At 63.7% G+C, this 53,443-nt stretch carries 66 protein-coding genes; 49 read left to right on the top strand and 17 right to left on the bottom strand.

Annotation, left to right across the window (positions count from 1 at the left end; all coding sequences use genetic code 11):
- Positions 1-105: 105 nt before the first annotated feature.
- The 8 genes from glmM (at position 106) to VGN68_RS09420 (ending at position 7,868) form a co-directional block, all read left to right on the top strand.
- A complete protein-coding gene (gene glmM / locus VGN68_RS09455; RefSeq protein WP_327476075.1) occupies positions 106-1,443 on the top strand; it encodes a phosphoglucosamine mutase in 1,338 nt (445 codons plus the stop codon).
- 123 nt (positions 1,444-1,566) lie between these two features.
- Positions 1,567-1,791, top strand: a complete 225-nt coding sequence (locus tag VGN68_RS09450; RefSeq protein WP_088441675.1) for a DUF1272 domain-containing protein — start codon at positions 1,567-1,569, stop codon at positions 1,789-1,791.
- Between the two features lie 106 nt (positions 1,792-1,897).
- Positions 1,898-3,040, top strand: a complete 1,143-nt coding sequence (thiD, locus tag VGN68_RS09445; RefSeq protein WP_327476071.1) for a bifunctional hydroxymethylpyrimidine kinase/phosphomethylpyrimidine kinase — start codon at positions 1,898-1,900, stop codon at positions 3,038-3,040.
- Between the two features lie 130 nt (positions 3,041-3,170).
- On the top strand, positions 3,171-3,725 hold the full coding sequence (locus tag VGN68_RS09440; RefSeq protein WP_327476069.1) for a ribonuclease HII: 555 nt from the start codon (positions 3,171-3,173) through the stop codon (positions 3,723-3,725).
- A 16-nt stretch (positions 3,726-3,741) separates the two neighbouring features.
- A complete protein-coding gene (locus VGN68_RS09435) occupies positions 3,742-4,638 on the top strand; it encodes an oxidoreductase (RefSeq protein WP_327476067.1) in 897 nt (298 codons plus the stop codon).
- A gap of 390 nt (positions 4,639-5,028) precedes the next feature.
- A complete protein-coding gene (locus tag VGN68_RS09430; RefSeq protein ID WP_327476065.1) occupies positions 5,029-6,168 on the top strand; it encodes a site-specific DNA-methyltransferase in 1,140 nt (379 codons plus the stop codon).
- 99 nt (positions 6,169-6,267) lie between these two features.
- The gene (folP, locus tag VGN68_RS09425) at positions 6,268-7,398 is read left to right on the top strand and encodes a dihydropteroate synthase (RefSeq protein ID WP_327476063.1); all 1,131 of its coding nucleotides are present in this window, start codon (positions 6,268-6,270) and stop codon (positions 7,396-7,398) included.
- An 86-nt stretch (positions 7,399-7,484) separates the two neighbouring features.
- A complete protein-coding gene (locus VGN68_RS09420) occupies positions 7,485-7,868 on the top strand; it encodes a host attachment family protein (protein WP_327476061.1) in 384 nt (127 codons plus the stop codon).
- A 5-nt stretch (positions 7,869-7,873) separates the two neighbouring features.
- Here VGN68_RS09420 and VGN68_RS09415 read toward each other — a convergent pair whose 3' ends face one another.
- A complete protein-coding gene (locus VGN68_RS09415; protein WP_327476059.1) occupies positions 7,874-8,590 on the bottom strand; it encodes an SDR family oxidoreductase in 717 nt (238 codons plus the stop codon).
- Positions 8,591-8,609: 19 nt separating this feature from the next.
- Positions 8,610-10,043, bottom strand: coding sequence for a sigma-54 dependent transcriptional regulator (locus VGN68_RS09410; RefSeq protein WP_327476057.1), 1,434 nt, complete (start codon positions 10,041-10,043; stop codon positions 8,610-8,612).
- 237 nt (positions 10,044-10,280) lie between these two features.
- On the opposite strand from VGN68_RS09410, the gene VGN68_RS09405 reads away from it, so the two are divergent.
- From VGN68_RS09405 to VGN68_RS09370, 8 genes are all read left to right on the top strand, one after another.
- Positions 10,281-10,403 carry an aa3-type cytochrome c oxidase subunit IV gene (locus VGN68_RS09405; protein ID WP_327476055.1) on the top strand — a complete coding sequence of 41 codons (123 nt, stop codon included), beginning with the start codon at positions 10,281-10,283 and terminating at the stop codon, positions 10,401-10,403.
- 10 nt (positions 10,404-10,413) lie between these two features.
- The gene (locus VGN68_RS09400; RefSeq protein WP_327476053.1) at positions 10,414-11,532 is read left to right on the top strand and encodes an NAD(P) transhydrogenase subunit alpha; all 1,119 of its coding nucleotides are present in this window, start codon (positions 10,414-10,416) and stop codon (positions 11,530-11,532) included.
- A 13-nt stretch (positions 11,533-11,545) separates the two neighbouring features.
- The gene (locus VGN68_RS09395; RefSeq protein ID WP_293697306.1) at positions 11,546-11,914 is read left to right on the top strand and encodes a PH domain-containing protein; all 369 of its coding nucleotides are present in this window, start codon (positions 11,546-11,548) and stop codon (positions 11,912-11,914) included.
- 135 nt (positions 11,915-12,049) lie between these two features.
- Entirely contained in the window at positions 12,050-12,709 is a 660-nt protein-coding gene (locus VGN68_RS09390) for a fasciclin domain-containing protein (RefSeq protein WP_327476050.1), read from the top strand.
- Positions 12,710-12,732: 23 nt separating this feature from the next.
- A complete protein-coding gene (locus VGN68_RS09385; protein WP_327476048.1) occupies positions 12,733-13,356 on the top strand; it encodes a fasciclin domain-containing protein in 624 nt (207 codons plus the stop codon).
- 165 nt (positions 13,357-13,521) lie between these two features.
- Positions 13,522-13,803, top strand: coding sequence for a proton-translocating transhydrogenase family protein (locus VGN68_RS09380; protein ID WP_039573456.1), 282 nt, complete (start codon positions 13,522-13,524; stop codon positions 13,801-13,803).
- Between the two features lies 1 nt (position 13,804).
- Positions 13,805-15,307, top strand: a complete 1,503-nt coding sequence (locus VGN68_RS09375; RefSeq protein ID WP_327476046.1) for an NAD(P)(+) transhydrogenase (Re/Si-specific) subunit beta — start codon at positions 13,805-13,807, stop codon at positions 15,305-15,307.
- Positions 15,308-15,440: 133 nt separating this feature from the next.
- Positions 15,441-16,139, top strand: coding sequence for an aspartate/glutamate racemase family protein (locus tag VGN68_RS09370; protein ID WP_327476044.1), 699 nt, complete (start codon positions 15,441-15,443; stop codon positions 16,137-16,139).
- 143 nt (positions 16,140-16,282) lie between these two features.
- Here the strand turns inward: VGN68_RS09370 and VGN68_RS09365 are convergent, their stop codons facing one another.
- Positions 16,283-16,645, bottom strand: coding sequence for a DUF2147 domain-containing protein (locus tag VGN68_RS09365; RefSeq protein WP_293697281.1), 363 nt, complete (start codon positions 16,643-16,645; stop codon positions 16,283-16,285).
- 149 nt (positions 16,646-16,794) lie between these two features.
- Between VGN68_RS09365 and VGN68_RS09360 the strand changes: the two genes are divergently transcribed.
- The 8 genes from VGN68_RS09360 (at position 16,795) to VGN68_RS09325 (ending at position 24,516) form a co-directional block, all read left to right on the top strand.
- Positions 16,795-18,006 (top strand): parallel beta-helix domain-containing protein, encoded by a 1,212-nt coding sequence (locus VGN68_RS09360; protein ID WP_327476039.1) that lies wholly within the window; start codon positions 16,795-16,797, stop codon positions 18,004-18,006.
- Entirely contained in the window at positions 18,003-19,040 is a 1,038-nt protein-coding gene (locus tag VGN68_RS09355; RefSeq protein WP_327476037.1) for an SO2930 family diheme c-type cytochrome, read from the top strand. Before VGN68_RS09360 ends, VGN68_RS09355 begins: the two co-directional genes overlap by 4 nt.
- A 141-nt stretch (positions 19,041-19,181) precedes the next feature.
- Positions 19,182-19,814, top strand: a complete 633-nt coding sequence (gene maiA / locus VGN68_RS09350) for a maleylacetoacetate isomerase (RefSeq protein ID WP_327476035.1) — start codon at positions 19,182-19,184, stop codon at positions 19,812-19,814.
- Positions 19,811-21,880, top strand: a complete 2,070-nt coding sequence (locus VGN68_RS09345) for a TonB-dependent receptor (RefSeq protein ID WP_327476033.1) — start codon at positions 19,811-19,813, stop codon at positions 21,878-21,880. The genes maiA and VGN68_RS09345 overlap by 4 nt, the downstream gene beginning before the upstream one ends.
- Positions 21,881-21,916: 36 nt before the next feature.
- Positions 21,917-22,363: a MarR family winged helix-turn-helix transcriptional regulator gene (locus tag VGN68_RS09340; protein WP_327476031.1), complete on the top strand. Its 447-nt coding sequence runs from the start codon at positions 21,917-21,919 to the stop codon at positions 22,361-22,363.
- A complete protein-coding gene (locus VGN68_RS09335; protein WP_327476029.1) occupies positions 22,356-22,637 on the top strand; it encodes an HPr-rel-A system PqqD family peptide chaperone in 282 nt (93 codons plus the stop codon). The genes VGN68_RS09340 and VGN68_RS09335 overlap by 8 nt, the downstream gene beginning before the upstream one ends.
- A complete protein-coding gene (locus VGN68_RS09330) occupies positions 22,634-23,500 on the top strand; it encodes an HprK-related kinase A (protein WP_327476027.1) in 867 nt (288 codons plus the stop codon). Before VGN68_RS09335 ends, VGN68_RS09330 begins: the two co-directional genes overlap by 4 nt.
- Positions 23,497-24,516: a nucleotidyltransferase family protein gene (locus VGN68_RS09325; RefSeq protein ID WP_327476025.1), complete on the top strand. Its 1,020-nt coding sequence runs from the start codon at positions 23,497-23,499 to the stop codon at positions 24,514-24,516. The genes VGN68_RS09330 and VGN68_RS09325 overlap by 4 nt, the downstream gene beginning before the upstream one ends.
- Before the next feature lie 111 nt (positions 24,517-24,627).
- Here the strand turns inward: VGN68_RS09325 and VGN68_RS09320 are convergent, their stop codons facing one another.
- On the bottom strand, positions 24,628-25,293 hold the full coding sequence (locus VGN68_RS09320) for an HAD-IA family hydrolase (protein WP_327476023.1): 666 nt from the start codon (positions 25,291-25,293) through the stop codon (positions 24,628-24,630).
- A gap of 161 nt (positions 25,294-25,454) precedes the next feature.
- On the opposite strand from VGN68_RS09320, the gene glmU reads away from it, so the two are divergent.
- The 9 genes from glmU to VGN68_RS09275 all read left to right on the top strand — a co-directional run bounded on the left by glmU (position 25,455) and on the right by VGN68_RS09275 (position 31,385).
- A complete protein-coding gene (gene glmU / locus VGN68_RS09315; RefSeq protein ID WP_327476021.1) occupies positions 25,455-26,819 on the top strand; it encodes a bifunctional UDP-N-acetylglucosamine diphosphorylase/glucosamine-1-phosphate N-acetyltransferase GlmU in 1,365 nt (454 codons plus the stop codon).
- Between the two features lie 4 nt (positions 26,820-26,823).
- The gene (locus tag VGN68_RS09310) at positions 26,824-27,363 is read left to right on the top strand and encodes a GNAT family N-acetyltransferase (protein ID WP_327476018.1); all 540 of its coding nucleotides are present in this window, start codon (positions 26,824-26,826) and stop codon (positions 27,361-27,363) included.
- On the top strand, positions 27,360-27,674 hold the full coding sequence (locus tag VGN68_RS09305) for a hypothetical protein (RefSeq protein ID WP_327476016.1): 315 nt from the start codon (positions 27,360-27,362) through the stop codon (positions 27,672-27,674). The genes VGN68_RS09310 and VGN68_RS09305 overlap by 4 nt, the downstream gene beginning before the upstream one ends.
- Before the next feature lie 31 nt (positions 27,675-27,705).
- Positions 27,706-28,083: a ribbon-helix-helix protein, CopG family gene (locus VGN68_RS09300; protein WP_327476014.1), complete on the top strand. Its 378-nt coding sequence runs from the start codon at positions 27,706-27,708 to the stop codon at positions 28,081-28,083.
- The gene (locus VGN68_RS09295) at positions 28,080-28,460 is read left to right on the top strand and encodes a PIN domain-containing protein (RefSeq protein WP_327476012.1); all 381 of its coding nucleotides are present in this window, start codon (positions 28,080-28,082) and stop codon (positions 28,458-28,460) included. Before VGN68_RS09300 ends, VGN68_RS09295 begins: the two co-directional genes overlap by 4 nt.
- Positions 28,461-28,478: 18 nt before the next feature.
- Positions 28,479-30,302: a glutamine--fructose-6-phosphate transaminase (isomerizing) gene (gene glmS / locus VGN68_RS09290; RefSeq protein ID WP_327476010.1), complete on the top strand. Its 1,824-nt coding sequence runs from the start codon at positions 28,479-28,481 to the stop codon at positions 30,300-30,302.
- A complete protein-coding gene (locus VGN68_RS09285) occupies positions 30,299-30,712 on the top strand; it encodes an aldehyde-activating protein (RefSeq protein WP_327476008.1) in 414 nt (137 codons plus the stop codon). Before glmS ends, VGN68_RS09285 begins: the two co-directional genes overlap by 4 nt.
- An 81-nt stretch (positions 30,713-30,793) precedes the next feature.
- Complete coding sequence (locus tag VGN68_RS09280) at positions 30,794-31,042, top strand: type II toxin-antitoxin system HicA family toxin (RefSeq protein ID WP_327476006.1); 249 nt, start codon at positions 30,794-30,796, stop codon at positions 31,040-31,042.
- Positions 31,035-31,385: a toxin-antitoxin system HicB family antitoxin gene (locus VGN68_RS09275; protein ID WP_327476004.1), complete on the top strand. Its 351-nt coding sequence runs from the start codon at positions 31,035-31,037 to the stop codon at positions 31,383-31,385. Before VGN68_RS09280 ends, VGN68_RS09275 begins: the two co-directional genes overlap by 8 nt.
- Positions 31,386-31,410: 25 nt before the next feature.
- On the opposite strand, the gene VGN68_RS09270 is transcribed toward VGN68_RS09275, so the two are convergent.
- Positions 31,411-31,599, bottom strand: coding sequence for a hypothetical protein (locus tag VGN68_RS09270; protein WP_327476002.1), 189 nt, complete (start codon positions 31,597-31,599; stop codon positions 31,411-31,413).
- A 59-nt stretch (positions 31,600-31,658) separates the two neighbouring features.
- Between VGN68_RS09270 and VGN68_RS09265 the strand changes: the two genes are divergently transcribed.
- Both VGN68_RS09265 and VGN68_RS09260 read left to right on the top strand, forming a co-directional pair.
- On the top strand, positions 31,659-32,255 hold the full coding sequence (locus VGN68_RS09265; RefSeq protein WP_327476000.1) for an HAD-IA family hydrolase: 597 nt from the start codon (positions 31,659-31,661) through the stop codon (positions 32,253-32,255).
- Between the two features lie 283 nt (positions 32,256-32,538).
- Complete coding sequence (locus tag VGN68_RS09260) at positions 32,539-33,408, top strand: dienelactone hydrolase family protein (protein ID WP_327475998.1); 870 nt, start codon at positions 32,539-32,541, stop codon at positions 33,406-33,408.
- Between the two features lie 118 nt (positions 33,409-33,526).
- Here the strand turns inward: VGN68_RS09260 and VGN68_RS09255 are convergent, their stop codons facing one another.
- The 3 genes from VGN68_RS09255 to VGN68_RS09245 all read right to left on the bottom strand — a co-directional run bounded on the left by VGN68_RS09255 (position 33,527) and on the right by VGN68_RS09245 (position 35,726).
- The gene (locus VGN68_RS09255) at positions 33,527-33,994 is read right to left on the bottom strand and encodes a DUF411 domain-containing protein (RefSeq protein ID WP_327475996.1); all 468 of its coding nucleotides are present in this window, start codon (positions 33,992-33,994) and stop codon (positions 33,527-33,529) included.
- A 61-nt stretch (positions 33,995-34,055) separates the two neighbouring features.
- Positions 34,056-35,072 carry an aldo/keto reductase gene (locus tag VGN68_RS09250; protein ID WP_327475994.1) on the bottom strand — a complete coding sequence of 339 codons (1,017 nt, stop codon included), beginning with the start codon at positions 35,070-35,072 and terminating at the stop codon, positions 34,056-34,058.
- A 63-nt stretch (positions 35,073-35,135) separates the two neighbouring features.
- Complete coding sequence (locus tag VGN68_RS09245; RefSeq protein WP_327475992.1) at positions 35,136-35,726, bottom strand: LysE family translocator; 591 nt, start codon at positions 35,724-35,726, stop codon at positions 35,136-35,138.
- Between the two features lie 43 nt (positions 35,727-35,769).
- On the opposite strand from VGN68_RS09245, the gene VGN68_RS09240 reads away from it, so the two are divergent.
- A complete protein-coding gene (locus VGN68_RS09240) occupies positions 35,770-36,252 on the top strand; it encodes an Lrp/AsnC family transcriptional regulator (protein ID WP_327475990.1) in 483 nt (160 codons plus the stop codon).
- A 142-nt stretch (positions 36,253-36,394) separates the two neighbouring features.
- Entirely contained in the window at positions 36,395-37,381 is a 987-nt protein-coding gene (locus tag VGN68_RS09235) for an LLM class flavin-dependent oxidoreductase (protein WP_327475988.1), read from the top strand.
- Between the two features lie 88 nt (positions 37,382-37,469).
- Here VGN68_RS09235 and VGN68_RS09230 read toward each other — a convergent pair whose 3' ends face one another.
- The 3 genes from VGN68_RS09230 to VGN68_RS09220 are packed head-to-tail and all read right to left on the bottom strand — an operon-like array spanning position 37,470 to position 38,833.
- The gene (locus VGN68_RS09230) at positions 37,470-37,778 is read right to left on the bottom strand and encodes a hypothetical protein (protein WP_327475986.1); all 309 of its coding nucleotides are present in this window, start codon (positions 37,776-37,778) and stop codon (positions 37,470-37,472) included.
- Between the two features lie 36 nt (positions 37,779-37,814).
- Complete coding sequence (locus VGN68_RS09225) at positions 37,815-38,396, bottom strand: cation transporter (RefSeq protein WP_327475984.1); 582 nt, start codon at positions 38,394-38,396, stop codon at positions 37,815-37,817.
- Positions 38,393-38,833 carry a hypothetical protein gene (locus VGN68_RS09220; protein WP_327475982.1) on the bottom strand — a complete coding sequence of 147 codons (441 nt, stop codon included), beginning with the start codon at positions 38,831-38,833 and terminating at the stop codon, positions 38,393-38,395. Before VGN68_RS09220 ends, VGN68_RS09225 begins: the two co-directional genes overlap by 4 nt.
- A gap of 142 nt (positions 38,834-38,975) precedes the next feature.
- Between VGN68_RS09220 and VGN68_RS09215 the strand changes: the two genes are divergently transcribed.
- The 6 genes from VGN68_RS09215 to queE all read left to right on the top strand — a co-directional run bounded on the left by VGN68_RS09215 (position 38,976) and on the right by queE (position 44,100).
- Positions 38,976-40,163, top strand: a complete 1,188-nt coding sequence (locus VGN68_RS09215) for an aspartate aminotransferase family protein (RefSeq protein WP_327475980.1) — start codon at positions 38,976-38,978, stop codon at positions 40,161-40,163.
- 28 nt (positions 40,164-40,191) lie between these two features.
- Entirely contained in the window at positions 40,192-41,118 is a 927-nt protein-coding gene (argF, locus tag VGN68_RS09210; RefSeq protein WP_327476092.1) for an ornithine carbamoyltransferase, read from the top strand.
- A gap of 10 nt (positions 41,119-41,128) precedes the next feature.
- Complete coding sequence (locus tag VGN68_RS09205) at positions 41,129-42,046, top strand: Hsp33 family molecular chaperone HslO (RefSeq protein ID WP_327475978.1); 918 nt, start codon at positions 41,129-41,131, stop codon at positions 42,044-42,046.
- 116 nt (positions 42,047-42,162) lie between these two features.
- Entirely contained in the window at positions 42,163-42,567 is a 405-nt protein-coding gene (locus VGN68_RS09200; RefSeq protein WP_327475976.1) for a hypothetical protein, read from the top strand.
- 205 nt (positions 42,568-42,772) lie between these two features.
- Entirely contained in the window at positions 42,773-43,471 is a 699-nt protein-coding gene (queC, locus tag VGN68_RS09195) for a 7-cyano-7-deazaguanine synthase QueC (RefSeq protein ID WP_327475973.1), read from the top strand.
- The gene (gene queE, locus VGN68_RS09190; RefSeq protein ID WP_327475971.1) at positions 43,468-44,100 is read left to right on the top strand and encodes a 7-carboxy-7-deazaguanine synthase; all 633 of its coding nucleotides are present in this window, start codon (positions 43,468-43,470) and stop codon (positions 44,098-44,100) included. The genes queC and queE overlap by 4 nt, the downstream gene beginning before the upstream one ends.
- Positions 44,101-44,103: 3 nt before the next feature.
- Here the strand turns inward: queE and VGN68_RS09185 are convergent, their stop codons facing one another.
- Both VGN68_RS09185 and lipB read right to left on the bottom strand, forming a co-directional pair.
- Positions 44,104-44,445 (bottom strand): hypothetical protein, encoded by a 342-nt coding sequence (locus tag VGN68_RS09185; RefSeq protein ID WP_327475969.1) that lies wholly within the window; start codon positions 44,443-44,445, stop codon positions 44,104-44,106.
- A gap of 9 nt (positions 44,446-44,454) precedes the next feature.
- Positions 44,455-45,108: a lipoyl(octanoyl) transferase LipB gene (lipB, locus tag VGN68_RS09180; RefSeq protein ID WP_327475967.1), complete on the bottom strand. Its 654-nt coding sequence runs from the start codon at positions 45,106-45,108 to the stop codon at positions 44,455-44,457.
- Positions 45,109-45,241: 133 nt separating this feature from the next.
- Here lipB and VGN68_RS09175 point away from each other — a divergent pair, with 133 nt between their 5' ends.
- Both VGN68_RS09175 and VGN68_RS09170 read left to right on the top strand, forming a co-directional pair.
- Positions 45,242-45,988, top strand: a complete 747-nt coding sequence (locus VGN68_RS09175) for a glycerophosphoryl diester phosphodiesterase membrane domain-containing protein (protein ID WP_327475964.1) — start codon at positions 45,242-45,244, stop codon at positions 45,986-45,988.
- A 7-nt stretch (positions 45,989-45,995) separates the two neighbouring features.
- The gene (locus VGN68_RS09170; RefSeq protein WP_327475962.1) at positions 45,996-46,919 is read left to right on the top strand and encodes a glycerophosphoryl diester phosphodiesterase membrane domain-containing protein; all 924 of its coding nucleotides are present in this window, start codon (positions 45,996-45,998) and stop codon (positions 46,917-46,919) included.
- Positions 46,920-46,979: 60 nt separating this feature from the next.
- Here the strand turns inward: VGN68_RS09170 and hemF are convergent, their stop codons facing one another.
- Positions 46,980-47,840 (bottom strand): oxygen-dependent coproporphyrinogen oxidase, encoded by an 861-nt coding sequence (gene hemF, locus VGN68_RS09165; RefSeq protein WP_327475960.1) that lies wholly within the window; start codon positions 47,838-47,840, stop codon positions 46,980-46,982.
- The gene (locus tag VGN68_RS09160) at positions 47,837-48,295 is read right to left on the bottom strand and encodes a tRNA (cytidine(34)-2'-O)-methyltransferase (RefSeq protein WP_327475958.1); all 459 of its coding nucleotides are present in this window, start codon (positions 48,293-48,295) and stop codon (positions 47,837-47,839) included. Before VGN68_RS09160 ends, hemF begins: the two co-directional genes overlap by 4 nt.
- A gap of 222 nt (positions 48,296-48,517) precedes the next feature.
- On the opposite strand from VGN68_RS09160, the gene petA reads away from it, so the two are divergent.
- From petA to VGN68_RS09140, 4 genes are read left to right on the top strand one after another with little or no spacing between them, the layout of a single operon-like run.
- Positions 48,518-49,075, top strand: coding sequence for a ubiquinol-cytochrome c reductase iron-sulfur subunit (petA, locus tag VGN68_RS09155; RefSeq protein ID WP_327475956.1), 558 nt, complete (start codon positions 48,518-48,520; stop codon positions 49,073-49,075).
- Between the two features lie 13 nt (positions 49,076-49,088).
- Positions 49,089-50,375 carry a cytochrome b/b6 gene (locus VGN68_RS09150; protein ID WP_327475954.1) on the top strand — a complete coding sequence of 429 codons (1,287 nt, stop codon included), beginning with the start codon at positions 49,089-49,091 and terminating at the stop codon, positions 50,373-50,375.
- Positions 50,376-50,406: 31 nt separating this feature from the next.
- On the top strand, positions 50,407-51,216 hold the full coding sequence (locus VGN68_RS09145; RefSeq protein WP_327475952.1) for a cytochrome c1: 810 nt from the start codon (positions 50,407-50,409) through the stop codon (positions 51,214-51,216).
- A 28-nt stretch (positions 51,217-51,244) separates the two neighbouring features.
- Positions 51,245-51,799, top strand: coding sequence for an adenine phosphoribosyltransferase (locus VGN68_RS09140; protein WP_327475950.1), 555 nt, complete (start codon positions 51,245-51,247; stop codon positions 51,797-51,799).
- A gap of 45 nt (positions 51,800-51,844) precedes the next feature.
- Here VGN68_RS09140 and VGN68_RS09135 read toward each other — a convergent pair whose 3' ends face one another.
- Complete coding sequence (locus VGN68_RS09135; protein WP_327475948.1) at positions 51,845-52,243, bottom strand: hypothetical protein; 399 nt, start codon at positions 52,241-52,243, stop codon at positions 51,845-51,847.
- A gap of 130 nt (positions 52,244-52,373) precedes the next feature.
- Positions 52,374-53,147 carry a DUF1134 domain-containing protein gene (locus tag VGN68_RS09130; protein ID WP_327475946.1) on the bottom strand — a complete coding sequence of 258 codons (774 nt, stop codon included), beginning with the start codon at positions 53,145-53,147 and terminating at the stop codon, positions 52,374-52,376.
- Between the last annotated feature and the right edge of the window lie 296 nt (positions 53,148-53,443).

The raw sequence follows: 53,443 nt of genomic DNA, 5'->3' as shown, positions 1-53,443 counted from the left end.
CGATATTCCTGGCCAGCTTGCCAAGCAAAAGAGGGTGACTTAGGGCCATCCGGAAGAAGCCGGGCAGGCATTGGTCTGCCCCTCGGCTTAAGTAGCAGAGGGTACATGCGCAAGTTTTTCGGAACCGACGGGATTCGCGGGCTGACCAACCAGATCCCGATGACGGTCGAGGTCGCGATGCGCGTCGGCATGGCAGCGGGTGCGCATTTCCTGCGCGGCGACCACAAGCACCGCGTCGTGATCGGCAAGGACACGCGGCTGTCGGGCTATATGCTGGAAAATGCGCTGGTCGCGGGGTTTACCAGCGTCGGCATGGATGTGGTGCAAGTCGGGCCGATGCCGACCCCGGCGATCGCGATGCTGACGCGGTCGATGCGCGCCGATCTGGGCGTGATGCTGTCGGCGAGCCATAATCCCTATTATGACAATGGCATCAAGCTGTTCGGTCCCGACGGTTACAAGCTGTCCGACGAGGATGAGGCACAGATCGAATTGCTGCTCGCGCAGCAGCCGACGCTGGCCGACCCCGCGCATATCGGGCGCGCCAAGCGGATCGAGGATGCGCGCGGGCGTTACATCCATGCGGTGAAACAGAGCCTGCCCGAATCGGTGCGGCTCGACGGGCTGCGTATCGTGCTCGATTGCGCCAATGGCGCCGCGTATAACAGTGCGCCGACGGTGTTCTGGGAATTGGGCGCCGATGTCGTCGCGATCGGGATCACCCCCAATGGTACCAACATCAACGACAAATGCGGTTCAACCGCGCCGGCGCTGCTCCAGGAAACCGTGGTCGCCAGCGGCGCCGACATCGGCATCGCGCTCGACGGCGACGCCGACCGGCTGATCGTCGTCGATGAAAAGGGCAAGATCGTCGACGGTGACCAGATCATGGCGCTGATCGGCGCGAGCTGGGCGCGGCAGGGGCGGCTGAAAGGCGGCGGCGTCGTCGCGACGGTGATGTCGAACCTCGGGCTCGAGCGTTTTCTGGAAGGCGCGGGGCTGCGGCTGGAGCGCACCAAAGTCGGCGACCGTTATGTGCTCGAACGGATGAAAGAGGGCGGATTCAACGTCGGCGGCGAACAGTCGGGGCATATGATCCTGTCGGATTATGCGACGACCGGCGACGGCACGCTGGCGGGATTGCAGGTGCTGGCCGAGCTGGTTGCGGCGGACAAACCGGCGAGCGAGTTGCTGCACCAGTTCGACCCGGTGCCGCAGTTGCTGAAAAATGTTCGCTTTGCGGGCGGTACACCGCTCGACGATAGTAAGGTTCAGGCGGCGATCGCCGAGGGCGAAGCGGCGTTGGTTGGGCGCGGGCGGCTGGTGATCCGCCCGTCGGGGACCGAACCGCTGATCCGCGTGATGGCCGAAGGCGATGATGCCGGACAGGTCGAGCGCGTCGTCGACATGATTTGCGACGCGGTGCGCGTGGCGACCCAATAAAATCTATTCTCTCTTCCCGTTCGTGCTGAGCTTGTCGAAGCACCGTCCTTTTCTCTAATAGCGGTGAGAGAAGAACGGCCCTTCGACAAGCTCAGGGCGAACGGAAAATAAGGAAGCTCAACTATGCTTGAAATGCGACCCGATTGCGAAAAATGCGGCCGCGATCTGCCCGCGAATGTCCACGGTGCCTTCATCTGTTCGATGGAGTGTACCTTTTGCGCGAATTGCGCCGACCGGATGGACGAGCGCTGCCCCAATTGCGGCGGCGACCTGCTCGACCGGCCGCTGCGCGAAGGCGCGATCCTGGCGAAATATCCCGGCTCGACGGTGCGGAAATACAAGGTTTGACGATTTCCTCCGTTCGTCATGCCGGACCCGATCCGGCATCCATCGCCGTATGGGCGTCATGGACCCCGGATCAAGTCCGGGGTGACGATGAATGCGAGGGATTGCGATGAGCGCGCGCGTCCTGATCATCGCGGGGTCGGATAGCGGCGGCGGCGCGGGGATTCAGGCCGATATCAAGACGGTCACGATGCTCGGCGGTCACGCAATGACCGCGATTACCGCGATCACGGCGCAGAATACGCTGGGGGTGCAGGGCGTCCATCCGGTGCCGACCGACATGGTGCTGGCGCAGATCGACAGCGTCGCGTCCGACATCGGCGTCGATGCCGTCAAGATCGGGATGATTGGCAGCGCCGAGACCGCGGCGGCGGTGGCGCAGCGGCTGTCGCGGCCCGATCTGGCGCAGGCGGCGGTGGTGTTCGACCCGGTGATGGTCGCGACCAGCGGATCGGTGCTGGCCGATAGCGCGACAATTGAGGCATTCCGCGCCTTGCTGAACCGCGCGATGGTCGCGACGCCCAACCTGCCCGAACTGGACGCGCTGGGCGGCGAGGACGCGGTGCTGGCGCACGGCTGTTCGCTGCTGATCAAGGGCGGCCACGCCGAGGGCCAGACCGTCATCGACCGCCTGCTCGAAACGGGCGAGGGCGAGGTGGCGCGCTGGGAAGCGCCGCGGATCGACACGACCAGTACCCATGGCACCGGCTGCACGCTGGCGAGCGCGATTGCGTGCGGACTGGCGCAGGGGATGCCGCTGGAGCCCGCCATTGCGCGGGCGCGCGATTTCGTGCGGCTATCGCTGATGGACGCGCCGGGGCTAGGGGCAGGGCATGGTCCGATGGGCCAGCAGTTTGTGCGCAATGACGGACTGTTCACCGGGCCGGCGCTCAATCAATTCACCCTGCCCACGAGCGATTATGCAGCGTCGGTGGCTTTCTACAAGCAGATGGGGCTGGCGCAGATCGTCGACAGCCCCGACAATGGCTATGCACGGTTTGAGGCGGCGAACGGTGTGACGCTGTCGATCCATGTTGGCGACGGTGTAGCGGGCGGGGCGACGACCTATCTGGAAAGCGGCGCGCTCGATGCGTGGGTCGCTTATCTCGCACGGCGCGGGGTGCGGTTCGAGCGGATGCCGCAGGATGAGTCATGGGGCTGGCGCGAGGCGCGGCTGAGCGATCCGGCGGGGAACCGGTTGTGTCTGTATCAGGCGGGCGAATATCGGAGGTATCCGCCGTGGCGGGTGTAGATATCCCTGCTCCCCTCCCTTTCAGGGAGGGGCTGGGGGTGGGTGCGAGCGGAGCGAGTTTTGCCGCCGTTGAGCGGCTCGCTGCGCTCGCACCCACCCCTAACCCCTCCCTTGAAAGGGAGGGGGACAGATGATCGTCGGCGTCGACGAAGCCGGGCGCGGGCCGCTTGCTGGGCCGGTGGTCGCTGCGGCGGTGATCTTGTGTCCCGACGGCATCCCGGGTCTGGACGACAGCAAGAAACTCTCCGCCAAACGCCGTGCCGAACTCGAAGCGCTGATCAAGGCGCATTGCCGCTGGGGGATTGGCGAGGCGAGTGTTCAGGAGATCGACCGTATCAACATCTTGCAGGCAACGATGCTCGCGATGACCCGCGCAGTCGAGGCTTTGGGGGTCGAACCCGCCGAGGTGCTGGTCGATGGCAACCGGTTGCCGCGTTGGCGCTACACGGCGCGGGCGATCATCGGTGGCGACGCGCTGCACCCCTGCATTTCGGCGGCGAGCATCATCGCCAAGGAGCATCGCGACCGTTTCATGATCACAATGGCTCAGGATTTCCCGGGCTTTGGCTGGGAACGCAATATGGGCTATGGTACCGCCCAGCATCTCGCGGCGCTGCGCCAATATGGCCCGACGCCGCTTCACCGGACCAGCTTTGCCCCGGTCGCACAAATGCAGCTGGTCTGACCAACAGGAGGCCGCGATGAGCAAGGGATTTACGGCCGACGACGTGTCGGCCCAGACCGGCCGCACCATTCTTGTCACCGGTGCCAACGCCGGCATCGGGTTCGAGACGGCGAAAGTTCTGGCGGCACGCGGCGCACATGTGGTGCTGGCGTGCCGCGACGCGGATCGGGCTGAGGCAGCGATGGACCGCATCCGCGGCGATGTTCCCACTGCCGACCTGTCGTTCCAGCCGCTCGATCTGGCCGATCTCGATCAGGTACGCGAGGCCGCTGCAGCGGTGCTGGCGGGGCCGCGGATCGATGTGCTGATCAACAACGCGGGGGTGATGATACCGCCGAAGACGCTGACCAAGCAGGGGTATGAGCTGCAATTCGGCGTCAATCACCTCGGCACCTTTGCCTTCACCGGGCTGGTGCATGGACATGTCGAGGATCGCATCGTCATCACCGCCAGCCTGGCGCACAAGGGCGGCACGATTGATTTTAGCGACCTGTCGGCGACTCGCAGCTATCATAAATTGCCGCGCTATCAGATGAGCAAGCTGGCGAATTTGCTGCATATGTTCGAGCTTGACCGGCGGCTGAGCGCCGCGGGGCGGGCGACGCAGGCGATCGGGTGCCATCCGGGGGTCGCGATCACCGAGCTGACGCGGCACCTGCCGTTTCCGCTGCGCGGTATGACGCCGCTGGCGACCCCCTTTTTCAACAGCGCGGCGCAGGGTGCCTGGCCGACGTTGCAGGCCGCGACCGGCGCGCATGTGCAGGGCGGCGACTATCTGGGGCCGCAGGGGTTGGGCGAGGTTTCAGGGCGATCGGGTCCGGCGCGCGCGACGCGGACGGCGCGTGATCCAAAGCTGGCGCGCGAATTGTGGGAACGGTCGGTGGAGCTGACCGGGGTTGATCCGGGGATGTAATTCTTCTCCCCTTGCGGGAGAAGGATAGGGAGCCTTGCCAGCTTGCTGGCTAGGCGCACTTGGATGAGGGGTTGCGAGCCGAAGGCTCGCGGTCGCTTCGCGACCAATCACCCTCTCCCAGCTTCGACTAGGCAGCAAGCTGCCAAGTCTGCGCAACCCTCCCCCGTCAAGGGGGAGGGAAGTACGATTATTTTCCACCACTGAGTCCTCACCGCCACACCACCACCCGTTGAGTCCCCGAGTCGCGTCGGACTCCATATGCTGTGTCAGACTCCTTTCGTTCTCACCCCGTTAACCACTTAGTGACGCGGAATCCCTAGACTTCTGCGCTTGACGGCGGACTCCGCCGGACTCATCAGGGGCTTCTTTCGGATTTTCGCGGGGGCAAATATGGGTGTTATGGAACGGGTGAAGACCCCGGCGGTCAAGCAGCGGGCGGCGAAAGCGGCACCCGTGGAGCTGCCGCTCGACCGCATCCTGCAGGGCGATTGCATCGAAATGATGCGCTCGCTGCCCGCGGCGTCGATCGACATGATCTTTGCCGATCCGCCCTACAACCTCCAGCTTGGCGGCGATCTGCATCGCCCTGACGGCAGTCAGGTCGATGCGGTCAACGACGAATGGGACAAGTTCGACAGCCTCGCGACCTATGACCGTTTCACCCACGCGTGGCTGAAGGAAGCGAAGCGCATCCTGAAACCCGGCGGCAGCATCTGGGTCATCGGCAGCTATCACAATATCTTCCGCGTCGGCGCGGCGCTGCAGGATCAGGGCTATTGGATCCTCAACGACATCGTGTGGCGCAAGGCGAACCCGATGCCCAATTTCAAGGGTACCCGCTTCACCAACGCGCATGAGACGTTGATCTGGGCGTCGATGGGCGAGAAGGCGCGCTATACCTTCAATTATCGCGCGATGAAGACGCTCAACGATGAATTGCAGATGCGCAGCGACTGGCTGATCCCGATCTGCGGCGGTCCGGAGCGGCTGAAAAAGGGCGGGACCAAGGTTCACCCGACGCAGAAGCCCGAAGCCTTGCTCTATCGCATCCTGCTCGCCTGCTCGAACCCCGGCGACGTCATCCTCGATCCGTTTTTCGGCACCGGCACGACCGGCGCAGTGGCGAAGCGGCTGGGGCGGCATTTCATCGGGATCGAACGCGAGGATGACTATATCGCCGCGGCGCTGGAGCGGATCGAAATGGCGCTGCCGCTCGACGAGAGCGCGGTGAAAACGATGATGGCGCCGCAAGCGGCGACGCGCGTCGCGTTCGGCATGCTGGTTTCGGACGGGCTAATCGCGCCGGGAACGCTGCTGACCGATGCGAAGCGTCGCTGGAAGGCTATCGTGCGCGTCGATGGCTCGCTGGATTGCGAAGGGCAGCCCGCGGGGTCGATCCACAAGGTCGGCGCCGGTGTGCAGGGCGCGCCGAGCTGCAACGGCTGGACTTTCTGGCATGTCGACAATGGCAAGGAATTGCGCGTGATCGACGCGGTGCGGCAGGATTGGTTGCTGGCGAACGAGGCGTAACATCACGGCGTCATTGCGAGCGAGGCGAAGCAATCCAGGGCGGTTTACGCTACTCTGGATTGCTTCGCTTCGCTCGCAATGACGGGTAAAGGGATAGGCATGTTCCAACCACTAACGAAACCCGACCTCGGCAGTGCATCCGCGACCGCGAAGCTCTATTGCCGTCCGACCTGCTTCGTCGATCGGCCGCACGAGCTTGATGACAATTGCCTGCGGATTGCCGACACGATGGTCTGGTTCGCGGCCTGGCACATCAGCCTGCGCGACGGGGCCAGCGTCAAGGCGGCGATCGTGACGGTCGCCGAATGGGCCGACTGGATCGCGGCAATGCCGGACGGTCTGGCGCAGGCTGCAACCGTGCAGCGCGCCGGGGTGGTACGGCCGCGCGGCGCTTTGCCGTTGGGCGAGCGGACGGTGCGGCTGAACGAGCCGCAGATGATGGGCATCCTCAACGTCACCCCCGACAGTTTTTCCGACGGCGGCAAGCATGTCGATGCCGTCGCGGCCGCCGACGCGGGCTTTGCAATGGCGAGTGCGGGCGCGGCGATCATCGACGTTGGCGGTGAATCGACGCGGCCCGGCGCTCCGTTGGTCTGGGACGGTGATGAAATCAAACGCGTCGAGGGCGTCGTCGCGGCGCTGGCGAAGGGCGGCGTCGCGGTCTCGATCGATACGCGCAAGGTGGCGGTGATGGAGGCGGCGCTCGCTGCGGGCGCGCGGATCGTCAACGATGTGTCGGCGCTACGCTATGACGACCGCGCGATGGAAGTTGTGCTCGCCGCGGGCTGTCCGGTCGTGCTGATGCACGCGCCGTCGGCCAAGAGCGATCCGCACGAGGGCGGCGGTTACACCCATATCCTGTTCGACGTTTACGACATGCTGGCCGAGCGCGTCGCGGCATGTGTTGCGGCGGGAATCGATCCGGCAAAGATTATCGTCGATCCGGGGCTGGGCTTTGGCAAGGGGGTCGCTGATAATCTGGCGCTGATCAACGGGCTGGCACTGTTTCACACTCTCGGCTGTCCGATCCTGTTTGGCGCGAGCCGCAAGCGGATGATCGGGGCGCTCGACAATGAAGCACCCGCCGACCAGCGACTGGGCGGCACGGTGGCGCTGCATTATCAGGCGGCGACGAAGGGCGCGCAGTTGCTGCGCGTCCATGACGTCGCCGAAAACCGGCAGGCGCTGCGTGTCTGGCGCGGGCTGCGCGACGCGGCGCTCACCGGCTGAGGCGAACCGAGGCAACCCTCACCGACCTCCCGCGTATCTCCCCGGACCCTGGCGCCAGCTCGGCGCCGATCCTCACAGGAGAGTTTATGCATCTTCCCATCGGCTCGCACGTCGCCGTCGCCGACGGCACCCAGTTTCAACTGTTCCGCAATAGCGGTACCGAACAGGAGCCCAGCCTGAAGGCGGTCGATCTGCCGACGAGCGATGAATCGGCGCATAACGCTGGGCAGGGCGACTCGCCGCGTCAGAATGAGGAAGCCGGTCATGCGGCGTCCGTCGCGTCGGCGCTGAATGCGGCGGTGCTCTCGAACAAGATCAAGGATCTGGTCGTGATCGCGGACCCGAGCACGCTGGGCGAAATGCGCAAGCTGTATCACAAGACGCTCGAAGCGGCGCTGGTGGGCGAGATTGCCAAGACGCTGACCGGCCAGTCGACCGACGATATTCTGAAATCGATCGCGAACGCTTAACCGGCCTACAGGCTGTAGCCACCGTCGCTGGTCAGCACACTGCCGGTGATGGTGGCGGCGGCATCGGACAGCAGGAACGCAATTTGAGCCGCGATTTCGTCGGCGGTTGCCCAGCGTCCGAGCGGGGTGGCGATCTGCGCCATCGCCGCGGTGGCGGCAGTGCGGCTGCCAAGCTCGGCGACCATTTGGGCGAAAAATTCCATGTCGTCCCAGATCGGGGTGTCGACCCCGCCAGGCGCGATCGCATTGACGCGGATGCCATGCGGCGCCCCTTCTTTGGCGGCGACGCGCGCCAGGTGAATCGCCCCGGCCTTCGATGCGGCATAGGCGGCTGTTCCGGGTTCGGCCTTGAGCCCGGCGATCGAGGCTGTGACGACGATCGCGCCGCCGCGGCCATGGCCGATCATCGCGCGCATTGCCGCCTGCACACCGAGCATCGCGCCGTCGAGATTGACGGACAGGGTGCGGCGCCAATCGGCAAAGTCGAGATCGACGAGCGGTGCCGCGGTTGCAATGCCCGCGTTGACCACCGCGATGTCGATGTCGGTCAGGTCGCTCGCCAGCTGTTGCCAAAGGGCCGGATCCGCGACGTCCTGACCTTCCGACAGATCTACCCCGACGACCCGCGCGCCTTCGCCCGCCAGCATCGTGGCGGTGGCAGCGCCGATGCCCGAAGCATGGCCGGTGACGAGGGCGGTTTTATCGGCAAAGCGGCGCGTCATGCCGCCGCATTTAATCGGGTCAGGCGGCGGTGTCGATCCCGAGATCGCTGAGTTTGCGATAGAGCGTCGAGCGCCCGATGCCGAGGCGGCGGGCGACTTCGCTCATCCGGCCGCGGTAGTGGCCGATGGCGAGGCGGATGACGTCGGCCTCGATTTCTTCGAGCGGGCGGAGGTTGCCGTCGGGAAGGTAAAGCGTGACGCCGATCGCTTCGCCATTGATCGCGATTTCACCTTCGCCGCTGGGGCTGCCGCCGCCGAGCGTCGCTTCGATGGCGCGGAAGTCCGCACTGGTCAGGACGTCGGTCGTACTGCCAACCGCGGCGCGGAACAGCACATCCTGCAACTGACGGACGTTGCCCGGCCAGGCATAGGCAGCGAGCAGGCGCAGCGCGTCGTCGGTGACCCCGATCGGCCCCATGCCGGGCAGCCCGCCGATGCGCGCGAGCAAATGGCGGGCGAGCGGGCCGACGTCGCCGCGGCGTTCGGACAGTGAGGGCAGAGTAAATTGTGCAGTGGAAAGCGCGTAGTAGAGGTCTTCGCGGAAATGACCTGCCTCGATCAGCTTTTCCAGCGGGCTGGTGCTGGTCGCGATGATGCGGACATCGACGCTCTGGCGGATCGTGCCGCCGATCATCTGGACTTCGCCGGTATTGAGAAATTCGACGAGCTTCGCCTGGGTTTCGAGTGGGATACATTCGACATGGTCGATGATGACGCTGCCGCCGTCGGCCTGAACCAGTCGCCCGATCTGGCGGTCGAACGCGCCGGCAAAGGCGCCGCGCTCATGGCCGAACAGCCCCGATCCGATCAGGCCCGGCGAAACCGCCGAGCAATCAACCATCACCAGCGCGCCGCGCGCACGGGGGGATGCGCTGTGGATGGCGCGCGCAAAGACTTCCTTGCCAGTGCCGGGGCGGCCGTTGATCATGACGGGGACGCGGGCGCGCGCTGCCTTGGCGGCGATGGCAAGCGCGCTGCGGAAATTGGGGCTCGACCCGATGATTTCTTCGAAGGCGAGCGGCGCGCGCAGTTTTTCGGTGAGCGGGCGCAGTTCGCCCTGCGGGCCGCTGGTCGAGACGACGCGGTCGAGCGCTTCGAGCAGGCGGTCGGGCGCGATCGGTTTCTGGACGAAGTCGCTGGCCCCGGCGCGCATCGCGCCGACCGCAACCTCGACCCCGTTGCGCATCGTGATAACGATGAGCGGCAGGGCGGGGCGCCAGCGGCGCAGTTCAGCGACAAATTCGGATATGTCCATGCCCGGCGTACCCTGATCGACGAGCACTGCGTCGAGCGCCATGCCTTCCTGCGTGCCGAGCTTGGCGAGCGCGGTATCGGTGTCGCCCGCAACGATGCTGCGCCAGCCGCCGCGCGAGACCAGCGCCGCCAGAAAGCGTTGCTGCGCCGGCTCACTGTCGACGATCATCACTGTTCGCGTGTCGCGCGTGGTTGCCATCGTTTTCGAATCTGCCCTTGGTTCGGCGCTGATGTGCCGATTCATCCGCTTAAGCGCAGTGATGTACGCCACACGGGTAAAGGGGCGATTAAGGCCGTTCGCCTTTTGCGGACGGCCGCCGATTCACAGCGCCCTTGAGCATCAGCGGTCGCGTGGCTAAGACCGGCGCGAAGGCCGATTCTGGGCCGGGCGCGGCGCGCCTGTGGCAAGCGAACGGCGGCTGAAGGGGAAAGAACCATGGCAGAGCAGGAAATGAAGGCAGCGGAAGAAACCTACACCGGTTTCATCAGCCTGTTTAAAGTCGGATCGATCATCACCGCGATCGTGACCGTTTTCGTCGTTCTCCTCATCGCGTCCTGACCGGGTCGGCATGCGCATCGCTGTCCTGAAGGAGCTCGCCCCCGGCGAGACCCGCGTCGCCGCTACCCCCGAAACCGTGAAGAAATTCATTGGCTTGGGCGCCGAAGTCGCCGTCGAAACGGGAGCGGGCGTAGCGGCCTCGGTCGCCGATGCCGATTATAGTGCTGCAGGCGCCACCGTCGCCACCCGCGCCGAGGTACTGAAGGGCGCGAACATCATCCTCGCGATTCAGGGGCCGGATCCGAAGGGGTTGAGCGGCTTTGCCGACGGCGCGTGGCTGGCGGCAGGACTCAACCCGTTCGGTGAGCGCGCGCGCGTCGATGACTATGCCAAGCTGGGCACCGAAGCGCTGGCCATGGAATTCATGCCGCGCATCACGCGCGCCCAGTCGATGGATATCTTGTCGAGCCAGGCAAATCTGGCGGGTTATAAAGCGGTGCTGATGGCGGCGAACGCCTATGGTCGCGCCTTTCCGATGATGATGACCGCGGCGGGCACCGTCAGTGCCGCCAAGGCCTTCGTCATGGGCGTCGGGGTTGCCGGGCTACAGGCGATCGCGACGGCACGCCGCCTCGGCGCGCAGGTCAGCGCGACCGACGTGCGCGCGGCGACCAAGGAGCAGATCCTGTCGCTTGGCGCCAAGCCGATCTTCGTCGAGAGTGTCGCGGGGATCGAGGGCGAAGGCGCCGGCGGCTATGCCACCGAAATGTCGGACGAATATAAGGCGGCGCAGGCCGAACTGGTTTCGTCGCACATCGCCAAGCAGGACATCGTCATCACCACCGCGCTGATCCCCGGGCGCCCTGCGCCGCGGCTGATTTCGGACGCGCAGCTCGCGACGATGCGCACCGGCAGCGTGATCGTCGACATGGCGGCCGAAAGCGGCGGCAATGTCGAAGGATCGGTTTCGGGCGAAGCCAAGCGCATCCACGGCGTCACCGTGATCGGCGCCAGCAACATCGCGGCGCTGATGCCCGCCGACACCAGCGCGCTGTTCAGTCGCAACCTGTTCAACTTCCTGTCGGCCTTTTGGGACAAGGAAGCGGGCAAGCCGGTGCTTGACGAGGAAATCGGCAACGCGATCCGCCTGACGCAAGGCGGCAAGGTCGTGAACGAGCGGCTGCTCTGATGGGCCCGCTCTGATGGGGTTGTTCAGCGCCAGCGACCTTGACGTCACATCGGCTTCGGCAGAATTCGGCCATGCGCTGATTGCCGGTGAAACCATCCTGGCGGCGTTTCGCACGATTCGTGATTCGGTGCTGCTGACCGATCAGCGCCTGATCTATATCAACGTGCAGGGGCTGACCGGATCGAAAGTCGAGTTTCAGTCGGTGCCGTGGCGGTCGGTGGTCCGCTTTGCGTTGGAAACAGCGGGGACATTCGACCTCGATGCCGACATGAAAATCTGGGTATCGGGCGCTGCCGAACCGTTGCAGGTCAAGGTTTCGCGCAAGAGCGATCCCCGCGTCATCCAGCGCATCATGGCCGAGCAGACCTTGCTCAAGCGATAGCTGCTGCCGCCCCCTATTGTCATCAAAGCGTTAGAAAAGCCGCGTTATCGCGCTTCGCATGAAACTATTTTCCGTCGCTGTGCGTCTTTCGGTTGGTTCCAACCGTAACTGCCACAATTCGATGGAGACTCGATAATGCGTGCGAAGTTTATTGCTCTTCCCCTGTTTGCCCTGACCGCGGCAACCCTTTCTGCTCCGGCTTATGCTGCCGACGCGGACGCGGCCGAAGCCACCGTTGCCGAGGCAGACGCCGCGGCCGGCGCGATGGTCGAGAGCTGGAACATCGTTCAGAATGCAACGAAGTCGCCCGAACATACGACGTTGGTGAAGGCGCTGACCGCGGCCGGACTGACCGAGACGCTGAGCGGCACCGGGCCTTTCACCGTGTTTGCGCCGACGGACCAGGCCTTTGCCGCAGTCCCGCAGCCGATGACCGCTTATCTGATGGACCCCGTGAACAAGGCGGCGTTGGCCCAAGTGTTGACCTATCATGTCGTCCCGGGCGCTGTCACGTCGGCGGACCTGCTTGCAAAGATCAAGGCGGGCGGTGGTAAAGCCACGCTGACCACCGTCGAGGGTCAGCAACTGACCTTCACCGAAGTGTCGGGCAACATCAAGGTTGACGGAACGCAAGGCAGCACCGGCTATGTCACGCAGGCGGACGTTGCCCAGTCCAACGGGGTGATCCACATCCTGAACGGCGTTCTGATGCCTGAAATCAAGCCCGCCGCAGCGGCAGAGCCCGCTGCGCCTGCCGAAGCGGCACCCGCCGCAGAAGCGACCCCGGCAACATGATGCCGATCCCAAAGGAGAATGTTATGAAGCGCGCACTTTTGATGACGGCGGCTGCCACGATCGGCCTGGGCCTGGCAGGCTGCAACAGCAGCCCCGAAACGCCCGCGACTGAAACGACGACCGTGGCCGAAGGTGAAACGGCACCGGTCGATACCGCCGGTGCCAACCCGACCGTCGGCGGGGCAGAGATGCTGCCGACCAAGACCATCGTCGAAAACGCGTCGGCTTCCCCGATCCACAAGACGCTCGTGACTGCGGTAACGCAGGCCGGTTTGGTCGAAACGCTGTCGGGCGCGGGTCCGTTCACGGTGTTCGCGCCGACCGACGCCGCCTTCTCGCAAGTCGCGCCGGTAACGCGCGATGGCTGGATGCGTCCGGCGCAAAAGGAAGTTTTGGCAGGCGTGCTGAAATATCACGTCGTGCCCGGCAAGGTGATGGCAGCCGACCTGGCGTCGCAGATCACTGCGGGCGGCGGGAAAGCGACGCTGAAAACCGTCGAAGGCCAGGATCTGACCGCGACCCAGAGTGGCGATTCGATCATCCTGACCAGCGCCAGCGGTAACAAGGCGACCGTGAAGCAGGCCGACGTCGGCCAGTCGAACGGTGTGATCCACGTCGTTGACGCAGTGCTCGTCCCCAAGATGTAATCCGGAGGGCCAAACGAACGGCCCCCGCGACATTTAATGTCCCGATCGGCCCGCATTTCTCATGATTGAGCGATGCGGGCCTTTCTTTTTGGCCGCTTTGGAGTCGACACGCTGGCGTGTGCGCGGCAAGAGGTGCGCCAAGCGGAATCAGCAGGGGAGCGTGCCGTGGATTTCATCGCGATATTTTCGATTTTTGTCCTGGCGTGCTTCGTCGGTTATTTCGTCGTGTGGTCGGTGACCCCGGCGCTGCACACCCCGCTGATGAGCGTGACCAACGCCATTTCGTCAGTGATCATCGTCGGCGCGCTGATCGCCAGTGCCGCCGCCGGTTCGGCGTCGTCGAAATGGCTGGGGCTGGCCGCGGTCGTGATGGCGAGCATCAATATCTTTGGTGGCTTTGCGGTCACCGCGCGCATGCTTGCGATGTACAAGAAAAAGGAGCGCTGAGATGGATTTTCAGTCGATCCTTTCCGCCGCCACAGGTGAGCATGGCCTAGCCGTCAATCCTTGGGCCGCCATCGCCTATCTGGTCGCGGGCGTGCTTTTCATTCTGTCGCTGCGCGGGCTGTCGAGCCCTGCGACGGCGCAAGCTGGCAACCGCTTTGGTATGATGGGGATGACCATTGCGGTCGTCACCACGCTGCTGACACATGCGCCGATGAAGTTCGGCGATGCCACCAACAGCTATACGGGCGTTGATCCCGTCGGGCTGATCGAGATACTCGCAGCTATCGGTATCGGCGCAGTCATCGGCATCGTCATGGCGCGGCGGATCGCGATGACCGCGATGCCGCAGCTCGTTGCCGCTTTCCACAGCCTCGTCGGCCTGGCCGCGGTTGCGGTGGCAGCCGCCGCCTATCTCAACCCGCAAGCGTTCGGCATCGCCGATGCAGCGGGGCAGATTTACACGGTCAGCCGGATCGAAATGGGGCTGGGCATCGCGATTGGTGCGATCACCTTCTCTGGATCGGTCATCGCCTTCCTCAAGCTCAACGGCAATATGTCGGGCGCGGCGATCATGTTGCCCGGGCGGCATATCATCAACCTGGGCACGCTCGCCGCAATCATCGGGCTGGTGGCCTATTTCACCTTCGACCAGTCACCGTGGGTGTTTTGGACCGTCACGGGCCTCAGCTTCCTGATCGGCTTCCTGCTGATCATCCCGATCGGGGGCGCCGACATGCCCGTGGTCGTGTCGATGCTCAACAGCTATTCGGGCTGGGCCGCAGCGGCGATGGGCTTCACGCTGGGCAACACCGCGATGATCATCACCGGCGCGCTCGTCGGCTCGTCGGGCGCGATCCTGTCGTACATCATGTGCCGCGCGATGAACCGCAGCTTCATCAGCGTGATCGCCGGCGGCTTCGGCGCCGATGCGTCTGCGGCGGGCAGCGGATCGACCGAGCAGCGGCCGTGGAAACCCGGCAGCGCCGACGATGCGGCGTTCCTGATGAGCCAGGCCGACACCGTCATCATCGTCCCCGGTTACGGCATGGCTGTCGCGCAGGCGCAGCACGCACTGCGCGAAATGGGCGACCTGCTGAAGAAAGAGGGCGTGACGGTCAAATATGCGATCCATCCGGTCGCTGGCCGTATGCCCGGGCACATGAACGTGCTGCTCGCCGAGGCGAATGTGCCCTATGACGAGGTCTTCGAGCTGGAGGATATCAACGGCGAATTCGCGCAGGCCGATGTCGCGTTCGTCATCGGCGCTAACGACGTGACCAACCCGTCGGCGAAGACCGACAAGACTTCACCGATTTACGGGATGCCGGTGCTCGACGTCGAAAAGGCCAAGACAGTGCTGTTCGTGAAGCGGTCGATGGGCGGGGTCGGTTATGCCGGGGTCGACAACGATGTGTTCTACATGGACCAGACGATGATGCTGCTCGGCGATGCCAAGAAGATGACCGACGACATCGTGAAAGCGCTGAATGGCGGCGGGCACTAGCGCACACCCATTTCCGTTCGTGCTGAGCTAGTCGAAGCACCGTCCTTCTTTTGCGACGCCTGAAAGAAAGAACGGCCCTTCGACAAGCTCAGGGCGAACGGACATTTTGAACTGAACGCTCGGAGATTGAGTTTTGCGTAAAATCGGCCTGATCGGCGGCATGAGCTGGGCATCGACCGAGCTCTATTACCGGCATCTCAACAAGGGCGTGCAAAAGCGGCTCGGCACCGCCTGTTCGGCACCGATCATGCTGGAAAGCCTGAATTATTGCGATCTGTCGCGGCTGACGACGCCCGAACAATGGACGCATGCCAAGGAGGTGCTGATCGCATCGGCGCAGCGGCTGGAGGCAGCGGGGGCGACTGCACTGATGATTGCCGCCAATTCGATGCACAAGGTGGCAGATGACGTGGCTGCCGCAATCTCGATCCCGCTGCTCCATATCGTTGACGAAACCGGCGAAAAGATGAAGACCGACGGGATCAAGGCCGCGGCGGTGATCGGCACGCGCAATGTGATGACCGAAGCCTGGTTCCGCCAGCGGCTGGTCCGCCACGGGCTGACCCTGGCGCCTTACGACACGAGCCGCGCCGACGAGATTGATCGGATCATTTACGAAGAGCTGATGCAAGGCAAGGTGAACGAGGCTTCGCGGCGGACGATGAAAACCTTCATCACCGACATTGCCAAGCAGGACATTCAGGCGATCGTGCTGGCGTGCACCGAACTGGTGATGCTGGTCGATCCCGACGCCAATGTGCTGCCGATCTACGACACGACGCGAATTCACGTCGCGGCGGGGGTCGATTGGATTTTGGGGGATGAGGCCTAGTTGAATCCTCCCTGTGGCGAAGCCATGGGGAGGGGACCGTCGCCGCAGGCGATGGTGGAGGGGCGGCGACGTTGCGCTAAAGCCCCTCCGTCAGCGCTTCGCGCTGCCACCTCCCCACCGCTGCGCGGCAGAGAGGATTAAATTTAGCTCATCTTCGTCCACGTCACCGTGCGGCAAAACACGCTGACACAGCCTTTCATCGTCAGCTTGCCGCCCTTCACGCGCAAATGCGCCTTGTAATAGCGGCCATCCTCGGGACTATAGCCTTCGCCCTTCCAACCATCGCCATGCGGAACCAGATCCCAGTAAATTTGCAGCCCGGTGACCTTGCGGTCGCGCTTCGATTTGTCGGGATTGCGCTCGTCGAGCTGGCCGCCCGCGGGCTGCTTGATCAAAAGGCGTTCGATCCGGCCGCACATCTTGTTGCCGCAAGCGGCCATCACGACGACGCCCTTGCCGTCGTCCGTCTTCCATCGACCGGCAATCGGCGCGGGCGCTGCGGCCATTGACGGCACGGCAATGAGCGCAACGAGCGCCAATGATAATCTGGTAAGCAAAGCGACGTCTCCCCGGTTTTAGCTACATCTATGTCAGCAACCCGCTTGGCATCCGTCAAGTCTTGCCGCATGTTCTCTCAAAATCAGGGGAGAGAGTGATGCGATTCCACGGCTTTCACGCGGCAACGCTGGCCATATTGGCGGGGCTGGCTGCCAATCCGGCGGCCGCCAAGACGATCAGCGTCAGTGCGACAACGCCCGACGCCAATGAAAAGCTGCAAGAGGCGCTGATCCTGGCCGAACCGGGCGACATCGTGCAACTGGGCGCCGGGGTGTGGAAGCTGGTCGATGGCCTGTCGCTCGACGTTCCCAATGTCACGGTGCGCGGCGCCGGGGCGGGCGAGGGCGGATCGGTGCTCGACTTTACCGGCCAGCAGGGCGCGGGCGAGGGGCTGCTGGTCACCAGCGACGATGTGTATCTGACCAATTTTGCGGTGCTCAACACCAAGGGCGACGGGATCAAATCGAAGGGCGCTGACCGCATCGTTTATCACCAGTTGCGCGTCGAATGGACCGCGGGACCAAAAGAAACCAACGGCGCCTATGGCATCTATCCGGTCGAAAGCACCGACGTCCTGATCGATAGCGTTTATGTGCGCGGCGCGTCGGACGCGGGCATCTATGTCGGCCAGTCGAAGAATATCATCGTGCGCGAATCGATCGCAACCGAGAATGTCGCGGGGATCGAGATCGAGAACAGTTATAACGCCGACGTCCACGACAATATTGCGACGAAGAACACCGGCGGCATCCTGGTGTTCGACCTGCCCAGCCTGCCGATGCAGGGGGGGCATAATGTCCGGGTGTTCGAGAATATCGTCAACGACAACAGCACGCCGAACTTTGCGCCGAAGGGCAATATCGTCGCGAGCGTGCCGACCGGCACCGGGGTGCTGGTCATGGCGAACCGCAATGTCGAGATTTTCGACAATATCTTTGACAACAACGGCACCGCCAATGTGATGATTGTCGGTTATCGCTACGAGCATAAAGACCCGAAATACCAGCCGCTGCCGCGGCAGATCGTCGTCCGCGGCAACCAGCATGGCAAGGCAGGCTATGCGCCTAAATTCCCCGGCGGCGACATGGTCGCAGCAGCGATGGGCGGAAGCATCCCGCCGGTGCTGTGGGACGGGTCCGGCGATGCGATCGTGCTCGACAAGGTTGGCGTGCTGTCGCTGAACCTGCCCGATGTCAAAACGCCGCAGAGCGAGACGAAACCGTCGCCTGCCGATTTGTCGAAGGGCACACCGCCCGCGGCGCTGCCCGCGATCAAGCTGCCCGATGCGATGGAGGCGAAGGTCCGGTGAAGCGTATATTCGCGGCGCTGGCGGCGGCGCTTTGCTGCGTCAGCGGTGCGGCCACCATGAGCGGTCCAACCGTCGACCAGGCCGTGGTCGAGGGCGAGGCGACGCCGCAAAAGCTGTCCGCGTTCGGGTTCGGGATGACCGCGGACGGCTACCGCCCGATGGCCGCGGTCAGTTATACGCTGCGCACGCCGCTGTTCAGCGACTATGCCGACAAGCAGCGCTTTGTTTACATCCCGGAAGACCGCGAAGCGCGCGTGGCGGAGGATGGGACGATCAAATTTCCGGTTGGCACGGTGCTGTTCAAAAGCTTTGGCTGGGCCGATCATAATGGCGGCAAACCGGTCGAGACACGGCTGCTGATCCACCGCGCATCGGGCTGGGTCGCGCTGCCCTATATCTGGGACGCCGACGGCACGGACGCGACGCTGGCGCTGGGCGGGCGGCGGGTGCCGGTGAGCTTCAAGAGCCCCGATGGTGAGGCCCACAGCATCCGATACGCCGTGCCGAACAAGAACCAGTGCAAGGAATGCCACAGCAAGAATGGCGTGATCGAACCGATCGGGCCGAAGGCGCAAAATTTCGTTCTCGACCCAGCCGCGACTAGCCAAGTGCGCGACCGCTATTTTGAGACTCCCGCGGCGCTGAAACCGACGATGCCGCAATGGGACGATCCGAAGTCGGGCAGCGTCCCCGACCGCGCCCGCGCCTATCTCGACGTCAATTGCGCGCATTGCCACAACCCGGCGGGCAGCGCGTCGAACAGCGGGCTGTTCCTACGCTGGACCGACGACCCCAGCGGCGTGAATTACGGCATCGGCAAGCGCCCGACCGCCGCGGGGCGCGGCAGCGGGGGGATGGACTTCGCGATCGCGCCCGGTGACCCCGCGCACAGCTTCATGATCTATCGCCTCGAAAGCACCGACCCCGGCATCGCGATGCCCGAGGTCGGGCGGTCGACGGTGCACAAGGAAGGCGCGGCGCTGCTGCGGCAATGGATTGCGGAAATGCCGAAGGGCGGGCAGAAGGCGCTCTAAAGGTCGCTTCCCAATTCCGTTCGCCCTGAGCTTGTCGAAGGGCCGTTCTGCTCTTTGCGGCGTCAAAGAGCAGAACGGTGCTTCGACAAGCTCAGCACAAACGGCGTTGGGTCGGCCCATGATTTAGATGGTGAACTCCCAATGACATCCCTCGTCCTCCACGATTATTTCCGCTCCTCGGCCAGCTATCGCGTGCGCATTGCGCTGAACCTGAAAGGGCTGGCCTATGAGCGCGTCGAGGTCAGCCTGATAGCGGGCGAGCAGCGCAGCGATGCGTATCTGGAACTCAACGCGCAGGGATTCGTCCCGATGCTGGTCGCCGACGGCGATGCGATCATCCAGAGCATGGCGATCATCGACTGGCTCGACCGCGCCTTCCCCGAACCGCGGCTGATTCCCGAGGATGCGATGCCGCGCGCCGTCGCGCTGGCACAGGCGCAGGTGGTGGCGAGCGATATCCATCCGCTCAACAATCTGCGCGTGCTGAAGTATCTGACGCGCGACCTCGGGCTGAACGAACAGACCAAGGACCGCTGGATCGCGACGTGGATCGCGCAGGGGTTCGAGGCGCTGGAGGCGATGGCGGGCGACGCAACCTATCTGGGCGGCGACACCCCCAGCATCGCCGACTGTTGCCTGGTGCCGCAAATGTACAACGCGCGCCGGTTCGAAGTGCCGCTGGACGATTATCCGCGGCTGTTGGCGATCGACGCGGCGTGTCTGGAGCTGGCGGCGTTTCAGAACGCGCATCCCGACGCGGTGAAGGCGGCGTGATCCGGCTGCTGACGGGGGCTGCGGCATTGGTTATGCCGGCGGCGGCGATGGCCTTGGAAGCCGACAGTACGAAACTGGACGACGAATATCTTGACGAGATCATCACCTGTGGCGGGCGCACGACGCAGCAACGCTTTGAAATTGTCGTCAATGGTTCGGGCGCGCTGCCACTGACGTCGGCCGACGCGGTGCAATCGACCACATTGATCGAAGGTCTGAACCCCGGCGTCGGCGCCCGCATCGAGAACCGCCTGCGCGACGAGGCCGGGATCGTGCAGTTCCGCCGGTCGGACGGACGATCGGCGAACCCGACCAGCCAGGGGGTGACGCTGCGCGGGCTGGGCGGCAATGCGTCGAGCCGCGCGCTGGTGACGCTGGACGGCATCCCGCAGGCCGATCCGTTCGGCGGCTGGGTCGCGTGGTCCGCTTATGATGCGATCAACCTGCGCGGCGTGACAGTTACGCGCGGCGGCGGCAGCGGCGCCGACGGGCCGGGCGCGCTGGCGGGCACGATCGGGCTCCACTCCGATCTGACCTATGGCGGGACCGCCAGCCTGGCCTATGGCAGCCGCGACAGTTGGGACGCATCGGCTTCGGTCGGCGGTGAATTGGGCGATGGGCATGTCGCGGTTGACGGGCGCTATAGCCGCGGCAACGGCTTCATCCCGATTGCAAAGGGCCAGCGCGGCAGCGTCGATCGCGCGGCGCCTTATGAACAGGGCGGGCTTGGGGTGCGATTGCGCTTCGACGCCGGGGAAAGCAGCCGGATCGAGGCGAGCGTGCGCGGCTTTTCGGACCGGCGCGACCGCGGCACTGATTTCACGACCAGTCGGGTCGATGGGGTCGATGCGAGCCTTCGCTTCATCCACGATCCCTATCAGGCCAATCAGCTGTTCGCGCTGGCCTATGTGCAGCTGCGCGATTTCGAGAGCGGCTTTGCCAGCGTCGCCGCGAACCGCAACAGCGTGGCGCCCGCATTGTTCCAGCGCGTCCCCGCCACCGGGCTTGGCGCGCGGGTCGAATTTCGCCCGCTCATTGGCCGCGCCAACCCGCTGCGCATCGGCGCCGACTGGCGCCGCACGACGGGCCGCACCGAGGAGGATTTCTTTTTCGCCGGGACGGTTCCCGGTCGCCACCGGACGGCAGGCGGCGACAGCGATACGGTCGGCGCTTTCGCCGAATGGACGTCGGGATATCGCGACCAAGGCCTGCTCTGGACGGTCAGTGGGCGGGTCGATCGCTGGTGGCTGGGTGAAGGGTATCGAAACGAGCGCAACATCGGCGGACCCGTCATCACCGACCTCCGCTTCGCCGCGCGGCAGGGCTGGGAAGGCAGTGGTCGGGCCGGGGTCCAGTGGACAAAAGATGCCGTGTCGCTGCGCGGCGCTGTCTATCGCGGCTGGCGCCTGCCGACGCTGAACGAACTCTATCGTCCGTTTCGCGTCGGGGCTGAGGTGACGACCGCGAACGAGATGCTGAAGCCCGAACGGTTATGGGGTGGTGAGATCGGCGCAGATTGGAAAAGCGACGACACCACGCTGTCGGCAACGTTGTTCGTCAACCATCTGACCAATGCCATCGCCAATGTGACCTTGGCGCCCAACCTGAACCAGCGCCAGAATCTCGATGCAATCGACACCAAGGGTGTCGAGATCAGCGCCGAACAGAAGATCGACTTTCTGACCTTGCGCGCGACCTATGCGTGGACCGATGCCACGGTCGACGCGTCAAGCGGCGCGGCGGCGCTCGATGGTCGCCGTCCGGCGCAGATCGCGAAGCATAGCGGCAGTGTTTCGCTGCGCAGCAACACAAGGGACGCCGTGCAGGGTTTCGCGACGTTGCGTTATGTGGGCAAACAGAATGAGGATGATCTGGGCCTGCTCGTGCTCGGCGACGCGCTGACGGTCGACGCCGGGCTGACGTGGCGGCTTGCCGACGCGATCAGCCTGGAAGCACGGGGTGAGAATCTGTTCGACGAGCTGGTGCCCGCGGCCATCTCGTCGGCGGGGATCGTCGAGCGCGCGACGCCGCGGACGTTGTGGATCGGGGCGAGGGTGTCGTTCTGACCTTCACAGCGCACGGATTGTCGATAAGGTCAGGCCATGGTCGCCAAAAAACTGAACCTCGACAATTTCCTGCCTTATCGCCTGTCGATTGCGTCGAACGCCTTGTCCGAACGGATCGCGGCCGAATATCAGAACCGTTTTGGGCTGAAGATCCCCGAGTGGCGGCTGATGGCGGTGCTGGGGGAGGGTAAGCCCAAGACGCAGCGCGAGCTGGTCGAGGCGACGCGGATGGACAAGGTGACGGTCAACCGCGCCGCCAAGGCGCTCGCCGAGCGACAATTGATTGCGCGGCAGGCGCACGAAGTCGACGGGCGGTCGCACCATCTGGAACTCACCGAGACGGGCTGGTCGCTGTACGACGCGATTGTCCCCGCGGCGCTGGCGAGCGAGGCGCAGCTCGAATCGACGATCACCGCCGCCGAGCGCGCGACGCTGATGGCGATCCTCGCCAAACTGACCGCTGCCGCCGAAGATTATGCCTGAGCCCGCCTATCGCGCCGCGCCGCCCGGCGCGCTCCGCATCGAGCCGCTGGGCGAATTGACCGCGATTTTCGATCGCCGGTCGATGCAGACGCACCTCGTGGTGTCGCCGATGCCCGAAATTTTGGAGGCGATGGGCGCGGATGATTGTGACGCGGTGACGCTTGCCGGGCGGCTTGCCGAAAGCTTTGATTTCGACGGCGCTGATGACGTGCAACCGATCCTGGCCGAACGGCTGAGCGAACTCGCGGCAATGGGGCTGGTGGCGCGCGCGTGAGGCACAGCATTCGCATTGCAGTCGGCCCGGTGCAGTTTCGGATCGGCAGCGACTGGCCCGAACCGATTGCGGCGCTTGAGCAGCTATACGCCAGCTATCCGCAGGACGAGGCGCGCCCCGCCGATGCCACTGTGCGATTGTTCGCGGCGCGGCCGTGGCGGCGCTGGGTGCGCCCTTCGGTGCATATCGGCGGCGACTTCGTTGTTCCCGATGCACTGCCGCTGCCGCTCTCGATGGGACTGCTCGCCGCCGAAATGGGGATGAATTTGCAGGTCGCGCTGGGGTGGCGGCGGCATATGCTGCTGCACGCCAGCGCGGTGGCGCGGGATGGCCGCGCGCTGATCATGTCCGGGGAGTCGGGGTCAGGAAAATCGACCCTCGCGGCGCTGCTGGGGGAGGGCGACTGGCGGCTGATGGGCGACGAATTTACGCTGATCGAGCCGGAGAGTGGCGATTCACTGGCGTTCCCGCGCGCAGTCAGTCTGAAGAATGAAGCGATTGCTGCGGTCGCGACGCGGGTCGATGCGGGGCGGCTCGGGCCGCTGATGGCGGGAACGCCCAAGGGCGACATCCGCCACCTGATCCCGCGCGCCGCCGCGATTGCCGCGATGCACGATCCCGTGCGTCCGGCGCTGCTGCTCTTCCCGCGCTTTGGCGGCGACGCGGCGATCGAGCCGATGGGCGAGGGCGAGGCGTTTGTGCGGCTGACCGAAGCGTCGACCAACTATGTTGCGCTGGGCGAGGCGGGGTTTGCGGCGCTGACGCGGCTGGTGCGCGAGACGCCGGCGTTCGGCATATCCTATCCCGACAGCGCAACCGGTATCGCGTTGGTCGAGCAGCTTTGGGCCGAGGCAGCGAAATGAGCGCGGTACAGACCTTCGTCGACCTGTTCGCGGGTCGCTGCGATGCCGCAACGTTGGCGCCGCGCGAATGGGACGGGGTGATCGGGGTCGCGCGCAGTGAGGCGATGCTGGCGACGCTGGCGCACCAGCTGGACGGTGCCGATCTGCCGCCCGCGGTCGCGGCGCTGTTCGCCGATCAGCGCGCCGCCGCCGCGGTTGCGCAGCGGCAGGCGCTGTGGGAGGCGGAGATGGCGCGGCGCGCGCTCGGCACGCTGGGCATCGAATTCGTGCTGCTGAAAGGGGCGGCCTATGCCGCCGCGAATATGGCATGTGCGCAAGGGCGCCAGATCGGCGACCTCGATATATTGGTGCTTGCGTCGGATATCCGCCGTGCCGAAAACGCCTTGCTCAACGCCGGGTGGGAATGGGTCAAGTCCGACCCCTATGACGATTTCTACTACCGCGAGCACATGCACGAGCTGCCGCCGATGATCCACAAGTCGCGCGACCGGATGATCGACGTCCACCACACCATCCTGCCGCGCACCCACCGGATTACACCCGATGCGCTGGCACTGGTCAGCGATGCGGTGACGAGCGCGGGTGGGTTTGCGGTGCTGAACCCGGCCGACATGGCGTGTCACTGCGCGGCGCATATGTTGGCCGACGGCGATTTGCAGGGTGGCCTGCGCAACCTGTGGGACTTCCACCTGATGACGCGCGATTTTGCCGCGGCGGATCGGGGTTTTTGGGATGAACTCGGCGTGCGTGCGCGGCTGCATGGCTTGCCGGACGCGGTCCAGCGTGCGGCGCGGCTGTCGCGGGATCTTTATGGCGCGGTGTTGCCCGCAGGTTGGAACGAGCAGGAAGCGAGCGACCGTTGGTTTCGCCAGCGTCTCGTCGCCCGCGACGACTGGGGGCGGGTAACGCGACCGTTGCTCGAACAGGCGTTTTACGTCCGCTCGCACTGGCTCCGGATGCCGCCGACGATACTGGCGCGGCATTTATGGACCAAGTGGCGGAAGAATCGAGCCTAGCCTTCCAAAACCGTTTGTCCTGAGCTTGTCGAAGGACCGTTCTTTTTTAGCCGCCGCGACGAGAAGGACAGCCCTTCGACAAGCTCAGGGCGAACGGGAGATGAGTTGGGTTCAGAGCCGTTCGAGCAGCGGGACCAATTCGTCGAAATGGTCGATGACATGATCCGCGCCAAGCTCGTCGGCAGGCCGATCCAGAAAGCCGAAGCTGACCGCAATGCTGGTCACCCCTGCGCTGTTGGCGGCCATCACGTCATAAATGCTGTCGCCGACAAACACCGCCCGCCCGCCGCCGCAGCGCTCGATCATCGCATGGATCGGCGCAGGGGAGGGTTTGGCGTTGCCCGGCCCGAGCGTGTCGCCGCCGATGATCGTCGCCATCCGGTCAGCCAGCCCGAGCTCGCCGAGCAGTTTGCGCGCCATGTCCTCGCGCTTGTTGGTGACCACTGCGGTCTTCACCCCGAGCGTATCGAGCCAATCGAGCGCGGCAATCAGGCCGGGGAAGGGGCGGCTGTGGACCGCAATATGCGCTTCGTAGAACCGCAGCAGTTCACGAAAGAGACGTTCAAAGTCGCCGCCCGGGATGCCGCCGGTCGCGGCGAACCCCTGTTCCAGCATGTGCTGCGCCCCCAGCCCGATCATCGGCCGCACCTCGGCTTCGGTCAGCGGCGCGCGTGCGGCCAGGCCCAGCGCATGGTTGACCGCCGCGGTCAGGTCGCCTGCGGTATTGACCAGCGTGCCGTCGAGGTCGAAGCCGACGATCGCGAAAGGAAAACTCACACGGCACCTCCTGATTTCCTTTCGTGTCGAGCGAAGTCGAGACACCTATAAGGCGGGCGTCGACGACAGGCACCTCGACTGCGCTCGATGCGAACGGATTTGAGGAAGCGCATGGCGCGACGCTCTGGAAACCGCAATGATTTGCTGGCAAAGGGGCGCGCATGACCACCCAGCAATCGCCCACCCGCCCCATCGCCGCCGTCATCCTTGCCGCGGGCAAGGGGACGCGCATGAAATCCGATCTGCACAAGGTGCTGCACCCGATCGCCGGACGGCCGATGCTGCTGCATCTGATGGCGAGCTTTGCCGCGCTGCCGCCCGCCAAGACCGTGGTCGTCGTCGGCGACAAGCGCGAACAGGTCGAGGCGGCGGTAGCCGAAAGCGGCGCGCTGGTCGCGGTTCAGGATCCCCAGCTTGGGACGGCGCATGCCGCGCTTCAGGCAAAGGAAGCGCTTGCCGGTTTCGATGGTCTTGTCCTCGTTTGCTTTGGCGACTGCCCGATGCTGACCGCCGACACCGTGCGGCGTCTGTGTGCGCCGCTCGACGCCGGCGCCCTTGTGGCGGTGCTGGGTTTCCGGCCGACCGACACGGCCGCGTATGGCCGGATCATCGCCGACGCCGAAGGCAATGTGTCGAAGATGGTTGAACATAAGGATGCAAGTCCCGACGAACGGGCGGTTAATCTGTGCAATTCCGGGGTCATCGTCGCCGCTGCGCACGATATGTGGCGTCTGCTTGAAGCCGTCGGTAACGACAATGCTGCCGGGGAATATTATCTGCCCGACGTCGCCACCGGCGCAATCGCAGAGGGCAGCCGCGTCGCCGTTGTCGAGACCGCCGCCAAAGAAGTGGCGGGGATCAACAGCCGCGCCGAACTCTCCGCCGCCGAAGCGGTGTGGCAGGACTTTAAGCGCGAAGAGGCGATGGCGGGCGGCGCATCTTTGAAAGCGCCCGACACCGTCTGGTTCTCCTGGGATACGCAGCTCGGCCGCGACGTGCTGATCGAGCCCAATGTGTTCTTCGGCCCCGGCGTCACCGTCGCCGACAATGTGAAAATCCGCGCCAATTGCCATATCGAGGGCACCGCCATCGGTTCCGGCTGCGAAGTCGGCCCCTTTGCGCGGCTGCGCCCCGGCACGGTGCTCGGCGAAAAGGCCAAGATCGGCAATTTTGTCGAAACGAAAAAGGCAATGCTAGGCAAAGGCGCCAAGGCCAACCACCTCACGTACCTCGGCGATGTGACCGTCGGCGCCGGCGCGAACATCGGCGCGGGGACGATCACCTGCAACTATGACGGCTATTTCAAATATCAGACGGTGATCGGCGAGAACGCCTTCATCGGCAGCAACAGCGCGCTGATCGCCCCCGTCACCATCGGTCGCGATGCGATTGTGGCCGCCGGCAGCGCGGTATCGCGCGATGTCGCCGCGGGCGACCTGCGCATGGTGCGCGCCGAGCAGCTGGTCAAACCCGGCTGGGCCGACCGCTTCCACGACGCAATGCGCAAGAAAAAATCGGGCAAATAACGCCATGCCGTTGCCGACGCTGACCACGCCGCGGCTGGTGCTGCGCCAGATCCGCCCGGACGACGCACCCGCGCTGTTCCCGGTGCTGTCCGACCCGGACGTGATGCAATGGTGGTCGAGCGGCCCGCATCGCTCGCTTGCCGAGACCGCCGATTATGTCGCTTCGAATGCCGCGGAAGGGGAGGGCTACGCGTGCTGGGCCATCACCTTGGGCGATGATGTTGCGATTGGCTGGGTGATTCTGATCGACGGCAAGCCTGACGTGAAGGAGATCGGTTATATCCTGCACCGAGATCATTGGCGCGGCGGGATCGCGCGCGAAGCCGTGGCGCGCGTCATCGACTATGGCTTTGCCGAACTGAAGCTGCGGCGCATCTTTGCCGACACCGATCCGGAGAACCGCGGATCGATTGCACTGCTCGAAAGGCTGGGCTTTCAATATGAAGGCCGTCTGCGCGGCGAGTGGGAAACGCATATCGGCGTGCGCGATTCGCTGATTTTCGGCTTGCTGCGCGACGAATGGACAATGGAGAAAAACCTGTGACCGACCGCTATACCGACAAGCCGTTCCTGCGCTTTGTCGATGCCTGGGTGCTGAAGGCGATCGGGCATCTGGACCCCGCGACGGAAAGCTATTGCAAGGCGATGGTGCCGCAGCTTGAACAAAGTTTCGGTTTGAAGGGTAGCTGGGAGCGGATTGTCGAACAGCAGATGAAATTCGGTCCCGAACTGCCCGCGCAAATCCGCAAAATCTGGACCGACGGCCAGGCGCGGTTCGAGGCGGGCAACGGCATGGCGGCCGATCCGGTGCAATTCGCGTACCTCTTTGTCGATAAGAACCTCCACAAGGATTGACATGATATCATGATATGATATCAGTATATCAATGACTCGCATTCTCGCCGATCTACCCGATGAAGACATTCAATGGCTCGACCAGCTTGCTGCCGAGCAGGGGAAGTCGCGCGCGTCGGTGCTTCGCGATGCCGTTACGGACTACCGTGCGCAGTCACAAGCGTCGCAGCGCAAGGATTGGCTCGATATTGGCTTTGGGGCGTGGAAGGATCGCACCGATATCGGCGATTCTGTGGAGTGGCAGCGGCGGGAACGTGCTGCCTCGACCCGCCCGTGGGATGATGACTACGAAGAGGTCAAAGCGGAGTTTCCCGACCTTTTCGACGCGGAGGATGATCGTCAGCGGCAAATCCATCTTGATATGCTGGCAGGAAAATACCCCGAGCCTAAAAAGCCTGCTTCTCAGTGAGCGGTTTTAGCTTTGATTCCAATGTGATAATTGATGCGCTGGCCGGGTTCGGTCCGGCGCGAGCGGAAATCGATCGCGCCACCGATTATGGTTCGCGCGCGTGGATCAGCCGCGTGGTGTGGATCGAAGTGATGTCAAAGGGCGAGGGCGACGGATTGCGGCGCGCCGAAACGCTTCTATCGGGTTTCAGCGTGGATGAAGTCGATGCCGAAATCGGTCGACGCGCTGCCGCCTTGCGCCGTGAACGCGGGAGGCTCAAGGCGATGGACGCCATCGTCCTCGCCACTGCGCTCACCCGCGGGCGCGTGCTCATAACCCGGAATATCAAGGATTTCCCGGCCAATATGCCGGGCATCCGTGTCCCCTATACGCTCTAAGACGAAAGCCAGACTGACATGTGCGGAATCATCGGAATTATCGGCAAGGACCAGGTCGCCGATCGCCTCGTCGACGGGCTCAAGCGGATGGAATATCGCGGCTATGACAGCGCGGGCGTGTGCACCGTGCAGGACGGCCAGCTGATCCGCCGCCGCGCCGAGGGCAAGCTGGCCAACCTCGTCAAGGAACTCGCGGGCAACCCCGCCTCCGGCAATGTCGGCATCGCGCACACGCGCTGGGCCACACATGGTGCGCCGACAACAAGCAACGCGCACCCGCACGCGACGGGCGAGGTCGCGCTGGTCCACAACGGAATCATCGAGAATTTCAAGCCGTTGCGCGAGGCGCTCCAAGCGCGCGGGCGCAGCTTCGAGAGCGAGACTGATACCGAGGTTGTCGCGCATCTGGTGAGCGAGCAGGTCGAGGCGGGCTTGTCGCCGCAAGAGGCGGTGCAGGCGGTGCTGCCGCAGCTGCGCGGGGCCTTTGCGCTCGCCATCGCCTTCCGCCAGCATCCCGACCTGCTCATCGGCGCCCGCCTCGGCTCGCCGCTCGTCGTCGGTTATGGCGAGGGCGAAACCTATCTCGGCAGCGACGCGCTGGCGCTCGCGCCGCTGACGCAGAAGATCGCCTATCTCGACGAGGGTGACTGGGTCGTCATCACCCGCGACGGCGCACAGATTTATGACAGCGTGAACAACCCGGTGACGCGCGAGATCACGACCAGCGGCGTCACCGCCGCCGCGGTCGAAAAGGGCAATTACCGCCACTTCATGCAGAAGGAGATTTTCGAGCAGCCGACCGTGGTCGCGCAGACGCTGTCCTCCTACATCCGCCCACTCGAACAGACCGTTGCGCTGCCGCAGATGGAATTCGACCTGAGCGCGATCGACCGCATCACGATCGTCGCTTGCGGCACCAGTTTCTATGCGGGCATGGTCGCCAAATACTGGTTCGAGACCTTTGCGCGCGTCCCGGTCGATATCGATGTCGCCAGCGAGTTCCGCTACCGCGACCCGGTGCTGCAACCCGGCGGGCTCGCGCTGTTCATTTCGCAATCGGGCGAGACCGCCGACACGCTCGCGGCGCTGCGCCATTGCAAGGCGAACGGGCAGACGATTGCGGTCGTCGTCAACGTCCCGACCAGCAGCATGGCGCGCGAAGCGGACCTGCTGCTGCCGACCCATGCCGGTCCCGAAATCGGCGTCGCATCGACCAAGGCCTTCACCTGCCAGCTCGCGGTGCTCGCCGCGCTGGCGGCGCATCTCGCGCTCAAAAAGGGCAAGCTCAGCGCCGATGAAGAGCATGAGATCGTCAAACATCTGATCGAGGCGCCCGCCGCGCTCAACGCAGCGCTCAGCCACGACGACGACATCGCAGCGATGGCGCACCTGATCGCCCCCGCGCGCGACGTGCTCTACCTTGGCCGCGGCCCCGACTATCCGCTGGCGATGGAGGGCGCGCTCAAGCTCAAGGAAATCTCGTACATCCACGCCGAAGGCTACGCCTCGGGCGAAATGAAGCACGGCCCGATCGCCCTGATCGACGAATCGGTCCCGGTCATCGTCCTCGCGCCCAGCGGGCCATTGTTCGAAAAGACCGTGAGCAACATGCACGAAGTGATGGCGCGCGGCGGCAAGGTCGTGCTGATCTCCGACGCCGACGGGATCGCCGAGGCCGGCGACGGTTGCATGGCGACAATCGAAATGCCCAAGGTCCATCCGCTCATCGCACCTTTGGTGTATGCGGTGCCGGTGCAGTTGCTGGCGTATCATGTCGCGGTGGCGAAGGGGACGGACGTGGACCAGCCGCGGAATTTGGCGAAGTCGGTGACGGTGGAGTGAGCTGGAATACCACCTGTCACTGCGGCGCCGTCTCGGTGCGTCTCGCCAAGGCGCCCGAGGAAATTGCCGAATGCAATTGCTCGCTCTGCTTCTCGCACGGTATCCTCTGGGCCTATTGTTCACCGCGTGACGTGGTGATCGAGGGTGAGACGCAGACTTATAATCGTGCCGATCGCGAAAACCCCAATTCGGATCTGCATTTCTGCCCGACCTGCGGCTGCGTGACGCACTGGTCGGCGACGGCGGGGCTGATCGAGCGGATGGGCGGCGCGGTCGATATGATGGGCGTCAACATGCGGCTGTTCAATCCGTCGCAGCTCAGCGGATTGAAGCTCAGCTTTCCCGACGGGCGCGATTGGTCGGGCGAGGGGGCGTGGGGCTATGTCCGTGATCCCGAACTCATGCGCTGACGATTGTCCGGGGCATCGGCTCTACTGTTCCGCCCACCGACAGAGGTTGAAAACTAATACCGCATACGGTATCATATTGAAATGAGCAAAGCGTACAAGCTGCTGGATCAGATGCGTCGCAATCCCGCTGGGGACTGGACGATTGAGGATATTCAGAAGCTTTGTGACCGGCTCGGCTGGGCGTGTCTGCCGCCAACAGGCGGCGGGTCGCATTGGAAAGTGGCGGTACCGGGGAGCGACACGATCCTAACCATCCCCGCGAAGCGCCCGATCAAACCGGTCTATATCCGCAAGCTCCTGCAATTTGTGAAGGATGGCAAGCATGGTTAAGGCGAAAGCAAAGCAGACCGAATATGCGATCATGGTCGAGCCGCTGGCGGAGACCGACGGTGGTGGCTGGCTGGCGACTGTTCCCGCGCTTCCCGGCTGCATGGGCGATGGGCCGACTCCAGAGGCGGCATTGGCGGATGCCGAAGCGGCGATCGCCGAATGGCACGACGCGGCGCGCAAGCTTGGCCGTGATGTTCCGGGACCAGCCTCGCTCGGTCAGTGGCGGCAGCGGGTTCCGCGTTCGCTGCACGAAAAGCTGAAATTGGTTGCGGCGCGTGAAGGGGTTTCGCTCAACGCCTATGTCGCGAACATACTTGCTGAAAGTGTGGGTCGATCAGCTTAGGCAAACGGCCCAATTCATCCGGCGGTCACCCTACCGTATTCGCCTGCGCCAGAATCGACGCCGCGATCTCCTCGATCGTCCCCGCGACCAGCAGCGGCGCGCCGCCGACCATGCCGACTTGGGTCTGGCCATTTTCATAGTCGCGGAGCCAGGCGACATTTTCGGCGACGACCAGATAATTGCCGCCGCGCGACTTGAGTTCGATGAATTTCATGCCGATGTCTCCTGTTCGTTCAGGCTCTAGGTACGAAGTATGAAGATTGTAGGATTCTGATGAGCTTCGCTGCGATCATTTTCGATTTCGATGGCGTGATCGCCGACAGCGAAGTGCGCGCGAACCATTCGCTTGCTGAAAGCCTGACCGCGGTCGGCATGCCGTCGAGCTATGACGAGTGCCTGCGCGACTATTATGGCCATAACTGGCAGGAAACGCAGCGGCGGATTGAGGCGCGGTTCGGCCGCCCACTGCCCGCCGATTTCCTCGCGACGCTGGGGTCGCTGCCGCGCGCGATCGCGTCATCCAGCCGCGCCGAATATATTGGCTGGGCGCTCGGGTTGTTCGGACTGGGGCATCATTTCGGCGATCATGTGTACAGCGCCGACGGGTGGGATCGCGGCAAGCCGTTTCCCGACATCTACCTCGCCGCCGCCAACGGGTTGGGCGTCGACCCGGCGCTATGCCTGGCGATCGAGGATTCGCCGACCGGGGCGCAGGCGGCGCTGGCGGCGGGGATGACGGTGATCGGCTTTTGCGGCGCCGGGCATATCGTCGATCGCGCGGCGCATGGCGACATGCTGCGCGCGGTCGGGGTGCATCATGTAGCACTAACTTTTGGTGAGATTGAGAGGCTGACGGTTGTTGCACGATAGTCCTCCCTGTGGCGCAGCCATGGGGAGGGGACCGCTCGCGCAGCGAAGGGTGGAGGGGCATTGCAGCGGTAGCGCCAAAGCCCCTCCGTCAGCGCTACGCGCTGCCACCTCCCCATGGCTTCGCCACGGGGAGGATATTTGCTGCAAAAAACGCTGTCCTACAAAACCCGGCTGGATTAGCCTCACACCCTGTTCGGTCCCGAGCGCGGGACGACATATGCAATCGCGCGTGAAGTTGCGCAGTTTTCTGCGGCTTTGCCGAAACCGCCCCAAGGAGAGCGCCATGTGTACCGAAGACACCGAAGCCGATCTGGATCGCGCCGGAATGGCGGTGGGTCGCCGCAGCTTTGCCTCGCTGGCCGGGGCTGGCGCGTTGATCGCGGCACTGCCCGCGCGGGCGATGGCGGGGAAACCGGTGAAAGGCCGCGACGTCGAGATTACGACGGCGGCGGGCATCTGCGACGCCTATTTCGTCGCGCCCACCAGCGGCAAGCATCCGGGGGTGCTGATCTGGCCCGACATCCGCGGCCTGCGCCCAGCCTTTCGCCAGATGGCCGACCGGCTGGCGGGTGAGGGCTATGCGGTGCTGTGCGTCAATCCCTTCTACCGCTGGCAGAAATCGCCGGTGGTTGATGCCGCGAACGATTGGAGCAATCCTGCGGTGCGCGAAAAGCTGTTCGGTTATCTGAAGCAGCTGAACAAGCCCGCGGTGGAAACCGATGCCGCGGCGCATCTCGCGTTTCTCGACGCGCAGAAGGAGGTCGACAAGACACGCAAGCTTGCCACCACCGGTTACTGTATGGGCGGGCCGATGACGATCTACACCGCGGCGTTGAAACCCGACCGCGTCGGCGCGGCGGCGAGTTTCCATGGCGGCGGGGTTGGTGCCGACAAGCCCGACAGCCCGCATCTGCTGATCCCCGGCACGCGAGCGGGCTATCTGTTCGCGATTGCCGACAATGACGACAAGGAAACCCCGAACGAAAAGGTCTTGCTGAAGGCGGTGCTCGAACCGCGCAAGCAATGGCACGAGGTTGAGGTGTATGCAGGTGCGATGCACGGCTGGTGCCCGCCCGATGGCCGCGCTTATAATGAAGCGGCAGCGGAAAAGGCGTGGGGACGGATGCTCGAGCTGTTCAAGGCGAGTTTGTAGCGCCCACCGCTTTAATCCGTTCGGGTCGAGCGAAGTCGCGACACTTTTCTGTGGCACACGCCTTCACGGGGTCTCGACTTCGCTCGACACGAATGGAACGGAGATTAGGCCGTGCCGCTCAGTGCGCGTGCGCGCCGCCGCTCGCGGCGTAGCTCGCATAAACGCGCTGGCCGCCGCTGCCGAAGGTCATCACCTTGTACGCCTCACGGTGGTCGCCATGCTCCATCCCGGGCGATCCCATTGGCATTCCGGCGACCGCAAGGCCTTTGACGCCCTTGGGCTTTTCGCGAAGCAGGCGGGCGATTTCCTTGGCGGGGACATGGCCTTCGATCACATAGCCGCCGACGAGCACGGTGTGACAGCTGCGCAGCGCCTGCGGCACGCCTTGTTTGTCCTTGATCGCAGTGATGTCGGTCGAATTGACGATCACCGCCTTCTGCCCGAACGACGCCTTCACCTGTTCGAGCCATTTGAGGCAGCAGCCACAGCCCGCGTCGCGGAACATCGTCGGGTTCGCGGCGTGGGCAACACTGATGGTGGCGGAGAAGGCGGCGAGGGCGAAGAAAGCGCGGCGGGCGGGGGACATGGCGGGGTTCCTTGTTGAATTCGAACGAAGAGTAGCAGCCGCGGCGCGCCGCACAAGCGGTTCAGCCCATCGGATAAAGGATGTCTTTGCTCACCTTATGCAATGCGGTCATCACCTCATCGCTCAGCACCAGATCCATCGCATCGAGGATCGGCTGGAGCTGGTCATCGGCGCTGACCCCGACGATCGTCGAGGCGACGAAGTCATGCTGTTTCGACCAGGCAGTCGCCATCGTCACCGGGTGCAGCCCGGCGTCGGCGGCGATCTGTAGATAGCGCGCGGTCGCGGCAAGGCTCTTCTCGTTGACGAAACGCTGGCCCATCGCGGCCTGCCGCCCCTCCATCGCAAGGTATCGCGAGAAGCGCGCACCTTTGGGCGTCGCGCCGCCCTGATATTTGCCCGACAACACCCCGCCGGCGAGCGGCGAATAGGGGATCAGGCTGACGCCTTCCTGGCGACACACCTGTTTCAGCTCATCCTCGAAACGGCGGTTGTTGAGGCTGAAATTATTCTGGATCGTGTGATAGCGCGCGACACCAAGCTTTTCCGACGCGGCGAGCGATTTCATGAGCCCCCAGCTCGTTTCGTTCGAGCAGCCGAGGATACGGACCTTGCCGACGCGGACGAGCTCGTCGAGCGCGTCCATCATCTCGTCATAGGGCGCGTCGTGGTCGGGCCAATGGGTCTGGTAGAGATCGACATAATCGGTTTGCAGCCGGGTCAGGCTGTCGTCGATCGCCTGAAAGATGTTCTTGCGGTCGAGCGCGGTCATCCCATTGCGGCACGGCGATTTGAACCACACATGGCTCGGCCCCGATACCTTGGTCGCGAGGATGATCGCGTCGCGCGGCTTGGTCTTCAGCCAGCGCCCGACGATTTCCTCGGTGCGGCCGACCCATTTGACATCGGGCGGAACCGGATATCCCTCGGCGGTGTCGTAGAAGTTGATCCCCGCCTCGAAGCAGCGGTCGAGGATGCGGAACGCCGCGGCCTCGTCGGTCTGGCTGCCGAAGGTCATCGTCCCCATGCAGATGTCGGACACATGGATGGCGCTCTTGCCAAGACGGCGACTCTGCATGGTTCTGTTCTCCGGTCAGAAGAGGGGAGCGCCGTCTTTAGGTTGCGGGATGCAACCTTGCAATCAGATCAACAGCGCGAGCGATCCCACCAGCAAGGCCGCCATCGTCCAGTTGAAAGCGCGCAGCCGCGCCGGACTAGACAGCCAGCCGCGCAACACCTGGCCCATCACCGCCCACAGGCTGGTCGAAGGGAGGTTGATGAGCCCAAAGATCACCGCGACGAGCAGGACCGCGCCCAGATTGCGGTCGGGCGCATAAAGCGCAATCGCGGTCAGTGCCATCGACCAGGCCTTGGGATTGACCCACTGGAACAGCATAGCCTGGACCAAGGTCATCGGCTTGCCGCGCGCGCCGCTTGCGGTGTCGGGGGCTGCGGCATTGGCGATCTTCCACGCGAGCCACAGCAGATAAACCACGCTGACGACCTTGAGCACGGTATTGAGGATCGGGAACAGGTCGAACAATCCCATCAGCCCAAGGCCAACGAGGATGATCATCAGCGTGAAGCCGATGCCAACACCAAGCGCGTGCGGGATGGTGCGGCGGAGGCCGAAATTCGCCCCCGACGCCATCAGCATCATATTGTTCGGCCCCGGCGTGATCGACGAGACGAGGGCGAAAGCGGAGAGGGCGAGGAGCGTGGTCTGGTTCATGGGCGCAACATAATGCGTTTCCGCGAGGCACGGGTTGCAAAGAATGGCGCCGATCGCTTATCATATGCAATCTATGAGCAAGATGGACGATATTGGTCGCAAGATATTGCGCGAACTGTCAAAGGACGGACGAATCTCGAACCTCGAACTTGCCGAGCGCGTCGGGCTGTCGCCCTCGGCGTGCCTGCGGCGGGTGCAGGAACTGGAGCGCAGCGGTGTAATCACCGGCTATCGCGCCATCATCGATCCGGCGAAGCTGGGGATGGGCTTCCTCGCCTATGTCACTGTCGGGCTGTCGACCCATACCAAGAAGGCGCAGGCCGATTTCGAGGCGGCGATGGCGGGGGCGCCCGAAGTGCGCGAATGCCACAATATTACCGGCGCCATCGAATATCTGCTGCGGATCGAAACCACGGATCTGGCGGCGTACAAGCATTTCCACACCGAAGTGCTCGGCGTACTGCCGCAGGTGCATTCGATCAGCACTTATGTGGTGATGGATTCGACGAAGGATGAGCGGGCGTAGGGTCCAAAGCCCCGTCATTGCGAGGAGCCGAAAACGACGCGGCAATCCAGAGCCTGCGTAAACCGCTCTGGATTGCTTCGCTTTGCTCGCAATGACGAAACCAAAGGTTGAACCGCAGGCCTACCAACCGCATATCCGTTTCATGACGAAACTTTCCTTCCTCGACCTCGTACCCGTCATCGATACCGGCACGATCGCCCAATCGCTCGCCAACGCCGCCGATCTGGCCAAGGATGCTGAGGCGCTCGGCTACCAGCGCTATTGGGTTGCCGAGCATCATGGCATGGCGGGGATCGCGAGCGCGGCCACCGCGGTCGTGCTGGCGCATATCGGGCAGGCGACGTCGACCATCCGGATCGGGTCGGCGGGCATCATGCTGCCCAACCATGCGCCGATGGTGATTGCCGAACAGTTCGGGACGCTGGAAGCCTTGTTCCCCGGCCGAGTCGATCTCGGCCTCGGGCGCGCGCCGGGGTCGGATCAGCGGGTCGCGCGCGCGCTGCGCCGCACGCTCGCCAGCGACGAGCGGCAGTTTCCGCAGGATGTGCTCGAGCTGCAAGCCTTTCTGGCGGGCGACGAGCAGCTGGGCATTACCGCGGTGCCGGGGGCAGGGACGCATATCCCTCTTTGGATCTTGGGATCGAGGACCTTTGGTGCGCAGCTCGCCGCGATGCTCGGGCTGCCCTATGCCTTTGCCAGCCATTTCGCGCCGGATGCGCTGGACGAAGCACTCGACATCTACCGGCGCCAATTCAAACCGTCGGCGCAACTCCCGGAGCCCTATGTCGCCGCGGCGTTCAATAGCTTTGCCGCGGATACCCGCGAGGAGGCTGAGTTGCTGGCATCGTCGCAGCAGCAGGCGTTCGTGGCGCTGCGCACTGGCAATCCGGGGAAAATGAAGCCTCCGCTCGCGGGTTATAAAGACAGCCTGCCGCCGAACGCGCGCGCGATCCTCGACCATGTGCTGCAATGTTCGGCGGTTGGCACTGCCGACGATATTTCCGCTGGCTTGCGGGCCTTTGTTGCCCGGACGCGCGTTGACGAGGTGATCATCGCTTCATCGATGTACGATCATGCTGCGCGCAAGCACTCGCTGGCGCTGACGATGGCCGCGGCGAAACAGCTTTAGCGCATATTCGTCATCCCGGCGAAGGCCGGGATCTCGCCCTAGAGTTATCTCGCGCCGGTGAGATCCCGGCCTTCGCCGGGATGACGGATTAATTGACCGGCGGATCGGCGGGTTCGGGCCGGAAGGTCAGACTTGCGAGCCGCCAAGCCAGTTCATTGCCGAGCAGATCTTCGGCGGTCGGGATCGCCTTTGGCGGCGCGCAATCGACTTCGGCGGCAATGTAGCGGCCCGTTTCGCGTAACCGGACATCGACGTCGCCGAATTGCGCCTTAAGCGCCGCCGTCAGCTGTTCGGCATCCTCTGACAGGTCATTCGAGTCGAGTGAGCGGGGGGTGCCGTCGAGCAGTTCGGCGACCGCCTTTTCCAGGGCGCCGATCGCGTCCTTGATGATGGACAACGAAATGAACAGCGCCGCGGCGGCGTCGGCCCACCACTAGCCCAGACCGATGCCGATGATACCGGCGATGCCCGCCAACCCGGTCTGCCAGTCGGCCTTTTGCATCAACGCGTCGGTGTGGAGCACCTTGTCGCGGATGCGCGTCGCGATCGGATGTTTGATGTGACCGAGGATCAACGGCGGCACGACCGAATAGGCGAGCGCGGCGATCATCAGCCAGCCGAGCCAGATCGTGTGGCCGAAGAGCGTGATGCCGCCGACGGTCGGATGCTCCTGCCGTACCAGCGCGGTGACGCTTTCATAGGCGAGGAAACCGCCGACCGAGAGCAACGCGGTGGCGGCGACCAGAAAGGCGAGGCTGTTGGCGCGGCGATAGCCGAAGGGGAAGCGCCGATTGGGTTGCTTGCGTTCCCAGTGGATCGACAACAGGAACACGATTGCGGGGACCAAGCTGAGTACATCCTCAATCACCGCGGCCTTCATCGCCTGGCTGCTGCCCATGACCAGCGCCATAACGGCGACGACGCTGATCATCCAGGCAAGTGTCCACCATTCGAGCCGTTCGCCATGGCGAACGTCGTCGGCGATCGCTGCAGGAATGCCGCCGTGGAGGCTCATTGGCCCAGCTCGGCGATCGCGCGATCAGTGGCGAGGATCAGGGCGTTTTCACCGTTGCGGCGAGCAATGCGGAGAACCGGTTGTTTGCTGTCATCGGGTTCGTGGCGTCCGACGGGTTTCGACAGCGCGACCTCGGCCTGCCACGGCGACGCCTTGGCGAAATGGCCGACGACGGCATCGACCTTGCCCTCCTCCAGCCAACGCAAGGCATGCTCGCCGTGCCCCGAGATGCGCATGAGGCGAGCATCGTGGCTTCGTGCATAGGTGCGGAGCATAGCGAGCGCTGGAGCGGCGTCGGGCGTCGCCGGCAAAACCGCGATCCGCATTTCGCCGGTCCGCGTCATCCGCTCGGTTGTCCCCGACGCGTCGCGCGGCAAGGTACCACAGCCGGTGAGCGCGAGGAGAACAAACGGAAGGGGCCAAAGCAGCGGTTTCACTCAGCGCGAACGCAAGCGCCGTGGCATGGTTGCACCGTGCGCGCCGTGTTGACGCACCTCGCGCTGGGGCAGTATAGGGGCGGCCCGACCAAGGGCGGCCCAGCGGGGTCGCCTTTTTACTTTTGTCTGAAAGGTGCCTGCCATGTCGATCACGCCGCTGATGCCCGTTTATCCCCGGTGCGGTGTGCGTCCGGTGCGCGGCGAGGGTGCCTATCTGATCGGCGAGCGCGGCGAGCGCTATCTGGATTTCGCCAGCGGCATCGCGGTGAATCTGCTGGGGCATGGTCATCCGCATCTGACCAAGGCGATTCAGGAGCAGGCGGCGACGCTGATGCACGTGTCGAACCTGTACGGTAGCCCGCAGGGCGAGGCCTATGCCGCGCGGCTGGTCGAGAATACGTTTGCCGACACGGTCTTCCTGACCAATTCGGGCGCCGAGGCAGTCGAATGTGCGATCAAGACCGCGCGCGCTTATCATTCGAGCGCGGACAACGCGCACAAGCACACGCTGATCACCTTCAATAATGCCTTCCACGGACGTACGCTGGGGACGATTTCGGCGACAAATCAGGAAAAGCTGCGCAAGGGTTTCGATCCGCTGCTGCCCGGTTTCGCCTATGCGCCGTTCGATGATTTGAATGCGGCGCTCGATCTGGTCGACGACAACACCGCAGGCTTTCTTATCGAGCCGATCCAGGGCGAGGGTGGCATCCGCCCGGCGTCGCAGCCCTTCCTGCAGGGATTGCGCGACATCTGCAACGAGCGCGACCTGATGCTGGTGTTCGACGAGGTCCAGTGCGGCGTCGCGCGCACCGGTTCGCTTTATGCCTATCAGGAATTCGGCGTCACCCCCGACATTATGGCCAGTGCCAAGGGCATCGGCGGCGGTTTTCCGATGGGCGCGTGCCTCGCCACCGAGAAAGCAGCGCGCGGCATGGTGATCGGTACGCATGGGTCAACCTATGGCGGCAACCCGCTGGCTTGTGCCGCAGGACAGGCGGTGCTCGACGTCGTGCTGGAGGACGGATTTCTCGACGGCGTGAAGGCGACCGGCGAGCGGCTGCGCGGGGCGCTTGAGCAGCTGATCCCCAACCATGACCAGCTGTTCGAAAGCGTGCGCGGCATGGGGCTGATGCTCGGGCTCAAGCTGCGCTCGGACAGCCGCGCCTTTGTCGCGCATCTGCGCGACCATCACGGGCTGCTGACCGTCGCGGCGGGTGACAATGTCGTCCGCGTGCTGCCGCCGCTGAACATCGAACAGAGCCATATCGACGAGTTTATCGAGAAATTATCAGCGGGCGCGGCGAGCTACACGCCGCCCGAGTCCTGATGTTGTCCGTTCCTGCAGAACGGAGGGGCTGATGCCCAATTTCCTGAACCTGGCCGACGCGGGTGGCGATGCGGTTGCGGCGATGATTGCCGATGCGATCGATCGCAAGGCGGCGCGCGCGGGCTGGCCAAAGGCGAAACCCGACGCCGATGCGCCGCTCGCCGATCATGTGCTGGCGATGGTGTTCGAGAAAAACTCGACACGCACACGTTGTTCGTTCGACGTCGCGATCCGCCAGCTCGGCGGGGTGCCGATGATCCTCGACGCCGGGACGACCCAGCTTGGCCGCGGCGAGACGATCGCCGACACCGCGCGCGTCCTGTCGCGTTACGCCGATGCGATCATGATCCGCACCGACGATCATGCCAAGATCGAGGAGCTCGCCGAATTTGCGAGCGTTCCGGTGATCAACGGCCTGACCGACCTGTCGCATCCGTGCCAGATCGTCGCCGACTTGCTGACGATCGTCGAGCAGGGCAAGGCGTTGCCGGGGCTGGAACTGGCATGGCTCGGCGACGGCAACAATGTTTTGTCGTCGCTGATCGAGGCCGCAGGGCTGTTCGGTTTCAACGTCCGCGCCGGTTGCCCGCAGGGCTATGGACCCGACGCGAGCTTTGTTGAAGCAGCGCGCGCCAAGGGTGTTCGCATCGATATCATGGCGGACGCGCGCGAAGCGGTCGCGGGCGCCGATCTGGTCGTCACCGACACCTGGGTGTCGATGGGGCAGGACCATGCCCACAACAAGGTGGCGGCGATGGCGCCGTTCCAGGTCGACGAAAGGTTGATGACGGGCGCCAAGGGCGACGCGATCTTCCTCCACTGCCTGCCCGCGCATCGCGGCGACGAGGTTGTCGATGCGGTGATCGACGGGCCGCAGTCGCGGGTGTGGGACGAAGCCGAAAACCGCGTCCATGCGCAGAAATCGATCCTGTTGTGGGCGATGGGGAAGCTGTGAGTTTGATGGTGTGAGCGACGAAATTATCGAGACCTGGTTTGACCAGCCGTTGCTGTTCACCATCGCCGCGCGCCATGTGCGCGGGCGGCTGGTGCGGCTGGGGCCGACGCTGAACACGATCATCGCGGCGCATAATTATCCACCAGTGGCCGAAAAGCTACTTGGCGAGGCGCTGGTGCTGACCGTGCTTCTCGGATCGACGCTCAAGGACGAGAGCGGCCAGATGACGTTGCAGGCGCAGACCGGCGGCGGGCCAATCGAATTGCTCGTGTGCGATTATCGCGGCGGCGAATTGCGCGGGTACCTCAAGTTCGACGCTGAGCGGCTTGCGGCGGTCGGTCCAGACCCGACATTATTCGCGCTATTCGGCGAAGGCTTCCTCGCGATCACCTTCGATCAGGCGACGACGGACGAGCGCTATCAGGGCATCGTCCCGCTCGAAGGCGCGTCGATCGGCGAGGCAGCCGAACATTATTTCGAGCAGTCCGAACAGATTTCGAGCCTGATCCGGCTCGCCGCGCGGCATGATGCCGAGGCAGGCTGCGTCGCGGGCGGGCTGCTGCTCCAGCATCTGCCCGAGGGCGAGGTCGGGCGCGACCGGCTGCACGTGCGCCACGACACGCCCGAATGGGACCATGCGCGCACGATTGCGGCGACGTTGAAGCCCGAGGAACTTACCGATCCGGCGCATTCGCTGGAAACGCTGGCGTGGCGGTTGTTTCATGAGGATGAGGTGCGCGTCGAGCCGGGGGTCATGGTGTCGCGCGGTTGTCGTTGCAGCACCGACTATTTCGCCGGCGTGCTGGCGCAATTTCCGGAAACCGAGCGGGTCGATATGGCCGACGAAAGCGGGCAGATCGTGGTCGATTGCGCCTTTTGTTCGCGGATTTTCCCGATCCCGCTTCACGAGATTGTTGCACCGAATTGACGACGAAACGGTCTAGGTCAGCGCCGAGTGGTTGAAATCGTCGCGCCGAATGCTTATCTCTATTCAAACGGGGTCGCGCAATAGCCCGCATATGGGCGCCCGATGGATAGGTAAAAATGGCGATCGCTGCTTCCTTGTTTCGATGTTTGCTTGGCGCGTCCGCGCTCGCTGGCGCCACTGCGGTACCCGCGCAGACGCCGTCGCTGGCGATGCTCGACGGGCTGGAAAAGGGCAGCTGGCAGCTGCGCGAACGCGGCAGTGATGCAGTGTTGCAAACGGTGTGCGTCGGCGACGCGCGGCGGATGATCCAGATCCAGCATCCGCGGGCCAATTGCTCGCGCTATATCATCGAGGACACGCCCAAATCGGTAACGGTGCACTACACCTGTCCCGGTGCGGGGCATGGCCGCACCAGCATTCGCAGCGAGACAAACCGGCTGGTCCAGATCGACACGCAGGGCATTGCCGACGGCAAGCCCTTCTCGCAGGCGATCGAAGCGCGCCGCGCGGGGCCGTGCTGACGCTCACTACGACGCTAACCAGATGTTAACCATCTTGCGCTAATCGGGAGTGGTGACACGCTGATGTGTGTCCTTCTCCCTAACGGCTTTCATGCCGCACTGGGCCGTGTGACCACCGTCACGCGGCCCGTTTCTTTTGGTGCGCCGCAGCAGGCCGCCCCTGCCGCCCCTTGCGCCGTTGCCAGAGCGGGCGTATCGGGCGCCGATGCACGATGTTGCCGGAAAAACCCTGATCGTCCTGTTGTCAGGCGGCCTCGATTCAATGGTGTGCGCGGGGCTCGCGCGCGAAGCCGGCGCGCGCATCGTCGCGCTGACGATCGACTATAACCAGCGCCACCGCGTTGAGCTGGAGTCCGCAGCACGGATCGCGGCGGAGGTGGGCGCCGCCGAACATATCGTCCTGCCGCTCGACCTGCGCCGCTTTGGCGGCTCGGCGCTGACCGCCGACATCGATGTGCCGAAAGATGGTGTCGGTAGCGATGTGCCGGTGACCTATGTCCCGGCGCGCAACCTGATCTTCCTGTCGCTGACGCTGGGGCTGGCCGAAGCGCGGCGGGCGCGGGACATTGTCATCGGCGTCAACGCACTCGATTATTCGGGCTACCCCGATTGCCGGCCCGATTTCATCGCCGGGTTTGAGGATCTGGCGCGGCTCGCAACGCGCGATGGCGATCAGGGGGTCGATTTCCGCATCCACGCACCGCTCCAGCATATGACCAAGGCGAACATCGCTGCCGAGGCGGCGCGGCTGGGGATGGACGCGGGAATGAGCTGGTCGTGCTACGATCCGACACCCGGTGGGCTGCATTGCGGATATTGCGATAGCTGCCGCCTGCGCAGCAAAGGATTTGCCGACGCGGGACTGACCGACCCGACACGCTACGCGGTCGGGCCTGACCGGTGACTTACGCGGTCAAAGAGATTTTCCTGACCTTGCAAGGCGAAGGCGCGCAGGCGGGACGCCGCGCGGTTTTCTGCCGTTTTTCGGGCTGTAATCTGTGGACTGGGCGCGAGCAGGATCGCGCCAAGGCCGTTTGCAAATTTTGCGACACCGATTTTGTCGGCACCGACGGAACGCTGGGCGGCAAATATGCGGATGCCGCGACGCTCGCAGCGGTGATTGCAGAATGCTGGGGAGCGGGCGGCGACGATCGTTATGTCGTGCTGACCGGCGGCGAGCCGATGTTGCAGGTCGATGCGGCGCTGATCGACGCGCTGCACGAACAGAGCTTTACAATCGCGATCGAAACCAACGGGACGTTGGCGGTGCCGCGCAGCATCGACTGGATTTGTGTCAGCCCCAAGGCGGGCAGTGAGTTGGTGCAGTTGAGCGGCGATGAGTTGAAGCTGGTGTGGCCGCAGCCGGGTAGCGACGTTGAAAAGCTCGCGGCACTCGAATTCACGCACCGACTGATTCAGCCGCTCGACGATCCGAACGCGGCGGCGAATGTGCAGCACTGCATCGATCTGGTGATGGCTGACCCGCGTTGGCGGCTGTCGCTCCAGACGCACAAAAGCCTGGGGCTGCGCTAGAACTCAGTCACCCTTCTTTGCCGCACTGTCGGCGGTGATCGCCTTTTTCGCGGCAGGAGCTGGGACGGCGTCGGGGTTTTCTTCCTCTTCGGTGTCCGCGGTTTCATCGTCCGAGCTGTCGGCTTCCGATTTCGCCGCTTCTTTCTTGGTGCCGTCGTCGGGCACGCTGTTGTCGACCGCGGTGCCATCGACGCTGGCGTCGTCGAGAATGATCATCGAATCGCTGACCGAACCCGGCTGCACTTCGACGGCGTCGAGCTTGGTAGTCGTTTTCCCCGCTTGGTCGCCGCTGCCGCAGGCAGCAAGGACGAGGAGCGGGAGCGATGCGAGGAAGATGCGGGTCATGCGCTGGTCCTAATCGGTCGGTCGGAGCTTGTCGAGAAAGGCGGGCAACGTGTGGGCCAGCGCGGCATCAACATCAGTGAAGGACGCAGGCTTGCCCAGCGCGGCGAGGCTGGTAACCGGAAATTCGGCGATGCCGCATGGCACAATGCCGCCAAAATGGGTAAGGTCGGGTGCGACGTTGAGCGAAAAGCCGTGCAGTGTGACCCACCGCTTCACCCGCACCCCGATCGCTCCAATCTTTGCCTCACGGCCATTTTGATCGTCGGTCCAGATGCCAATGCGGCCGTCGGCGCGGCGCGCTTCGACCCTGAGCAGTGCCAGCGCGTCGATCACCCAACCTTCGAGCGCCGACACATAGGCGCGAACATCGCGCCCGCGCTTTGTCAGGTCGAGCTGGACATAGCCGACGCGCTGGCCGGGACCGTGATAGGTGTAACGCCCGCCGCGACCCGCATCAAAAACGGGAAAGCGCGGATCGAGCAGCTCGGCAGGATCAGCGCTGGTTCCGCCGGTGTAGAGCGGCGGATGTTCGAGCAGCCAGATGCGTTCGCTGTCATCGCCAGCGTGGATCGCGGCTGCGCGGGCCTCCATATCGGTCAGCGCCGCGATATAGTCGGTCAGGCCAGAGGAGACGATCCATTCGGGGGGCGGCAGGCTGCTCATTGCGCGGGCTTCCTGCCTTGCCGTGGCGCGCGACACAAGGCTCTGCGCGCTGATCACCGACAGGGGTGGACAGATGCACCGAACAGCGGCACCTTCGCCCGCAATCGGGACATCAGAAAATGACGGGGTATCAATGGTAAAATTCGACATGGGCGCGGCGTGGGACGACAGCGTCCAATTGCTGAAATCGCATACCGCTTTGATCGGCACGATCGCCGGGGTGTTCTTTTTCCTGCCGGCGCTCGCGGTAGCCTGGTTCGGGCCGGTACCGATCGAGCCGCCCGCGGGGGCCAGCGTCGAACAGTCGATGGCGGCGCTTCAACAGACATTTCGCCAAATGATTCCCGGCCAGATCATCGTAGCGCTGACCACTATTGTCGGATCGGCGGCAATCCTGCGATTGTGGCTGGCGCGGAGCGGGATCAGCGTCGGTGAGGCGTTGACGTTCGGGCTGATGTTCTTTCCGACCTTGTTTGCGGTGCAGTTGCTGTCAGGTCTCGCGATCGGCGTCGGGATAATCTTGCTGATCATCCCAGGCCTGTACCTGGTCGGACGGTTGACGCTGGCGGCACCGAGCGTCGCCGATCGCAGCCTGTATAATCCGTTCGAAGCGCTGAAAACCAGCTGGGAACTGACGCGCAACAATGGCTGGGCGATCTTCTTCTTCCTGTTTCTGGTTACGATCGTGATCTTCATCGCCGCGATGATCGTCGGACTGGTCGTCGGCGCGATTGCCGGAACCGGCGATGGGTTTGGCCGGATGCTGGGCGGGGTCGTCGAGGCCGGGTTCGGTGCGATTGGCAGCCTGGTGTCGGTTGCGATTTCCGCTGCGGCGTATCGCCAGCTTGCGACGCGGAAGTCAACGGACGTGTTCCAGTAGCACCGGCTTGCAGGACGACTCTTGGGGAATGGGGTTTAACAACGGGGGAAGCGTGATGACAAAGATGAGCATAGGGGCGGCCTTTTCGGAAACCTTTGCGTTTCTGAAGGCCAATTGGATGCAGATGCTAATTTGGCTGGGCGGCGCGGTCGTTGTCGTTTGCCTGCTCGGCTGGTTGATGTTGCGCAACGCGATGACGACGATGATGATGGCGCAAGGCGATCCATCGGCGGCGTTGGGTTCCCTCGGTTCGTTTTTGCTTTTCGGGATCGTCGCCGGGACAATCGTCTATGCCGCGAGCTTGCTTATCTGGCGCACCGGGCTGGTGGGCGGTGAGCCTGCGAGCGACATCGGCTGGGGTCTGGGCGCCGGCGCAGCATTCATGTTCGCGCAATTCGTGGTTCAGATCGCACTCGTCATCGTCATGTATATCGTGATGTTCATCATCGGCTTGCTGGCGCTGGCACTCTTCGGAGCCAGCGGGATGTCGCTGGAGAGCTTTGCAACCGGGGGCGCGTCAGCCGGTCTGATCCTGTTTGGCGCAATCTTCTATATTGCGCTGATCGCGTTTTTCCTGTGGTTCTACGGCCGTTTGACGGTTGCCGGACCGCTGATGGCGGTCAACCGTTCGTCGAATCCCTTTTCGGCCATGGCTGAATCGTGGAAGCTGACCAGCGCATCGCAATGGACCATCGTCGGATTCTACCTGCTGCTGATCGTCTTGTTCCTGGTGGTCTTTTTCGTCATTTCGCTGGTCTTGGGCGGCGTCATGGCAGCCATGATGACGCCTGATGCAGGTGCAGGTTCGATGATTGGGGCGCTGGTTGTCGCACTGCTGGTGTATGTGCCGATCGTCCTGATCTCTGTGTCAATTCCGGCAGGGATATATCGCTTGATCAGCGCGAAAAGCAGTTCGGACGTATTTGGCTAACGCCAGCGGACCGCGACAATAGCGAAAGGGCGCTCCGGAAACGGGGCGCCTTTTTCTATCTCAGCTCCATTTGGCGAGCGGGGGCAGGCTCATCAGGATCGCGTCGATATTGCCGCCGGTCTTGAGCCCGAACAATGTGCCGCGGTCATAGACCAGGTTGAATTCGGCGTAGCGGCCGCGCCAGATCAGCTGCTCCTCGCGGTCGGCATCGGTGAAGCTCTGGTTCATCCGGCGGCGCACGATTTGGGGAAAGACGTCGAGAAAGGCTTCGCCGACGGCCCGGGTCAGCTGGAAATTGCGGTCGAATTCGGCATCGTCGCCGCATTCGAGATGGTCATAGAAAATGCCACCGACGCCGCGGTGGACGCCGCGGTGCGGGATATAGAAATAATCCTCGGCCCATTTGGCATAGCGTTCATAAACATCGGGGCCAAAGGGCGTGCAGGCGGCGCGCAGCCGCGCGTGGAAGGCGTCGGTGTCTTCCTGATAGGGGATCGGCGGGTTGAGGTCGGCGCCGCCGCCGAACCAGCGTTTGGTGGTGACCAGGAAGCGCGTGTTCATATGGACCGCGGGGACATGCGGGTTTGCCATATGCGCCACCAGGCTGATGCCGGTGGCGAAAAAGCTGGGGTCTTCGCCGGCGCCGTGGATTGATGCGGCGAAGTCGGGGGCGAACTGGCCGCCGACGGTCGAAACATTGACCCCAACCTTTTCGAACACTTCGCCGGTCATTACCCCGCGCACGCCGCCGCCGCCTTCGCCGACCGGCAGCCCATCGGCCTCGCGGTCCCACGGCGTATAGGCAAAGCGCGCTTCGTTGCCCGCCTCGGCTTCGATGCTCTCGAATTCGGCACAGATGCGGTCGCGGAGCGATTCGAACCAGTTGCGCGCGGTCTGCTGTTGCGGGTCGAGCGAGATCATGCCGGAAAGCCTTTCGTTTGCCTGAGCGCCTCGGCCAGCGCGATGCCAGCCGCGACCGCGACATTCAAGGAGCGAAAGCCCGGCTGCATCGGAATCGCGACCCGCGCCGCTACGGCATCATGGACATAAGGCGGCACCCCCGAGGATTCGGCGCCGAGCAACAGGACGTCGTCGGGCGCAAAGGCAAAGGCGGGCAGGGGCGTCGCGCCCGCGGTGGTGAGGAGCACGAGTCTCTGGCCCGCCTTGGCGCTCCAGTCACGAAAGCTGTTCCAGTCGGCGTGGCGGCGAACATTGGCGCGCACGGCATAGTCCATCCCGGCGCGTTTCAGAGCGGCGTCGGAAAAGGGAAAACCGCACGGCTCGATAATATGCGCGGACACCCCGAAACAGGCGGCCGTGCGCAGCGTTGTGCCGACATTGCCAGCGATATCCGGCTGAAACAGGGCGATTTCCATGATATTGCCATAGCGAGGGGCGGGGTGGGAATCGAGGGGCTTTGCTGCATTGCGATGATGGGGTGCCGGAAGGGGAAATTGCCTGTTGGCAAGCCCCGGATGTGCGGCTATCAGGCCCGCAATTCCCGGAGGGGCCGCCGGGGCGCGTCCGTTCGTGCGCGCGCCACAGGGCGACCCGACTTTCCGAGAACTTTGTCAGTTCACCCATGCAAGGGCAGTCGAATGGCCAGTGAATCCGAACTCAATGCCGGCATCGAAGATGGTGTGCGGCGCCGCGACTTTATCAATATAGCGGCGGTGAGTTTTGCCGGGGTTGGCGCGGTGGCGGTGGTGCTGCCGCTGGTTAACCAGATGAACCCGTCAGCCGATGTTTTGGCGCTGTCGACGACCGAAGTCGATATTTCGGCGATCCAGCCCGGTCAGGCGATCAAGACCAGCTGGCGCAAGCAGCCGGTGTTCATCCGTAATCTGGTCGCTGCCGAAATCGAAGAGGCGAAGGCGGTGCCGCTCAGCGACCTGCGCGACCCGCAGACGATCGATGAGCGGACCAAGCCGGGCAAGGAAAATTGGCTGGTCACGCTGGGCGTCTGCACCCATCTGGGCTGCGTGCCGCTCGGCGCTGCCGAGGGCGAGAACAAAGGCGATTTCGGCGGCTATTTCTGCCCGTGCCACGGGTCGCACTACGACACCGCGGCGCGCATCCGCAAAGGTCCGGCCCCGACCAATCTGGTCGTGCCGCCGTATGAATTCACCAGCGACACCGTCGTGATGATCGGCTGAGGAGCGAGATAAGATGAGCTTTCCCTGGGCCAAGCCTTATGAGCCGCAGCATCCGCTGATGAAGTGGATGGACGAGAAATTGCCGATCCCGCGCCTGGTGTATAACGCCACCGGTCCTGGCTATCCCGTCCCGCGCAACCTCAACTATTTCTGGAACTTCGGCGTCCTGGCGGGCGCCGCGCTGATGATCCAGATCATCACCGGCATCATTTTGGCGATGCATTATGCCGCCAATGTTGGGGTCGCGTTCAATTCGGTCGAGCATATCATGCGCGACGTGAACGCCGGCTGGTTCATCCGCTACGCGCATATGAACGGCGCCAGCATGTTCTTTATTGTCGTTTACCTGCATATTTTCCGCGGCCTTTATTACGGTTCTTACAAGGCGCCGCGCGAAATGGTGTGGCTGCTCGGCGTCGTGATCTTCCTGCTGATGATGGCGACCGCGTTCATGGGTTATGTGCTGCCGTGGGGTCAGATGAGCTTCTGGGGCGCGCAGGTGATCACCGGCTTCTTCTCGGCGATTCCGATCGTCGGCGAGCCGGTGCGGCAGTGGTTGCTCGGCGGCTTCGTCCCCGATAACGCCACGCTCAACCGCTTCTTCTCGCTGCACTATCTGCTGCCGTTCGTGATCCTGGGTGTGATCATCCTGCACATCTGGGCGCTGCATATCCCGGGGTCGAACAACCCGACCGGCATTGAGGTGAAGGATGAACAGGACACCGTCCCGTTCCACCCCTATTACACCGCGAAGGACGGCTTCGGGCTCGGCATCTTCCTGTTGGTCTTCGTCGCGCTGACCTTCTTCAGCCCGAACATGCTGGGTCATGCCGATAATTATATCCCGGCCAACTCGCTTTCGACGCCGGCGCATATCGTTCCCGAATGGTATTTCCTGCCCTTCTACGCGATTCTGAAGGCCTTCACCTTCAACTTCCTGTGGATCGACGCGAAGCTGTGGGGCGTCATCGCGATGTTCGCATCGATCGCGCTGCTGTTCTTCCTGCCCTGGCTGGACAGCTCGCCGATCAAGTCATCGACCTATCGCCCGCTGTACCGCTGGTTCTTCTGGGTGCTCGTCGCTGACGTGCTGCTCCTCGGCGTGTGCGGCATGATGCCTGCCGAGCAGCCGTGGGTGATCCTCAGCCAGCTGGGGTCGATCTATTACTTCGCCCACTTCCTGGTCATTCTGCCGATCGTCTCACGGATCGAACGTCCGTTGCCGATGCCGAATTCGATTACCGAAGCGGTCCTTGCCAAACATGCCCCCGACGCCGCGTCGGTTCCGGCAGCGGCCTGAGCGCCAGACTTTAACAGGAGCTGATACAGCCATGGTTCGCCCGCTCGGATTTCTCGTCGGCCTCGGTTTCATTACCGCGCTGGTGCTCGCGATCTTTACGACCCCGCTCAAGAACGAGCCGAATGTCGCCTATTCCTTCGTCAAGGAGCCCCGCCACCTGAAACTGGCAAGCGATGGCTTGGTGCCGCACTGGGACAAGGCGCAATTGCAGCGCGGCATGCAGGTGTACAAGGAGGTCTGCTCGGCGTGCCACAGCCTGAACCTCGTCGCCTTCCGCAACATTCAGGATCTGGGCTATACCGAAGGTCAGGTAAAGACCTTCGCCAAGGGCTTCCAGGTTCCGTCGGTCAACCCGGACACCGGTGAAGTCGCAACGCGCGACGGCTTGGCATCGGATCATTTTCCGGCGCCCTACGCCAATGACGTGGCGGCGCGCGCGGCGAACAACAACGCTATCCCGCCCGACCTGTCGCTAATCACCAAGGCGCGCGAAGGCGGCAAGGATTATATCTATTCGCTGCTGACCGGTTACCAGAACCCGCCGGCGAACTTGCCCGCCGAGCTGAAGCCGGGAACGGGGCTGCACTACAACCCCTATTTCCCGAACCTGAACCTTGCGATGGCTAAGCCGCTGAACGACGGTCAGGTGACCTATGCCGACGGCACCAAGGCGAGCGTTGATCAGATGGCCAAGGACGTGACCGCGTTCCTCGTCTGGACCGCCGAGCCGAAGCTGGTGAAGCGCGTGCAGGTGGGCTGGGCCGTGTTCTTCTTCCTGCTGATCTTCACCGTCCTCGCCTATCTGTCGTACCGCAACATCTGGGCCGACAAGAAGCATTGAGCAATTGAGGCAGGGCGATTGTGACCGCATGATCGCCCTGCCGCGCCAGCCCGACCTCGACCTCGCGTCGCTGGTCCGCACCATTCCCGACTTTCCCAAGCCGGGTATTCAGTTTCGCGACATCACGACCTTGATCGGGGACGCCGCCGGTTTTTCTGAAAGCGTGCGCCGCTTGAGCGCACTGGCCGCCGTCCACCGCCCCGATTTCATCGTCGCGGTCGAGGCGCGCGGCTTTCTGTTTGGCGCGGCGATGGCGACTGCGATGGGGTTGGGGCTTGTTCATGTGCGCAAGGCCGGCAAGCTGCCCGGCGTGACGATTGGGGTCGATTATCAGCTCGAATATGGCGTAGACCGGCTGGAACTGCACGAAGGTGCGGTGCTGCCGGGCCATCGCGTCGTGCTCGTGGACGATTTGCTCGCGACCGGCGGGACAATCCTCGCGACCGCAGAATTGATGCGCAGCGTCGGGGCTGAAGTAGCGGCCGCGCTGTTCGTCATCGACCTACCCGATTTGGGCGGTTCGGAGCGGTTAGGGGCGGCTGGGCTGCATTGTGAGACGCTGATCGCGTTTGACGGGGATTAGGCCGCTGTGGTTTGGGGAGCGGACGTTCGTCACCTGATCCAAAGTTCAGGAAAGTTCAGCCTTGTGCGCGCCGCGATGTGGACCTGTTGCTCCGTCGAAGTCGCCCCGACGCTCACGCATTTTGCCCGCCGCGAGCGACGACCTGATCCGCAAAAAGCGGGAGCCGAATGAAGGCTGGCACAGCCGAATAATGTAGGAAAGGCCTTTTTGGAGGTGATGTCTGTTTTGGGGTGGAGAGCTGACGTTCTCAGTATCCGTAGAATTCCGGTCTTTTGAGAATTGCGTCAACTGACGACCCGCGTCTTCTACGTCGATCAGGGTAAGCAGGCGGATCATTTCAGCACGATCTCTCGATATTGCAGCGCCTTCGAAACTGTCCATTAAGCCGGCGTCGAAAAGCCGCTCGTTGACCGTCATTCCTGCATAGCGGCTTTGATCAGTCATAAAGTTAAGATAAGCGACATGTCGATTGTCCACAACTGGTCGTTAGCGGACGACCGTTCTTTTACGCCGCGCAAACAAAAAGGCCCGCGCCGAAGCACGGGCCTTTTTGCGGTCACATCGTCACACGCCGTCAGAACGGCACCCAATTCTGCTTCTTGCGGAACTTCATATAGCCGACGTTGGCGCCCAGTCGCGCCCCGACTCCGACGCGGATCGGGATCAGGACGACGTCGCCGCGGCGCAGGTAGCTGGCGTTGAAGCCGCCCAGCAGATAGGCGGCGCCTTCGCCCGCCGGATAGCGCTTGTAGAGCTCTTCGCTGTCGAAGAGGTTGTAGACCAAGACGAAGGTGTTGCCTGCGTTGGCGCCCGCGTCGAAACCGATCGACGGCCCGGTCCAGTATGCGGGCAGTTCGCCCTCGATCTTGTGGTGCAACGTGCCCGACCCATAGCGCACGCCGAGCACCAGCGCGCCCCCGGCTTCGCGGCCAACGATATAAGCGTTGGGTTCGCCCTGCTTCTTGAGGATGTCCTCGATGAGACCTGCCAGCCCTTGCGCACCTTTGCCGAACACACCCTCGGCGGCGCCGATCAGGTCGTCCTGCTTGTAGGTGGCGGTATCCTCGGTGATGACCGTGGTTGTCGTCATGTCGCTGGGGGCTGCGGTGCCATCGGCGGTCGCCGCACTAGTCTGCTGGTCACCGGTGGCGAGGTCGCTGTCGTAATTGATCACTTCGTCGGTAGAATCGCTCGACACCGGCGGGGGCGGGGCGGGATTGTCGAGATCGGAATCGATCGTCGTATTGGGATCGATCTCGCGCATCTGCGCCGCAGCGGGAACCGGCGAAAGCACAAGGCCGAGCGAGGCCATGGCCGCCAAGGCAAAGCTGGTGAATGTTTTTCGCATGTCTGACCCCCAAAATTCGAACGGCGCGTGCGCGCCGAGACCGGCATTAATCATGACTCGGTTTGCGCGGCGGGCAATGAACCGGCGATGACCCGAGTCGATTTTGCGCCAGACTGAATCGATAACGCGCCAAAATGCTCTGCACCGGCGAAATTTTGCGCAATCTTAGGCGTTGCGGGGCGCGAGGTGCATGGCTATAGCGACCCGCCTAGGCCAACTGTCGTTAGCGCGACAGACCATGCGGAGACGTGGGTGAGTGGCTGAAACCAACGGTTTGCTAAACCGTCGTGCTGTGA

Origin of the sequence: Sphingopyxis sp., assembly GCF_035998965.1 — a bacterium.
In the GTDB taxonomy this organism is placed as follows: Bacteria; Pseudomonadota; Alphaproteobacteria; order Sphingomonadales; family Sphingomonadaceae; genus Sphingopyxis.
The sequence above is the reverse complement of the archived record's forward strand: the minus strand, read 5'-3'. Positions and strand labels throughout refer to the sequence as shown.

What these genes read in the sequence shown, in the direction of transcription:
- glmM (WP_327476075.1), top strand. Translation starts at nt 106, where the DNA reads ATGCGCAAGTTTTTCGGAACCGACGGGATTCGCGGGCTGACCAACCAG.
- VGN68_RS09450 (WP_088441675.1), top strand. Translation starts at nt 1,567, where the DNA reads ATGCTTGAAATGCGACCCGATTGCGAAAAATGCGGCCGCGATCTGCCC.
- thiD (WP_327476071.1), top strand. Translation starts at nt 1,898, where the DNA reads ATGAGCGCGCGCGTCCTGATCATCGCGGGGTCGGATAGCGGCGGCGGC.
- VGN68_RS09440 (WP_327476069.1), top strand. Translation starts at nt 3,171, where the DNA reads ATGATCGTCGGCGTCGACGAAGCCGGGCGCGGGCCGCTTGCTGGGCCG.
- VGN68_RS09435 (WP_327476067.1), top strand. Translation starts at nt 3,742, where the DNA reads ATGAGCAAGGGATTTACGGCCGACGACGTGTCGGCCCAGACCGGCCGC.
- VGN68_RS09430 (WP_327476065.1), top strand. Translation starts at nt 5,029, where the DNA reads ATGGGTGTTATGGAACGGGTGAAGACCCCGGCGGTCAAGCAGCGGGCG.
- folP (WP_327476063.1), top strand. Translation starts at nt 6,268, where the DNA reads ATGTTCCAACCACTAACGAAACCCGACCTCGGCAGTGCATCCGCGACC.
- VGN68_RS09420 (WP_327476061.1), top strand. Translation starts at nt 7,485, where the DNA reads ATGCATCTTCCCATCGGCTCGCACGTCGCCGTCGCCGACGGCACCCAG.
- VGN68_RS09415 (WP_327476059.1), bottom strand. Translation starts at nt 8,590, where the DNA reads ATGACGCGCCGCTTTGCCGATAAAACCGCCCTCGTCACCGGCCATGCT.
- VGN68_RS09410 (WP_327476057.1), bottom strand. Translation starts at nt 10,043, where the DNA reads ATGGCAACCACGCGCGACACGCGAACAGTGATGATCGTCGACAGTGAG.
- VGN68_RS09405 (WP_327476055.1), top strand. Translation starts at nt 10,281, where the DNA reads ATGGCAGAGCAGGAAATGAAGGCAGCGGAAGAAACCTACACCGGTTTC.
- VGN68_RS09400 (WP_327476053.1), top strand. Translation starts at nt 10,414, where the DNA reads ATGCGCATCGCTGTCCTGAAGGAGCTCGCCCCCGGCGAGACCCGCGTC.
- VGN68_RS09395 (WP_293697306.1), top strand. Translation starts at nt 11,546, where the DNA reads ATGGGGTTGTTCAGCGCCAGCGACCTTGACGTCACATCGGCTTCGGCA.
- VGN68_RS09390 (WP_327476050.1), top strand. Translation starts at nt 12,050, where the DNA reads ATGCGTGCGAAGTTTATTGCTCTTCCCCTGTTTGCCCTGACCGCGGCA.
- VGN68_RS09385 (WP_327476048.1), top strand. Translation starts at nt 12,733, where the DNA reads ATGAAGCGCGCACTTTTGATGACGGCGGCTGCCACGATCGGCCTGGGC.
- VGN68_RS09375 (WP_327476046.1), top strand. Translation starts at nt 13,805, where the DNA reads ATGGATTTTCAGTCGATCCTTTCCGCCGCCACAGGTGAGCATGGCCTA.
- VGN68_RS09365 (WP_293697281.1), bottom strand. Translation starts at nt 16,645, where the DNA reads ATGGCCGCAGCGCCCGCGCCGATTGCCGGTCGATGGAAGACGGACGAC.
- VGN68_RS09360 (WP_327476039.1), top strand. Translation starts at nt 16,795, where the DNA reads ATGCGATTCCACGGCTTTCACGCGGCAACGCTGGCCATATTGGCGGGG.
- maiA (WP_327476035.1), top strand. Translation starts at nt 19,182, where the DNA reads ATGACATCCCTCGTCCTCCACGATTATTTCCGCTCCTCGGCCAGCTAT.
- VGN68_RS09340 (WP_327476031.1), top strand. Translation starts at nt 21,917, where the DNA reads ATGGTCGCCAAAAAACTGAACCTCGACAATTTCCTGCCTTATCGCCTG.
- VGN68_RS09335 (WP_327476029.1), top strand. Translation starts at nt 22,356, where the DNA reads ATGCCTGAGCCCGCCTATCGCGCCGCGCCGCCCGGCGCGCTCCGCATC.
- VGN68_RS09325 (WP_327476025.1), top strand. Translation starts at nt 23,497, where the DNA reads ATGAGCGCGGTACAGACCTTCGTCGACCTGTTCGCGGGTCGCTGCGAT.
- glmU (WP_327476021.1), top strand. Translation starts at nt 25,455, where the DNA reads ATGACCACCCAGCAATCGCCCACCCGCCCCATCGCCGCCGTCATCCTT.
- VGN68_RS09310 (WP_327476018.1), top strand. Translation starts at nt 26,824, where the DNA reads ATGCCGTTGCCGACGCTGACCACGCCGCGGCTGGTGCTGCGCCAGATC.
- VGN68_RS09300 (WP_327476014.1), top strand. Translation starts at nt 27,706, where the DNA reads ATGACTCGCATTCTCGCCGATCTACCCGATGAAGACATTCAATGGCTC.
- glmS (WP_327476010.1), top strand. Translation starts at nt 28,479, where the DNA reads ATGTGCGGAATCATCGGAATTATCGGCAAGGACCAGGTCGCCGATCGC.
- VGN68_RS09280 (WP_327476006.1), top strand. Translation starts at nt 30,794, where the DNA reads ATGAGCAAAGCGTACAAGCTGCTGGATCAGATGCGTCGCAATCCCGCT.
- VGN68_RS09275 (WP_327476004.1), top strand. Translation starts at nt 31,035, where the DNA reads ATGGTTAAGGCGAAAGCAAAGCAGACCGAATATGCGATCATGGTCGAG.
- VGN68_RS09270 (WP_327476002.1), bottom strand. Translation starts at nt 31,599, where the DNA reads ATGAAATTCATCGAACTCAAGTCGCGCGGCGGCAATTATCTGGTCGTC.
- VGN68_RS09265 (WP_327476000.1), top strand. Translation starts at nt 31,659, where the DNA reads ATGAGCTTCGCTGCGATCATTTTCGATTTCGATGGCGTGATCGCCGAC.
- VGN68_RS09260 (WP_327475998.1), top strand. Translation starts at nt 32,539, where the DNA reads ATGTGTACCGAAGACACCGAAGCCGATCTGGATCGCGCCGGAATGGCG.
- VGN68_RS09255 (WP_327475996.1), bottom strand. Translation starts at nt 33,994, where the DNA reads ATGTCCCCCGCCCGCCGCGCTTTCTTCGCCCTCGCCGCCTTCTCCGCC.
- VGN68_RS09250 (WP_327475994.1), bottom strand. Translation starts at nt 35,072, where the DNA reads ATGCAGAGTCGCCGTCTTGGCAAGAGCGCCATCCATGTGTCCGACATC.
- VGN68_RS09245 (WP_327475992.1), bottom strand. Translation starts at nt 35,726, where the DNA reads ATGAACCAGACCACGCTCCTCGCCCTCTCCGCTTTCGCCCTCGTCTCG.
- VGN68_RS09240 (WP_327475990.1), top strand. Translation starts at nt 35,770, where the DNA reads ATGGCGCCGATCGCTTATCATATGCAATCTATGAGCAAGATGGACGAT.
- VGN68_RS09235 (WP_327475988.1), top strand. Translation starts at nt 36,395, where the DNA reads ATGACGAAACTTTCCTTCCTCGACCTCGTACCCGTCATCGATACCGGC.
- VGN68_RS09225 (WP_327475984.1), bottom strand. Translation starts at nt 38,396, where the DNA reads ATGAGCCTCCACGGCGGCATTCCTGCAGCGATCGCCGACGACGTTCGC.
- VGN68_RS09215 (WP_327475980.1), top strand. Translation starts at nt 38,976, where the DNA reads ATGTCGATCACGCCGCTGATGCCCGTTTATCCCCGGTGCGGTGTGCGT.
- VGN68_RS09200 (WP_327475976.1), top strand. Translation starts at nt 42,163, where the DNA reads ATGGCGATCGCTGCTTCCTTGTTTCGATGTTTGCTTGGCGCGTCCGCG.
- queC (WP_327475973.1), top strand. Translation starts at nt 42,773, where the DNA reads ATGCACGATGTTGCCGGAAAAACCCTGATCGTCCTGTTGTCAGGCGGC.
- VGN68_RS09185 (WP_327475969.1), bottom strand. Translation starts at nt 44,445, where the DNA reads ATGACCCGCATCTTCCTCGCATCGCTCCCGCTCCTCGTCCTTGCTGCC.
- lipB (WP_327475967.1), bottom strand. Translation starts at nt 45,108, where the DNA reads ATGAGCAGCCTGCCGCCCCCCGAATGGATCGTCTCCTCTGGCCTGACC.
- VGN68_RS09175 (WP_327475964.1), top strand. Translation starts at nt 45,242, where the DNA reads ATGGTAAAATTCGACATGGGCGCGGCGTGGGACGACAGCGTCCAATTG.
- hemF (WP_327475960.1), bottom strand. Translation starts at nt 47,840, where the DNA reads ATGATCTCGCTCGACCCGCAACAGCAGACCGCGCGCAACTGGTTCGAA.
- VGN68_RS09160 (WP_327475958.1), bottom strand. Translation starts at nt 48,295, where the DNA reads ATGGAAATCGCCCTGTTTCAGCCGGATATCGCTGGCAATGTCGGCACA.
- petA (WP_327475956.1), top strand. Translation starts at nt 48,518, where the DNA reads ATGGCCAGTGAATCCGAACTCAATGCCGGCATCGAAGATGGTGTGCGG.
- VGN68_RS09150 (WP_327475954.1), top strand. Translation starts at nt 49,089, where the DNA reads ATGAGCTTTCCCTGGGCCAAGCCTTATGAGCCGCAGCATCCGCTGATG.
- VGN68_RS09145 (WP_327475952.1), top strand. Translation starts at nt 50,407, where the DNA reads ATGGTTCGCCCGCTCGGATTTCTCGTCGGCCTCGGTTTCATTACCGCG.
- VGN68_RS09140 (WP_327475950.1), top strand. Translation starts at nt 51,245, where the DNA reads ATGATCGCCCTGCCGCGCCAGCCCGACCTCGACCTCGCGTCGCTGGTC.
- VGN68_RS09135 (WP_327475948.1), bottom strand. Translation starts at nt 52,243, where the DNA reads ATGACTGATCAAAGCCGCTATGCAGGAATGACGGTCAACGAGCGGCTT.
- VGN68_RS09130 (WP_327475946.1), bottom strand. Translation starts at nt 53,147, where the DNA reads ATGCGAAAAACATTCACCAGCTTTGCCTTGGCGGCCATGGCCTCGCTC.